This window comes from Pseudonocardia sp. MH-G8 (assembly GCF_002262885.1).
Lineage (GTDB): Bacteria > Actinomycetota > Actinomycetes > Mycobacteriales > Pseudonocardiaceae > Pseudonocardia.
Map to the genome: position 1 here is coordinate 55,074 of NZ_NKYF01000026.1, position 57,671 is coordinate 112,744.

Genomic DNA, 57,671 nt, shown 5'->3' on the forward strand with positions numbered 1-57,671 from the left:
GCCGGTTGGGCAGCCCGGTCTCGGACAGCAGGACCGGACGGGTCGACTCGGCGAGCACACGTCCACCCGACGAGACCCGGATGCGACGGCTGGTCCCGCGGGTGTCGACGCGGTGATACGGATCGCGCAGGTGCCCGAACACCTGCTCGTCCTCGTCGAACCAGGCGTCCATCGCCTCGAAGGCGATCGCCTGGTAGCCACGCAGCCATCCGGCCTGCGCGGTCGGCTCCGGGTAGGACCACACGGCATCCTCGGCGAACCGGTCGCCGACCCGCACCGAGGAGTAGTGCGCATCGCCCTTGAACGGGCAGGAGGTGGTGCGGTCCGAGGGGTCGAGGAGGTGGCCCTGGACGTCGGTGGCGGGGACGTGGAGCTGGGGCAGCTCACCCGTCTCGTGCAGCAGCATTCCGTGCACCGTGTCCACGAGCGTCCGATCGGCGAAGACGGCGCGTATGCGGCGGGGGAAGGCGTCGAAGAACAGGCGGTGCTCGGGCGCCTCGATCCGGTAGTTGACCATCTCGGAGGCGCCGACCGCCAACGGTCCCGTGGCCATGGTCAGGCTCATAGGCAACGGGGTACCCCCGCCCCGGTCGGGGATGCGGTGTATCCAGGGGATCAGGCCGAACCTGCCCCGGCCGTGCCGGCGTCGGGCCGGGGCCGCGAGGACGACCGCCGCGAATCGTCGATCTCCTCCTCGAACTCCCCCATCCGGGGGCCGATGGCGGGATCGGAGTCCGCCTCGTCGGGCTGGGCGAGAGTGATCGTGTTGCCCTCGGCGTCGGAGATCGACGCGATGCGCGCGATAACGCCCTCGACGACGTCGCCGGACGCGATCTCGCGCTCGGCCAGGCGCGCGACCTCCTCGTCCAGGTCCGTCACCCCGATGGTCAGCAGCGCGCGCCCCGCCCGGTCGGGATCGTGGAGAAGCTGGACGACACCCGTGTCGGTGAGGCGCCATTCGGCGAGGCCGTCCATCGGTCGGCGGTCGGGGTCGCGTCCGAAGAACCGCTCGTACCATGTGAGGCCGGCGTCGAAATCCGCGACGGTGACGACGGCCATGACGCTGGTGACACGCACGGGCTCCTCGCTCTCCTCGAATTGCTGACTGGTGGGACGGCGGGCTACTGCCGCGGGCTCGTGATCGGGCCGGCGGCCCTGCTGCGGCGCTGTCAATCTGTCGCGTCGCCCTCGGTGGCCGTCGGGGCGTGGACGAGGACGACCGGGCACCGGGCGTGGTGAGCGGCGCCGAGGGCGACCGAGCCGAGCACGGCGCCGGCGACCCCACCGTGCCTCCGGTTGCCGAGCACGAGCAGCTCGGCGCTGCGGGCGTGGTCGATCAGCACGGCCGTCGGGTCGCCCTGCTCGGTGTGGGTGTGCACGCGAGCGTGGGGCTCGTCCGGCGCGGGTTGCGGAACCGCGGCGACGAGCCGGGCGTGCGCTTCGGCCTCGAAGTCCTTCTCGGGGGTCTGGGCAAGGGCGTTGGCGCCGAACTGCGCAGGCCGGTGCCAGGCAGCGACGGCGTGGACGGTGGCGCCTGTCGTGTCCGCGTGCCGGACGGCCCACTGCAGCGCGGCGTGGGACGCGGGCGAGCCGTCGATCCCGACGACCACCTGGGGCGCCGGGTCGCTGCCCGACCGCTCGGCTTCATGGATCGGCGTAGGACCCGGTCGGGTCCCGCCTCGCCGGTCGTCGACGGTGTCCTGCGCCTGAATCGGGAACGCGCGCCGGGTGCGCGGTGTCCTGCTGTCCTGTGCCGCCATGCGGGCCGGGTACCCCGTCCTCGCCGCACGTCACCAGCACAAGGCCACCCCGCCGGTTCGGTCGCTGTGATCGGGTACCCGTGGGGTATGCCGGAGCGCGAGAACGCAGTCACCCCGGTCCGTCCGCCCGGGTCGCCGTTCCACCCCCACGACGTCGACGACGCCCTGCAGCCCGAGGCGTTGCAGGGCGGCGAGAAGACCGGACCGACCCCGGGTCGCGAGGAGCACAACCGGCGACCGACGGTGGTGGTCGGGATCGACGGGTCGGACGAGGCCGAGGCGGCGGTGCACTGGGCAGTCCGCCACGCTCAGGTCACGGGAGCGGCGGTGCGCGCGGTCGCGGTGTGGGACCAGCCGGTGCAGTTCGGTGACGGGGTGCCGCTGCCGGCCGAGGAGTTCGAGGCCGAGGCCCGTGCATGGCTGACCGCGGCGCTGCCCGAACTGCGCGCCGCTGAACCCGGGGCGGAGGTGGACACCCGACTCGAGCGGGGGGACCCGGCCACCGTTCTCTTAGGCCTTGCCCGTGACGCAGATCTGCTGGTGCTCGGCAACCACGGCCGCGGGGCGGTGGCCGGGGTTCTGCTGGGCTCGGTGGCTCAACGCTGCGCTCAGCGCGCGCGGTGCCCAGTGGTGCTCGTACCCCGACCGCGTCGGTCTGTGGAGGTGTAGCGAGTGCGACTGGGCATGCTGACCTCGGCGTTGCCGGGCCTTCCCTTGGAGGAACTGGCTCGGTGGGCGGAAACGGCTGGTTTCGAGGCCCTGGAGGTGGCTGCCTGGCCTGCGGGCGCCACCGTTGGGGGCGCGGCGGATCACCTGGACCCGGTGGGGTTCGGCCCCGGGGATGCCGAGCGGGTGCGGGCACTGTTCGGCCGGCACGGCCTGACGCTGTCCGCGTTGACCTATTACGAGAACCCGCTGCACCCGGACCCGGTGCGCCGGGCCGAGGTCCACCGGCACCTGGAGGCCTGCATCGACGCCGCGCAGCTGCTGGGCGTCGCCCCGGTGGGCATGTTCGTCGGGCGGGACCCGGCGCGGACCGTGGGGGAGAACCTGCTCCTCGCGGAGGAAGCGCTCACGCCGCTGGTGGAGCGCGCCGGCGAGCTGGGTGTGCCGCTGATGGTGGAGAACTGCCCGAAGCCCGACTGGCACCCCGACCGCCTCCCGGGCAACCTCGCCTACTCCCCGGAGCTGTGGGAGTGGATGTTCGACCTGGGGCTGGACCTCAACTTCGACCCGTCGCACCTGCCGGGCGTCGGGATCGACCCGGTGGCGGCGCTGCGTCCCTACGTCGACCGGGTCCGACACGTGCAGGCGAACGACGTGGAGGTCTTCCCGGAGCTCCGTGACCGCGTCGGCTACCTGGGGCCGGTGCACCGGGCGGATCCGGCGGACGCGGAGTGGTGGCGCTACCGTGCGGTCGGGCTCGGTGGGCTGGACTGGCGGCGACTCGTCGACGTGCTCTACGAGGGCGGATTCGACGGCGTCGTGTCCGTGGAGCACGAGGACCCGGTCTGGGCGGGGACGTCGCAGCGGGTGCAGGCCGGGCTCGGGCTCGCGCAGAGGGCCCTGCGGCCGCTGATCGTCGAGGAAGCCTGACGTGGACGTGTCGGTGCACGAGACGCACATCGGGGTGGTCGTGCTGCTCGGCGACCGCGCGTGGAAGTTCAAGAAGCCTGTGCGCACCGATTTCCTCGACTTCAGTACCGCCGAGCAGCGCGAACGCGCCTGCCACCGCGAGGTGGAGCTGAACCGGCGGCTCGCCCCGGACGCCTACCTCGGGGTGGGCGAGATGCGCGTGCCGGACGGTTCCGTGTGGGAGCACGTGGTGGTGATGGCCCGGATGCCGGATGAGCATCGGCTCGCGACGATCGTGGGCGACCAGTCCTCGGGCGCGGACGAGGTGCGCCAGGTGGCGCGCGCGGTCGCGGCCTTCCACGCACGCGCGGAGCGCTCGGAGCAGATTGCGGCGGCGGGAGAACGGGACGCGGTACGGGAGCGGTGGGAGGGCGTGCTCGGCGGGTTGCGTTCAGCTGCGGACGGAGTGCTCGACCGGGACACCGTGACGGCGATCGAGGACGGGGCGACGCGGTTCCTGGCCGGTCGGGAGGCGCTGTTCACCGACCGGATCGACGCGAGCCGGGTCGTCGACGGGCACGGCGACCTCCTGGCGCAGGACATCTTCTGCCTGCCCACCGGGCCCCAGATTCTGGACTGCCTCGAGTTCGACGACCGGCTGCGCTGGGTCGACGGCCTCGACGATGCCGCGTTCCTCGCCATGGACCTCGAGTACCACGACCGCCCCGACCTCGCGGACGAGTTCCTCGACCGATATGCGGAGTTCGCCGCCGACCCCGCGCCCGCCGCGCTCCGGCACCACTACACCGCCTACCGGGCCGCGGTCCGGGCGCGGGTGGCCTGCATGCGCGCCGAGCAGACAGCCGACGAGGGCAGGGACCGCCCGGTGGAGGGCAGCGCGGCGGATCCGGCCGGGGAGGAAGCGCGCCGGTACGCGCAGATCGCGCGCGGGCACTTGAACCTCGCCGCGGTCCGGCTCGTCCTGGTCGGTGGGTTGCCGGGTACCGGAAAGTCGACCGTCGCCGGGAGGCTCGCCGATGAGTTCGCCATGACAGTGCTGTCCAGCGACCGGATCCGCAAGGAGCTGGCCGGTCTGGACCCGGAGGCACCGGCTGCGGAGCGGTACCGCAGCGGCCTCTACTCACCGGAGATGACCGATCGGGTGTACACCGAGCTCCTCGGCCGTGCCGAGGCCCTGCTGGGCCGGGGCGAAGCGGTGGTGCTCGACGCGTCCTGGACCTCGTCCGACCAGCGCGAGCGTGCGAGCGCGCTCGCTGAGCACAGCCACAGCGATCTGGTGGCCATCCGCTGCCATACGCCGGCGGAGCTGAGCGCGCAGCGTCTGCGCAACCGCGACGGCTCGGCGTCGGACGCCGACGAGCGGGTCGCTGAGGCCATGGCCGCCGACCAGGACCCATGGCCCGGCGCCCACGACCTTCCGACCGATCGGTCCGAGGAGGACACGATCGCGCGGGCTGTCGCCCTGATCGACGCTGACCGCGACTCCGGCCGCCGGCGGGAGTAGGTCCGGAAGAGGCGGCTACCCGTTCGCGGCCTGGTCGAACGGCACGTTCAGGCAGGCCAATCGGCCACCCGCGGAGCCCGCCTCACCGGGAGCGGTCGCGGTGGACTCGGCTTCGTGGATGACGACCGACGCGGGTGCGCGGTCGCGGAACACGAACGGCACCTCGGTGCTCGCCTCGCCGTCGCCCTCGCCGTCGGTGCGCAGGTCGAGCCAGATCTCGTTCTGGGGGTTGGCGTAGGCCGGGTCGGTGGAGGGCTGTTCCGGGGTAGCGGCGGGGTCGACCTCGTTCTGGAAGTGCGGGCCGGCGGCGTCGCCGGTGGGGCCGCACGGGCGGGCGTGCGCGTGGGCGGCGTAGCCGCGGTCGGGCAACAGGCCGTCCACGTCGAGCTGCACTTGCGTGGTTCCGTTCGACTCCTCGGCCTCGACCGAGAGCTCCGCACCGGCGGGCGCCTGCGCCGGGTCATAGGTGAACGCGTCCTGCGCCTGCTCGGGCGCGGCGAGGGTGCCCTCGGCTTCGACCTGTGCGAGCGCGGGCTGGGTGAGGGGCGCAGTCGGTGTGGGTGGGGCGAGGGGTGCGTCCGGCAGGGCCGGCGGGGCCGGTTCGGGCCCGCCGCAGGCCACTGCGGCCAGGACGGTGCCGGTGAGCAGGATCGGGAGCCGTGCGGCGCCCACCGGGGAACGGGTCGGGGAGATCATGCTTTCCGCGTTCCCCGACCACCGCGGGTCATTCAGTACAGGAGGTCACGGAAGGGTGACGCACCGACCGCTGTCCGTTCCGTCAGTCGACGGGCCGCCCCAGCCGGGACACCACCAGGCCGTAGAGCACGTGGTCCGCGGCGAGCACCGCCCACTCGCGCACCTCCCGACGGCGTTCGAGGCGCAGCCCGAGGAGCGGCGCGATCCCGGTGAGGTAGCCGACCCACAGCACGAGCCCGAACAGGGGGCCCGTGTACCAGCGCCGTCGCCAGCGGCGGGGCAACATGCCGTAGGCGGCGCCACCCGCACTCCCGTAACCGAGGTGGAGCAGGTCCACTGTGGCAGGTCGCATGTCCCGCGCGACCGGTCGCAGAATCTGGGGCACGCCCTCCTCGGCAACCCGCTCGGGCGGCGTGCCCTTGGTGAGGAGGCCGAACTCCGACGCGAGCGTGCGGGCTCCCGTCATGCTCATGGCGCCGACGAGTCCGCGGAATCCGCCGAGGACGATCCTCACACCGTTCATAGGGGCGGGATTCCCACGCCCGGGACTGCCAATCGTGTAGCGGTCAGGCCGGAATGCCCGCGCGCGGCCGCTGCCACGCCCGGTGCTCGGCGATGGCCGCGGTGAACGCGTCGAGCAACCCGGCAGGGAGCTGCTCGGTGCCGCTCGCCGCGCTCACGACACCATGATCGACCACCACACCGTCGCCGTCCGCCGCGACGCGGACGGCGCCGACGGCGACACGGTCCAGCAGCCGGGTGCCGTCCCCGATCGCGGCGACAGCCTTGGCGTGCTTGACGGCCTCCGCGACGAAATGCACCGCGTACCCGTCGGCCGACAGGGCACTCACGCCTTCGACGCCACCCGGTACGACGACCGCGTCATAGAGCACCGATGCCATCGTGGTCAGCGCTCGGTCGACGGGCAGGTCCGTGCCCGCGGCCGTCGTGACGGACCCGTCGGTCGGGCCCAGCAGCTCGGGGAGCGCGCCCTGGGCGCGCAGCGCGTCGGTGAGCGCGGTGACCGGTCCCCCGTCGACCCCGTCGGCGACGAGCACCGCCACCTTGCGCGAGGCGATCGAGTGCTTCGCCGTGTTCGCCTGAGACAGGGCTGGGGAGCTGCGACCATGGTTCGGCTCGGCCTCCCCGGCGGGCGGCTTCACACCGATGCCCTCGGCGACCTGTGTCGCCAGACCGTGGTCGATGTGGTTGAGCTGCTCGACCACCGCCTCGCGGACGTGCATGTGGTCGCACTTGCCCAACTCGAACCGGAACGCGGCCACGATGTGCTCGCGCTCCCAGTCCGACATCGAGTTCCAGAACAAGGTGGCCTGGCTGTAGTAATCCTGGAAACTGGGCGCCCGCTCGCGGATCTTGTGGCCCTCGACCTTCTCCTGGTAGTGCGCGAACACGCCCTCGTCGGCGATCGCCGGGCAGCCGCCGCCGAGCGTGTTCTTGTGGTAGGCGGTGCGGCCCTGGTGGATCCGGTGCTGGGAGAACCCGTCGCGCTGGTTGGTGCTCACCTCCGCGATCGGGCGGTTGACCGGCAGGTGGGCGAAGTTGGGGCCGCCGAGCCGGATCAGCTGCGTGTCCAGGTAGGAGAAGTTGCGCATCTGCAGCAGCGGATCGTTGGTGAAGTCGATGCCCGGCACCACGTTCGCGGTGTGGAAGGCGACCTGCTCGGTCTCGGCGAAGAAGTTGTCCGGGTTGCGGTCGAGCACCATCCTCCCGACCGGCTGCACCGGCACCTGCTCCTCAGGAATGATCTTAGTGGCGTCCAGCAGGTCGAAATCGAAGTCGTGCTCCTCGGATTCGGGAACGAGCTGCACGCCGAGCTCGTACTCGGGAAACGCGCCTGTTTCGATCGACTCCCAGAGGTCACGCCGGTTGAAGTCGGGATCCTTGCCGGCGATCTTCTGGCACTCGTCCCACTCCAGCGAGTGCACGCCGAGCACGGGCTTCCAGTGGAACTTCACGAAGGTCCCCTCGCCGGCCGCGTTGACGAGCCGGAAGGTGTGCACCCCGAAGCCCTGCATCATCCGGTAGGACCGGGGTATCGCCCGGTCCGACATCAGCCACATCATCATGTGCATGGTCTCGGGCTGCAGCGACACGAAGTCCCAGAGGGTGTCGTGCGCGGACTGGGCCTGGGGGATCTCGTTGTGCGGTTCGGGTTTCACGGCATGCACGAAGTCGGGGAACTTGATCCCGTCATGGATGAAGAAGACCGGCATGTTGTTGCCGACCAGGTCGTAGTTGCCCTGCTCTGTGTAGAACTTCGTGGCGAACCCGCGAACGTCGCGGACGGTGTCGGCGCTGCCGCGCGAGCCCGCGACCGTGGAGAACCGGACGAACACGGGCGTGGACACCGATGGGTCGGTGAGGAAGCGCGCCACCGTGTATTCGGCGAGCGAGTCGTCGAACGGGGTGAACGTGCCATACGCGCCGGCGCCCCTGGCGTGGACGACGCGTTCCGGGATGCGCTCATGGTCGAAGTGGGTGACCTTCTCCCGGGCGTGGAAGTCCTCGAGCAGTGTCGGGCCGCGTTCGCCGACGGTGAGCGAGTCGTCGGTGTGGTCGACCCGCACCCCCTGCTGGGTGGTCAGGGCCGTCTCGGCCGGGTCGATCCGGACCTCGTCGAGCTGCTGCTGCTTGCCGTCGCTGCGCTGCGCCTGTGACACCCCTGGTCCTCCCGCCATCGTGCTGCCCGTTCTTCCCTCTGCGCTGCGGGCTACCCGACCCCGCGCCGGCCACACCGCCGGGGGCCGTTCGGTCCTCACGAGCGCCGTTCCTCGGGCGCGGACGGGTCGGCCAGGTGCCGGACGAACCAGTCGCCGGCGAGGTCGGCGACCTGGTCCAGCGTGCCGGGTTCCTCGAACAGGTGGGTCGCGCCGGGTACGACGACGAGGCGGCGTTCGACGTCCATGCGGTCGTGCGCCTGCTGATTGAGCTCGATGACGGTCTCGTCACGCCCGCCGACGAGCAGCAGCGTGGGTGCCTGGACCGACCGCAGTGCATCGCCGCCGGCCAGGTCGGGGCGCCCGCCGCGGGAGACGATGGCGGCGATGTCGTCGGCATGGCCGGCGGTCCGGGTCGCCCGGGCGGCGGCGGCCAGTGCGGCAGCGGCGCCGGTGCTGGCCCCGAAGTAGCCGATTCGCAAGCCTCGGGTGGCCGGTTCGCCGGCGACCCAGGCCGCGGCTCCGGCAAGCCGGCCGGCGAGCAGGTCGATGTCGAACCGGAGTTCGGCGGTGCGGACGTCGACCGCTTCCTCGTCGGCGGTGAGCAGGTCCATGAGCAGGGTGGCGAGACCGCGCCGCTGCAGGGCGGCGGCCACCTGGCGGTTGCGGCTGCTGTGCCGGCTGCTGCCGCTGCCGTGGGCGAACACCACGATGCCGTCCGCCCCGTCGGGAACCCCCAGGTCGCCGTCGACGACGACCCCATCGGACTGGTCGATGCGGATCGGCCGCGTCGCGAGCTCGGTCATGGCGTTCCCCGGCCCCCGGCCGCGCCTGCCGCGGACATCCGTCGGAGGATCTCGACGACCTCGCCGTCGGTGGTCTGGTCGAAGTTCTCGTACCACTGGCCGACGGCGGCGAAGTCCTGCGGGGTGAGCGCACACACCACGTCGTCGGCCTCCGTGCTCAGCCGGTCCATGGTGGCCGGAGCGCAGGCGGGAACTGCCAGCACGATGGTTCGCGGCCGGTGTCCCCGCAGCCCGTGGAGCGCGGCGCCCGCGGTGACACCGGTGGCCAGCCCGTCGTCGACCAGGACGATGTCGCGCCCCTTGAGATCCGGCAGGTCGCGGCCGGACCGGTAGTGCTGCACGCGTCGTTCCAGCTCCTCGCGCTCGCGCCCGATCAGGGCGGCGACGTCGTCGTCGGACAGGCCGAGTGCGTCGAGGGCGTGGCGGTCGACGACCAGCCCGTCGCACTCGGCGATCGCGCCGATGCCCAGCTCGGGTTGGCCGGGGGCGCCGAGCTTGCGGGCGACGAACACCTCCAGCGGCGCGGCCAGCGCCGATGCCACCTCGGCGGCGACGGGGACACCACCCCGGGGCAACGCCAGCACGACGGGCTCATGCAGGTCGCGTTCTGTCAGCAGCCGGGCCAGTTGGCGTCCGGCGTCGGTTCGATCCCGGAATCGCATTGCGCATCTCCTCCTCTCCTCCGCGTACCCGGGAGCGCGGTGGAGCACCCGATCGCGGTCGACGCTGCAGCAGCGGCGCCGAGCCCCTACCGTCAGCTGCGTCCCGGGTCACATCACCGCCCGTGGCTACCGAAGCGCCGTGGAGCCGTCGATGCACGAGCTGGCGATCACCCAGAGCGTCGTCGAGACGATCGTGGAGCGCACCGAGTGCGCCCGGGTGACGGCTGTCCACCTCGTGATCGGGAAGGTGTCGGGCGTGGTCCCGGGCGCCGTTCGGTTCTGCTTCGAGATCGTGGCCGCCGGTTCCCCGGTCGAGGGGGCGCGGGGTTACCGGTCGCGTGCCTGGGCCGAGCGCCACGCCGACGGGCGCCCACTCACGACCGTGCAGCATCACCACGCTCACGTCGCCTCGGTCATGGCCGAGCACGGCTTGGACGGATCGCGTCCGGTCGTGGGCATCTCGTTCGACGGCACCGGCTACGGCACCGACGGGGCCGTGTGGGGCGGCGAGGTCCTGGCCGCCGACTACGCCGGATTCCACCGATTCGCGCACCTGCGCTACGTGCCGCTGGCCGGCGGCGACGCGTCCGTGCGGAGGCCGTACCGGATGGCGCTGGCGCACCTGCGCGCGGCCGGCGTGGACTGGGACGACGACCTGCCGCCGGTCGCGGCGTGTCCGCCCGCAGAACTGCGCGTGCTCGCCCACCAGCTCGCCACCGGAACGGGCTGCGTACCCACGTCCAGCATGGGCAGGCTCTTCGACGCGGTGAGTGCGCTGCTGGGGATCCGCCAGATCGTGGACTTCGAGGCGCAGGCGGCGATCGAGCTGGAGTGCCGGTCCCGAAATGTGCCCCTCGGCGACCGTGCCTACATGTTCGCCGTCCGAGACGGAGGGCCCAACGTGCCTCTCGTCGCGGACCCGGAGCCGGTGATCCGCGCCGTCGTGGCCGACCTGCGCGCGGGCGTCACTCCCGCGACGGCCGGTGCGCGGTTCCATGCCGCCGTCGTGGCGCTGGTCGTGGCGCTGGCCGACCGCGCCCGCCGGGACCTCGACCTGCACGACGTCGCGCTCACCGGGGGCGTGTTCCAGAACGCGCTCTTGTTGGGGGTGGCGTGCCGCGCACTGCGAGCTGCGGGCTTCTCGGTACTCCGGCACCAACGCGTTCCGCCCGGCGACGGCGGGTTGGCGCTCGGGCAACTGCTCGTCGCGGCCGGGCGGAAGGAAATGACGCTATGCCGTCGCCATCGTCGGCCGTCGCCAGTTCCGGTCCGACGGGTCCAAGGACATGACCCGTCGGTGTGGGTACGCCGCGTCGGTGCGCACCTGGCGTCGCTTCCGCCCGCGCAGACGGACGGACAGGAGCGATCATCAACGCTTGCGTGGGTTGAACCGACGCGTGTCGTCCCGCACCTGCGGGCTGCGTTGCTCCGGTATTTGGGGTGACGAGGCTTGGGTACCCGCCTGAGATGACTGAACGGGAGAGCGAACGGGCCGGGCCACCTCAAGAGTCGCCAGTCCGTCCCGACGACCCGGTGGATGACATGGTGACCGAGGACTCGCGGAGCGGGAGCCGCGGAGAGGGGAGCGCCACCGCGGCCCCGAGGTCCGCGCGCTCCGCTGATCACAAGCGGCGGATGGTCGTCGGGATCGACGGCTCCGAGGCATCGCGCACCGCTCTGCGGTGGGCGGTCGCAGAAGCTCAGGACACCGGCGGCGAGGTCCACGCAGTCGCCGTCTGGCATCAGCCACTCCAGTTCGGCGCCAACGCCCTCGCCCGGACGCCTCCGAAGGACTTCGAGGACGAGGCACGGGCCTGGCTGGGCAGTGCGATCGAGGAGAGCGGGGAACCTGCGTCGGCGGTGCACACCCACATCGAACGGGGCGACCCGAGCACCGTGCTGCTCGATCACGCCGTGCGCGCTGGTCTCCTGGTGGTGGGCAACCGCGGTCGTGGCGGACTGGCCGGGGCAATGCTCGGCTCGGTCGCCCTCCGCATCGCCCGTCACGCGAGCTGCCCGGTCGTGCTCGTGCCGGCACCCGAGCACGGCGTGACGAACGCCTGACGATTGCCGAGCGCGCCGAGCCCACCCCCGAGCACGTCGCTTCCTTCGTGCTCGTGCCCGACATCAACGAGAGGACCACGGAGGGCCGATGAACCACGACATGAACGAGGAGCCGAAGGTCGGCAATGATCGGGAGACGTCTCCCGGCCCCGAGCCGGTCAAATCCGAGCAGAACGCTGGCACGAACGGCAGGAGAACCAGCGACCCCGACCTCGCCCGGCGAGCGGAGCGTGCCGAGCTCAGTGACGAGGCTGAGCGGCTCGAGTACGACCCCGCCGCCGAGGAGGGGTGAGTGCTGGCCCACAGACAAGAGGACGTAGCAAACACGCTGGCCGGAACGTCGACGAGGGGTCGTTTCCCCGTGTCCGCCACGAGCGGTGGGTGCCCGACGCCGAATGGGGCCGGTGCCGTTGATTGCGTCCGGGACGATTCGGAGTGGTCACAGGACCGTGCGGTGCAGGTTGGGCACGGTCGAGGGTCCGGTGGCCTGCTCGGCGATCCAGGGCCCGGGGATGGAGGGGTCGATGATCCCCTCCTCCAGCCACGTGTACTGCCCATCGAGCGCGCGACGGGTGGTACGGCGATCGATGGCGTCGGTGTTGGTCCACAGCCGCGTGAACAGGTCCTGCACCCGCAGTCGGGCCTGGCCGCAGAAGGTGTGGGCGAGTTCCCGCGCGTCCTCGGCGTGATCGGGGTCCTCGGCGGCGAGCTTCCGCACGCGGACGCAGCAGGCGCTCATCGCGAACAGTTCGGCACCGATGTCGACGATGCGGCCGAGGAAGCGTTGCCTGTGTTCCAGGCGGGTCTGCCACCGGGCCATGCCGTAAAAGGTCTGGCGGGCTAAGCGGCGGCTCGCTCGCTCGACGAACCGCAGGTGCTGTGCCAGCGGGCCGAACTCGGCGTAGGTGCCCGGGATCCGGTCCCGCCCGCCGATCAGGCCGGGAAGCCAGCGCGCGTAGAACCGGCCGGCCCGACCCGCTGCGGCTACCTTGTCCGCGAGAGAACTTTCCGGGTCGACCAGCTGCCCGGCCGCGGCGAGGTGCGCGTCGACGGCCTCGCGCGCGATGAGCAGGTGCATGATCTCGGTCGAGCCCTCGAACGTGCGGTTGATCCGCAGGTCGCGCAGCACCTGCTCGGCCGGCACCCCGCGCTCGCCCCGTGCGGCGAGGGATTCCGCGGTCTCGAAGCCACGGCCGCCGCGGACCTGTACGAGGTCGTCGGCGACGCGCCAGGCCATCTCCGAGCCGTACAGCTTGGCCAGCGCCGCTTCGATGCGGATGTCGTGGCGGTCCTCGTCGGCGAGCACGCTCGACAACTCCACCATCGCTTCGAGCGCGAATGTGGTCGCGGCGATGGAAGCGACCTTGCCCGCGACGGCCTCGTGCTCACCGATCGGGCGTCCCCACTGCACCCGTTCCCGAGACCACTCGCGGGCGATCTTGGTGCACCACTTCGCCGAGCCCGCGCAGATCGCCGGCAGCGACAGCCGACCGGTGTTCAACGTCGTCAGCGCGATCTTCAGGCCCTCGCCCTCGGCCCCGATCCGGTTCTCCGCCGGTACCCGCACCTGGTCGAACCGGGTCACACCGTTCTCGATCCCGCGCAGGCCCATGAACGCATTGCGCGCCTCGACCGTGATCCCCGGGGTGTCGGCCTCCACCACGAACGCGGTGATGCCGCCGCGGCGCTCGTCGGAGGCGGGGACCCGGGCCATCACGACGAGCAAGTCGGCGATGACCCCGTTGGTCGTCCAGAGCTTCACCCCGTCGAGCAGGTAGGCGGAGCCGTCGTCGGTCGGCGTGGCCGCGGTGTGCAGCCGGGCTGGGTCACTGCCCACATCGGGCTCGGTCAGCAGGAACGCGCTGATGTCGGTACGCGCACAGCGCGGGAGGAACCGGCGCTTCTGGTCATCGGTACCGAACAGGGCTACGGGCTGTGGCACTCCGATCGACTGGTGCGCGGAGAGCAGCGTGGCGATCGCTGAATGCGCGGACCCGGCCAGCATCAACGCCTTGTTGTACTCGACCTGTGACAGGCCGAGGCCCCCGTGCTCGACGTCGATCTTCATGCCGAGCGCGCCCAGCTCGGCGAGCCCCGCGACGACCCGGTCGGGCAGCCGGCCTTCGCGCTCGATCAGCGCGGCGTCGACCTCGCGCTCGCAGAACGCGCGCAGTCGAGCCAGGAACTCCTGGCCACGTTCCCGCGCCTCCACCTTCCCCTCGGGATGCGGGTGGATCAGATCGAGCCGGAACCGTCCGAGGAACAGCTCCTTGCCGAAGCTCGGCTTGCGCCACGTCGACTCACGCGCCTCCTCGGCCACCTGACGCGCCTCGTGCTCGCTGACCTGGGTCACGGCTAATCGCCTCCTCGAGTCAGTACTCCGCCAGCTCGTTCTGGATCTCCTGGATGGCAGGGGACATCTCGACGAGACCCGGGGCCAGCAGGTTCCGTGCAATCGGCTGCCGGGCGGGTTCGCCCCGTTCGAAGGCGGTGAGCATCTTCTTGGCGTGACCGGTCTTGAACGTGTCGGCCATCGGCGACTCGTCGGCCGTGACCACCGCGTCGATCAGGGCCGGCCCGTGGTGGTCGAGGGCGTCGGCGATGACCTTCGGAGCCTCGGCCGGGTCCTCCAGCCGGTACCCGCGCACTCCGCAGGCCTCGGCGACCTCGGCGAAGTTGATCGGGGAGAGCTGGCATGCGAACTGCGGGTTGCCCAGCAGGGCGTTCTGCTCGAACACCTCCATGGCCAGTGATCCGTTGTTGAGGACCACGATCGTGATCGGCAGCCGGTTCTGGGCGAGGGTGGCGAGCTCTCCCATACCCATCGACATGCTGCCGTCGCCGGTGAACGCGATCACGGGGCGGTCCGGGTGGGCGAGTTTGGCGCCAATCGCATACGGCACTGCGGAGCCCATCGAGCACAGCGTCCCGGACAGCGAGTACTGCATGCCGCGGCGCAGCTTGATCCGCCCGCCCCACGCCGTGACGGTGCCCGCGTCACCGGTCACGATCGCGGCGTCGGGCAGAAGCTCGGAGAGCTGCCAGGTGAGCACCTGGGGCTTCATCGGGGTGTCGGGGCTCTCGGCCTGCCGACGCATCAGGTCCCACCACTCGGTCATGCCCTGCTGGGCGCGTTCCAGGAACGAGCGGTCCTGCGCGCGCTCCAGCAGCGGCGCGAGCGCGCGCAGCGTGGTCGCGGCGTCGCCGACCAGCCCGACCTCCACCGGGTAGCGCAGCGCGATGCGGTCGCCGTGCAGGTCGATCTGGACCGCGCGTGCCTGCCCGGGTTGGGGCCAGAACTCGGCGTAGGGAGTGGACGAGCCGACGATCAGGAAGCCGTCGCAGTTCTCGAAGGCCTCGTGGGAGGGGCGAGTGCCGATCAGGCCCATTCCGCCGGTGGTGTAAGGGCTGTCGTCGGGGACACAGTCCTTGCCCAGCCCCGCTTTCACGATCGGCGCGCCGAGCAGCTCGGCCACCTGCTCGAGGACGTCTCCGGCGCCACGGGCGCCTGCGCCGGCGCAGATCGCCACCTTGCTGCAGGCATTGAGGACCTCGGCGGCCTTGTGCAGCTGCTCCTCGGGCGGGCTGCTCGTGGTGGGCTGCGCGGCCAGGGAGGTGTGCCCCGGGAGGTTCTTCGGCGAGTGCGTGTCCTCGGTGGCCGATTGCACGTCGATCGGGATGGCGAGGTGGACCGGTGCCCGGTTCGCCAGGGCGTTGCGCACCGCGAGGTCGGTAACCGGAACCGCATGCGCCGGCCCCATGACGCGCTCGGAGTAGGTACAGACGGGCGCGAACAGGCGGTCCGAGGGCAGGTCCTGGATCAGATGGGTGCCGATGGTGTCGTGGTAGGACATTCCTGTGATGGCCAGCACCGGCACACCGTCGATCCGCGCGTCGTACAGGCCGTTCATCAGGTGCAGGGCGCCAGGGCCCGCAGTGGCGACGACGCAGGCCATCCGTCCAGTGAACTTCGCGTAGCCCACCGCGGCCAGCGCGGCCGCCTCCTCGTGACGGACGTGGATGAAATTCATCGTGTCGGTGTGCGTGCGCAACGATTCGAAGAACCCGTTGATCTGGTCACCGCAGATGCCGATGCAGGTATCCACCCCCCACTCGTGCAGCCGCTCGATGATCAGGTCCGAGGTGGTCTTCGCCATGAGGACTCCCGTTCGCCCGCGGTCGCCTGCGACCCGTGGGTAACCGGAGCCCGGGAGGCAAAACCCGGCTGCTCGTTTTCCGGGTCCTCGTCCGGGTAGGCCGCGGCCAGCGGTCCCGACGAGGGGAGGGTCACGAGCGATGGGCGCAGTGCCGGTCACGATCAGCGGAACCCTGAACCGCGGGAGGCTCGCGCGCGATCTCACCCGCTCCCTGGACGGTGAGGCCCGCTTCGACGAGGGCTCGCGCGCCCTGTACGCGAACGACGCCTCGATCTACCGAGAGCTGCCGCTGGGGGTGGTGCTGCCCCGCCACGCTGACGACGTGTTCGCCACACTGGCGATCTGCCGCACTCACGGGGTGCCGATCGCGGCCCGTGGCTGTGGAACGGGGCTGGCCGGCCAGAGCACCACCACGGGCGTTCTGATCGACTTCTCGAAGTACATGCGGAAGATCGTGCACATCGACCCGGAGCGCCGGATCGCGCGGGTGCAGCCCGGCGTGGTCTGCGACCAGCTCCGGGCCGCTGCGGGCGAGCACGGGCTCACGTTCGCCGTCGACCCGGCCACCCACGACCGCAACACGGTCGGCGGCATGATCGGGAACAACTCCTGTGGTACTCATTCGTACTGGGGCGGCAAGACCGTCGACAACGTCATCGAGATGGACGTGGTCACCTACGACGGCACCCGAATGACCGTCGGCCGCACCGACGACGCGACCTACGAGCGGATCCTCGCCGAGGGCGGGCGGCGCGCGGAGATCCATCGCCGGCTGCGGCTGCTGCGCGACACCCACGCCGGGCTGATCCGCGACCGGTTCCCCGAGATCCCGCGCCGGGTGTCGGGCTACAACCTCCCCGACCTGCTGCCGGAGAAGGGTTTCGACGTGGCGAGGGCGCTGGTCGGTAGCGAGTCGACCTGCGCGCTGGTTCTGGAGGCAACGGTCCGGCTGCTGCCCGACCCGACCTACCACGCGCTGCTCGTGGTCGGCTATCCCGACCCGTTCACCGCCGCCGACCACGTCCCCGACTTCGACGGCACTGGCGCGATCGCACTGGAATCGTTTGACGCAGGAGTGCTGGACAACCTGGAGGCGCACAAGGCGCACATCCCCGGCATGGACGAGCTGCCGACCGGCGCGGCCTGGCTGCTGGTCGAGTACGGCGCCGACACCCGGGAGGAGGCCGAGGCCCAGGTCGAGCACGCGAAGAGCCGGACGGGCGGCACGCCGGGGGCGCCGAAGGTCTTCGCCGACGCCGCCGGTCAGGCGCAGGTTTGGGAGGTGCGGCGCAGCACGATCGAGTTCACCCGCATCCCGGGCCGTCACGCCGGCTTGGCCGGCTGGGAGGACGCCGCGGTGGCACCCGAGCGGCTCGGGGACTACCTGCGGGAGTACTGCCGGCTGGTGGAGCGCCACGGCTACCACACGGTCCTGTTCGGGCATTACGGGCAGGGTTGCGTGCACAACCGGCTCGACCTGCACCTCGACTCCGCACCGGACGTCGAGAACTTCCGGCGATTCCTCGGCGAGGCCGGTGACCTCGTCGTGCGCTTCGGTGGCTCCCTGTCGGGCGAGCACGGCGACGGCCAGCTGCGGGCCGACCAGCTGGTGAAGATGTTCGGGCCGAAACTGGTGGAGGTGTTCGCCGAGTTCAAGGCCATCTTCGACCCTGACGGCCGGATGAACCCCGGCAAGATCGTCCACCCGTATCCGCCCACGGCGAACCTTGGGCTGGGCACCGGCTACCAGCCGCGCGAGGTACATACCCACTTCCGGTTCCCCGACGACCAGCTCGGCTTCGCCGATGCGGTGAACCGCTGCTTCGGCATCGGCCGCTGCCGACACGACTCGGGCGGAACGATGTGCCCCAGCTACATGGTCACGCACGAGGAGGAGCACAGCACTCGCGGCCGGGCCCGGCTGCTGCTGGAGATGATGGGCGGGCACCTGTCCGGGAGCGGGCGCGGCTCGGGCTGGCGCGACGAGCACGTCAAGGACGCGCTCGACCTGTGCCTGGCCTGCAAGGGTTGCAAGGGTGACTGCCCCGTCGGGGTCGACATGGCCACCTACAAGGCGGAGTTCCTCTCCCACTACTACGCACGCAGGCTGCGCCCGGCCGCGGCGTACGCGATGGGTTTGATCCCGATCTGGGCCCGGCTGGCGAGCCGGGTACCGCGGCTGGCCAACGCGGCCCTCGCCGCGCCCGGCCTCGGCCGGATGACCCGCAAGATCGCCGGTGTCGACCCCCGCCGGGAGGCGCCGCCGTTCGCCGCGCGGACGTTCCGATCGTGGTTCGCCGAGCACGCTCCCCGCCCATCAGGACCGGAGGTGCTGTTGTGGCCCGACACCTTCACCAACCACTTCACACCCGAGGTCGGGATCGCCGCCGTCGAGGTGCTGGAGTCCGCGGGCTACGTCGTGCGCATCCCGGCAACGGCCCTGTGCTGCGGACGCCCGCTCTACGACTTCGGGATGCTGCCCACGGCCAAGCGGTGGATGCGGCAGATCCTGCGAGAGCTCCACGAACCCATCGCGCGAGGCGTGCCCGTGGTCGGGCTCGAACCGAGCTGCCTGGCGGTGTTCCGCGACGAGCTGACCAACCTGTTCCCGGCCGACGCCGACGCGCGCCGACTGTCACAGCAGAGCGTCACACTGGCCGAACTTCTCGACCGCACCGACGGCTACACCCCGCCAGCCCTGCACCGCACGGCACTGGTGCAGATGCACTGCCACCAGACGGCCACGATCGGCATCTCCGCCGACCACGAGCTGATGCGGGCGATGGGCCTCGACCTGCAACTGCCCGACTCCGGATGCTGCGGCATGGCCGGCAGTTTCGGCTACGAGGCCGGCGAGCAGTACGACGTGTCGATGGCCGCGGGCGAACGTGTCATCCTGCCCGCCGTGCGCGCCGCCGCACCCGACACACTCGTGCTCGCCGACGGGTTCAGCTGCCGCAGCCAGATCCGCCACGGCGCCGGCCGGGACACACTGCACCTGGCCGAGGTCCTCGCGATGGCCGGCCGCCAGGTTGGCTGACCGCGTAGGCAGAGCCGGCGACGTCGTCAGCGCCAGCGTGGTTCCTTGCGGCGTGATCGCCATCCCGGGAACCTCGCCTACTCGCCCGAGCTGCGGGAGTGGATATTCGATCTCGGGCTGGACCTCAAGTTCGACCTGTCGCACCTGCCTGGGATGGGTCGTCCCGGCGACCAGGGGGTACGCCCAGCAGGCGGCCCCCGATCTCTGAAAGGTCCTGCCTGATGTCACGCACGTCCTTCCGCCAGGAACTCGCCCAGCAGTTGCGGATCGACTCGATCCGGGCCAGCGCCGCGGCCGGGTCCGGGCATCCGACCTCATCGATGTCGGCCGCGGATTTGATGGCCGTCCTGATCGACGGACATCTCGCGTGGGACATCGACGATCCGGACGACCCGCGTAACGACCATCTCGTGTTCTCGAAGGGCCACGCCTCGCCGCTGTACTACGCGCTGCTGAAGGCCGCCGGCGGGATCGACGACGACGAGCTGCTGACGTTCCGCCGTTTCGGCAGCCGCCTGGAAGGCCACCCGACCCCGCGCATCCCGCCTACGGACGTCGCTACCGGATCGCTCGGGCAGGGGCTCGCGGTGGCGGTCGGCCTCGCGCTGGCAGGCAAGCGCTTGGACCGGGTTCCGTACCGGGTGTGGGCCCTGTGCGGCGACTCGGAGATGGCCGAGGGCTCGATCTGGGAGGCCTTCCAGCACGCCGCGTGGTCGGAGCTGGACAACCTCGTCGCCATCGTGGACGTCAACCGCCTGGGACAGACCCGCGAGACGATGCTGGGCTGGGACCTGGATGGCTACGCGGCCCGCGCCCGTGCGTTCGGCTGGCACGCCATCACGGTGGACGGCCACGACGTGGACGCCGTCGAGGGCGCGTTCGCCGAGGCCGAGGCCACCGTGGGGCGGCCCACCGTGGTGCTGGCCCGCACGCTCAAGGGCCGCGGTGTCGCCGCCGTGGAGGACCAGCCGGGCAAGCACGGCAAGCCGCTCGAGGACCCGGACGCCGCGATCGCCGAGCTCGGTGGCCCGCGCAGCCTGTCGGTGCAGCTGCGGACGCCGCTGGATCGCCCGCAACCGCGCCCGGCTCCGCACCAGGATGGTGGGCCGCCGCGGTGGGACCTCGGCGAGCAGGTCGCGACCCGGCAGGCCTACGGGAAGGCGCTGGCCGCACTCGGCGCCGCCCGCGGCGACGTTGTCGCGCTCGACGGCGAGGTGTCCAATTCCACCTCGTCGGAGCTGTTCGCCCACGAGCACCCGGAGCGGTACTTCGAGATGTTCATCGCCGAGCAACAGATGATAGCCGCGGCCGTGGGCTTCCAGGCTCGCGGCTGGGTCGCGTTCGCGTCGACGTTCGGGGCGTTCCTGTCGCGGGCCTACGACTTCATCCGGATGGCCGCGGTGTCCCGCGCGGATCTGCGGCTGTGCGGGTCGCACGCCGGGGTGTCGATCGGTGAGGACGGCCCGTCCCAGATGGCGCTGGAGGACATGGCGGCACTGCGCGCCGTGCACGGCAGCGCGGTGCTGCACCCCTCCGACGCCAACCAGGCCGCCCGGCTGGTGTTCGAGATGGCCGACCGGTCCGGTATCTCCTACCTGCGCACGCTCCGCGGGAAGACGCCTGTGCGGACGCCGCCCGAGGAGGACGTGCTCATCGGCGGCAGCCGCGTGGTGCGCACGAGCGTCCGGGACGACGTCACCCTCGTCGCCTGCGGGATCACCGTGGAGGAGGCGGACACAGCGGCCGAGATGCTGGACGCCGACGGCATCCAGGCCCGGGTGCTGGACTGCTACTCGGTCAAGCCGATCGACGTGGACGCGCTCGCCGCGGCGGCCGAGCAGACGGCGGGTCTGGTCACCGTCGAGGACCACCGGCCCGAGGGCGGGCTGGGCGAGGCCGTGCTGAGCGCCCTCGCCGACCGCCCGCGGCGCCCGCCGGTCCGCATCCTTGCCGTCGCCGACATGCCGATCTCCGGTTCCCCGGCCGAACTGCTCCACGCCGCCGGCATCGACGCCGAGGCCATCGCGTCCGCCGCCCGCGACCTCGTACGTTCCCGCGTCCCGGAGCCGGTGGGCGGGCCACGGGAGCCCTGATCCGCGGCTGATGCATCCCGATCAGGAGTGGCTGAACGAGCGGATGCTGGAGCACCGCCGGGTGGCGGTGTCCGGTGTCCTGGACCGCGAGTCATCCAGTCGCATCGCCGCCGCCCTGGTGCGTCTGGACGGCATCGGTGACGAGCCGGTCACGCTGTGGCTGTCGGGCGTGAGCGCCGACCTGGACGCCGCGTTCACCGTGGTGGACACCCTGGAGCAGATGCGCGCGCCGGTGCATGCCACCTGCGTGGGAACGCTCACCGGGGCCGCGATCGCCGTTCTCGCCGTCGCGGATCATCGCGCCGTCGGTTCGCACGCCATCCTGCGACTGTGCGATCCGCCGCCGGACCGGCTCGACGTCGTCGCCGACCTGCCCGCACACGCGCGGCAGCACGCCCGGCAGCTGCAGCGCCTGCACGAGTGCGTCGCGGCCGCGTGCCGACGACCTGTCGACCTCATCAGCCGCGACATGCGCGACGGGCGCCTCCTGGACGCTGATCAGGCCCGCGGCTACGGACTGGTCGACACCGGCGGCAGCTGATCGGGCATCCCGTGCCCCGCCCCGTCGGCCGTTCGCCGGGTGCCCGGATCCGGGATGGTCGGGCGGTGCGCGATCCGGGTAGCCAGGTGCGGACGGAGGAAAGGAGGTCGTTGTGCCGACACCGTTGCAGGAGCTGGCCGAGCACGGTCAGAGCGCTTGGATCGACTACCTGTCCCGCCCCTTCATCGCCGACGGCGAGCTCGCCGGCCTGGTCGGGCAGGGTCTGGCCGGAGTGACCTCGAACCCGACCATCTTCCAGGGTGCGATCGCGGACAGCGACGACTACAGCGAGCAGATGCGCGAGGTTCTGCGTGCCGAGTCGGACGCGAAGGAGATCTTCCTCGCGCTCGCTCGCCGGGACATCCAGGCGGCGTGCGACTTGCTCAGACCGGTGTTCGACCGCGGGGAGGCCACCGCCGGCGGGTGGGTGTCTCTCGAGGTGGACCCGCAGCTGGCCGACGACACGGCCGCCACCATCGAGGAGGCGACCAGGCTGCACAGCCTCATCGATCGACCCAACCTCTTCGTGAAGATCCCGGGCACGGCGGCCGGTCTGCCCGCGATCGAGGAGTGCATCTCCCGCGGAATCCCGATCAACGTCACGCTGCTGTTCTCCCTGGAGCGCCACCGCGCCGCGGCGCAGGCCTACATCCGCGGGCTGCGCCGCTTGCAGGACGCCGGGGGAGACCTGGCTGCAGTGGCCTCCGTTGCGTCGTACTTCGTCTCCCGGGTCGACACCGAGGCGGACCGGCGACTCGACGTGCTCGGCGGTCCCGAGGACCTCAAGGGCACATTGGCGATCGCCAACGCCAAGCTGGCTTACCAGTCCTACCGCCAGCTGTTCAGCGGGCCCGAGTGGGATCGACTGGCGGCTGCCGGCGGTACCGCGCAGCGCTGCCTGTGGGCGTCGACATCGGTGAAGGACCCCGGGTACCGCGACGTGCGGTACGTGGAGGAGCTCGTCGGTCCGCAGACCGTGACCACGATGCCGCCCGGCACCGTGGACGCGTTCCTCGACCACGGACATGTCGAGGACACCCTGGAGAACGACCTCGATGACGCCCACCGCACCTTCGACCGGTTCGCCTCTGCGGGCGTCGACTATGACGATGTCACCGCCACCCTCGAACGTGAAGGGGTGGACAAGTTCGCCGCCTCCTTCCAACAGCTCCTCGAGGGGGTCCGCGACAAGAGTGACCAACTGGCCCGCACATGAGGGACCGCAGGACCGGGACGCTGCCGCCGAGCAGGCGTCACGGCGGCTCCGCTCCGGGCCCTCGCTCGGGTGGACCTTCGTCGAGGTCCTGCTCGAACGCGGGCGAGTCACCCTCTTCCTGGTCCTCTCGCCGGCTGCTCAGGGGGCGACCCAGCACGCGCTCCTCCAGCTGGTCCACCACCTGCTCGGGATCCATGGCGGCGTCGGCCGGCGGAGCGTCCCGGTCGTAATCCGGGCGTTCCGGTTCGCCCATTTCTCGTCCTCCCCCTACTCGGTCCGATTCAGGGCACCACTGTCGAGGGTCCTGACGTCGAGTTGGCATTGCCCGCCCGAATACCCGGCGCACGCCCGATCGACACGGCGCGCCGCGCCCCGTGCGAGGGCGAGCGCCTCCGCCGCGACCGCGCGACGAGGCCGGCACGGCATGCCGACGGTGGCTCAGGGATGGGCAGCGGTGAGCTCGGGTACCCGGAGATCGGATACCGGTGGGTGCGTGAGTGAAGGCGCACTCGACAGCTGCGTCTTGAGGGCAGGATGATGCTCGGACGGATCCGGAAGTTGCTCGAACGCCGGCGCGCCTCGGCGGGGACGGGCGAGTCCGATGTCGTCATCGACCCGCAGGTCGCACGCAGCCGCGCGATCGGCGGTGGCGGGACCGTCGACGCCGACAGCGCCGGCACCACGGGAACCGGCAGGAACGACACTTTCGTCGGTCGAGTCGCAGGTGAGGACCTCGGTTCGACGGGGGAGACCGGCGCCGAGCGGCGTGCTCGAGCGGGCGGTGCCCGCGATCCGACACAGCCTCCCCATCCGCCAGACGACGCCCCGGCGCCGAGGAGGCCCCGGTGAGCGAGCCCGACGTGAACGCCTGAATCGGCTACCGGGCGTGCTCGGTGGCTACTCGTCGTCGGCGTCCTCGCTGCTGTCGTCATCGACCTGCGGGAAGGCGGGTTCGTGGGTGCCGGCGAGATGCGCCTCGGTCGCGTTCGCCGGGTCATCCTGCTCGTCGTTCGGGTTCGGACGGATCTGAGGATTCGACATGGGACTCGGCTACCCGCGAGATCGCTCGCACACCCGGGCGTCGACGGCTGCAAGGCGCCGCAGTCGCCCGCGAGGATCCGGTCGGTCGGAGTCGGGTGCCCGGCAGGCATGCCGAAACGCGTGGACGAGTCGAGGATCGGGGGTCGCCGGTTCCGATAGAGGGTCACGCCGGTGGAGCGGAGTCCGATTGCCCGGTCGTAGTGCGAGCACCGAGTTGCCGCCGACCCGGGACGGGGGAGGCCGGTGCCGATGAGGTAGCTGCAGTGGTCGCGGTTCTTCGGCCGCGCCAGGAGGCCTTCGCGGCCGAGCACGCGTTGCAGTGCGGTTCTGCACCACGGGTTCCTCATGCTGCTGCGCGGCGCGCTCGACGAGCCGAGCGTGGCCGACGACCGTGAGCGCCTCGACGCGCTGCTGGCGTCCATCCCCGCCGCTGCATCGGCTACGAGGGCATCCGCCCGCGCGGCGGCCCGGGGCGGCCGGACGGAGCGTGAGCACTGCTCAGGCGGCCGCACCGCCTCCTTCGTCGAGTCCGAGCGCCGTGGTGAGGCGCCGTCGGAACGCGCTGGAATCTCGGGGATACGCGCGCGCTCGCCGGGTAGCCGAGGGACGTCGCGATCACGACGATGAAGTGATGGAGGTGGGGATCCCGTGGCGTCGACCGAGACCGGACAGGTCACCGGCACCAAGGACAAGGACTACAACCTGATCTGGTTCGCCGAGGCGAGCCTGAGCAATGCGCTGCGCATGGAGGACTACGCGCAGGACGCGGAGCGCGACGGCGACAATGAGCTCGTCGAGTTCTTCCGGCGGGCGCAGAGCGAGAGCAAGAAGGGCGCCGAGCAGGCCAAGCAGCTGCTCGCGCAGCGGCTCGGCAGGGCCTGACGGACGAGGACGCGAGGCGTACCGCCTCGGGCGGTCAGCAGCGCCCCGGGGCTTTCCGGGGGCGCCGACGTCTGTCGGGTGCTGTTCCGGCCCGGTATCGAGCCGGGCCGGAGCTGCGCCAGCGCGGCCGCATTGCGAAGGGAACCGGTGGCGGTGGGGGTGGAACGGGTGGGCGTCGGTGAGCCAGGCCGGGTCGGGCTGGTCGGGGAACACGTCGCAGGAGGTGGTCCTGATGGCGGAGGTCACGAGAGCGCGACGCGCAGGATCCGATCGTCGCCGGCCGCGGGCTCGCCCCGGCCGTCCCGGTTGCTCGTGGTGACCCACAGCGAGCCGTCCGGCGCCGGTTCGGGGGTGCGTAGCCTGCCGTGCGCGTCCTCGAGCGTCGCGACGGGCTCGCCGACGCCCTCGCCGCTGATCGGGATCTGCCAGAGCCGCTCGCCGCGCAGGGCCGCCATGTGGATGACGTCGTCGACGATCGCGATCCCGCTGGGGGAGGCCTCCTCCACCGGCCACTGCGCCGCGGGTTGCACGAACTCCCCGTCGCCGCCTCGGCCCTCAACCTGGGGCCAGCCGTGGTTCCCGCCCGGCTGGACGAGGTTGAGTTCGTCCCACGCGTTCGCGCCGTACTCGCTCGCCCAGAGCCGGTCGCGGGAGTCGAAGGCGAGCCCCTGCACATTGCGGTGGCCGAGGCTGAAGACGAGGGAGCCGGGGAACGGGTTGTCGCCGGGAGGGCGCCCGTCCGGGGTCATCCGCAGGATCTTGCCGGCGAGCGACGCGGGGTCCTGCGCGAGCGGGCCGTCGGTGGCGTCGCCGGTGCCCGCGTAGAGCATCCCGTCGGGGCCGAACTCGAGCGCGCCGCCGTCGTGGTAGACGGCGCTGGGGATGCCGGTGACGAGGAGCTCGCGCGGCCCGAACGCCGTCCCGTCGAACGGCATGCGCTCGATGCGGTTCTCGGTGCTGGTCGAGAAGTAGACGTATGGGCGGTCGCGCTGCTCGCGCTGCTCGTGGTGCGGCCCGCGTCGGTGCTCGTGTCGCTGTGGCGTGCCGGATTGCCGAAGCGCGAGCGCTACGCGGCGGCGTGGTTCGGCCCGAAGGGTTTCGCGTCGGTGGTCTACGGGCTGCTCGCCGTCCAGTCCGGGATCGCGGCTGCCCAGACGGTGTTCGAGCTCGTGGCGCTGACGATCGCGGTGTCGATCGTGGTCCACAGCATGTCCGATGTGCCGGTGGCGCGTGCGTTCGACGTGGAGCCGATTGCCGGGCTTCCCGACGACGCCGATACACCGCGCGCCGCGGGATCCCCGGCCGCGAGCCAGCGCGACGAGCCGGACCGGGAGTGAGGAGGACTCTTGCGGTTCAACGCACGCGGTGCTCCTCGATGTCGGCGTCCCGGACGGTCAGTCCGTGGCCCGGGCGGTCGCGATCAGGGATGAGCACACCTCCCGGCTGTGGCTCGAGCACCCCGTCGAATGCCAGGCGTTCGATGCGCACGTGGTCGTGGAAGTACTCGAGGTGCCGCAGGTGCCAGAGCGCGGTCGCCACGTGTGCGCTCGCCTGCGGCGCGCAATGCAGCGACAGGTCGAGCCCGCGCGCGTCGCACAGGGCGGCCACGCGCACCAGTGCGGTGATCCCGCCGCAGCGGGTGACGTCGGCCTGCAGGCAGTCGACGGCCTGAGCGTCGAGCATGCGGTGGAAGTAGGGCAGGTCGTAGCCGTACTCGCCGGCAGCCACGTCCATCCCGGCGGGGGCGCGATCGCGCACCAGCCGCAGGCCCTCGAGGTCGTCGGAGCTCACCGGCTCCTCGAACCAACCGACGCCGCAGGTGGCGAAGCTCTCGGCCATGGCGAGCGCCTGCTTGCGGGAGTAGGCGCCGTTGGCGTCGACGAACAGGGCGGGGCCCACCCCGAGGGCGTCCCGCGCCGCGCGCACCCGTCGGGTGTCGGCGCGCGGATCGCGCCCGACCTTCATCTTCACCTGGTCGATCCCGGCGTCGGCCCACCCCGCGAGCTGCGCGCACAGACGGTCGACGTCGTAGGAGGTGAAGCCGCCGCTCCCGTACACCGGCACCGCCTCGTGCACGGCACCCACGGCCGTGCACAGCGGCACACCGAGCAGTCGGGCGTGCAGGTCCCACGCCGCGAGGTCCACGGCCGAGACCGCGTCGGCGACCAGGCCCGGGCGACCCAGGTTGCGCACCGCGTGGTGCATCGCCGCCCACGTCGCGGCCGGGGTCGTCGCGTCCCGGCCGCGGACGACGTCGGCCAGTGACCCGGACACGACCTCGGCCGCCGCCGCACCGGCGTAGGTGTAGCCGATCCCCGTGCGGCCGCCAGCCTGTAGGCGGACCAGCACCATCGTGGTCGAGTCCCAGGTCAGGGTCCCGTCCGACTCGGGTGCATCGGTCGGGAACGTGTAGGCAGCGACCTCGACGTCCTCGATCGCCGGCTGATGATCTGCTCGTTGAGGCTCGGTCATCGCCGCGCCGCCCCGGCCAGTACGGCGGCCACACCCGACGCGGCCGCCACCGCGATCGCGCTGGCGCCGGCCAGGGCGGCGGCCCGCGCCACGGCCGACGGGGGCGTCGGCCGGGGTGCGATGCTGTGCTCGGGCGGCGTCACGCGGTCGGTCCCGCCGTCGCCCAGTGCATCACGCCCGGCCGCCGCGAGCAGCTCCGCCAGATGCACGCCACCCCTGCCGCCGCTGTCCAGCTGCTCCACCTGCGTGCGGCAGCTGAACCCGTCCGCGAGCACCACGGAGCGGCTGTCGGCGTCCCGGACACGGGGCAGCAGCACCTGCTCGGCGCAGTCGCGGCTGACCTCGAAGTGCCCGGGCTGGAACCCGAAGTTCCCGGCGAGCCCGCAGCAGCCCGACTCCAGGTGCTCGGCGTCGGCACCCATGTCGCGCAGCAGCGCCATGTCCGTCTCGTAACCCATGACGGCGTGGTGGTGGCAGTGCGCCTGGGCAAGCACCTCCCGCTCCAGCCGCGGCGGCGTCCAACCGTCGGTGTGCTCGCGCAGCAGCTCGGCGAGGGTCACCGTGTGGTCGCGCAGGCGCAACGCGTCGTGGTCGTCGGGGAACAGCTCGGCCATGTCCGCCCGGAACACCGCCGTGCAGCTCGGTTCCAGCCCGACGACCAGGCCGCCCGCCCTCACGTGTTCGGCGAGCGCGTCGATGGTGCGGCGCAGCACCCGCCGGGCCACGTCCAGCTGTCCGGTGGAGATCCAGGTGAGCCCGCAGCACAGCGCCTGCCGGGGCATGCGAACCCGCCAGCCGGCGTCCTCGAGCACCTCGACGGCGGCCCGGGCGATGTGCGGGTGGAAGTGCGCGGTGAACGTGTCGGGCCACAGCAGCACCTCACCGCGATGCCCGTCGCCGCGGGGGCGCCGGCCCGCGAACCACTGCTGCAGCGTCTCCTCGGCGAACAGCGGCACCGAGCGTCGCCGCTCCACCCCGGCCACCCAGGTCGCCACCCGGGAGAGCCCCGGTGCCTGCGTCAGCGCATTGACCACCCGACCCAGCCGCAGCCGGCCCACGGCCTGCGCGAGCACGGGCAGGAAACCCATCGCGTAGTCCGCACGCGGCCGCAGCCTGCCCTTCCAGTAGTGCGAGAGGAACTCCGCCTTGTAGGTCGCCATGTCGACCTCGACCGGGCAGTCCTTCTTGCAGCCCTTGCATGCCAGGCACAGGTCCAGGGCTTCGAACACGGCATCCGAGCGCCAGCCGTCGGTGATCGGCCCGTCGCCGTGGCCGTCGAGCATCTCGAACAGCAGCCGGGCCCGCCCCCGGGTGGAGTGCTCCTCCTCGTGCAGCACCTGGAACGACGGGCACATGACCGTGCCGCCCTCATGGGAGTGCTGGCGGCACTTGCCCACGCCGACGCAGCGGTTGGCCGCCTTCACGAACGAGCCCTCGTCGTGCGGGAACGCGAAGTGCAGGTCGTGCGAGGGCCGGGGGTGCCAGTCCGCACCGAGGCGCAGGTTCGTGTCCAGCGGGAAGGGGTCGACGACCTTGCCCGGGTTCATCAGCCCGTCCGGGTCGAACGCGACCTTGAACCGGCGGAACGCCGTGACGAGCTCGTCGCCGAACATCGTGGTGAGCAGCTCGCCGCGCTGCTGGCCGTCGCCGTGCTCGCCCGACAGGCTCCCGCCGTAGTCCTTGATCATCCGGGCGGCGCGCTCGAGGAAGGCCCGGTAGGCGGCGACGCCCTCGGCGTCGTAGAGGTCGAAGGGCACCCGGCTGTGCACGCATCCCTGCCCGAAGTGGCCGTACACACTCGCCATCTCGTAGCCGAACTCGCGGTAGAGCGCCTCCAGGTCCCGCAGGTAGTCGCCGAGCCGCTCCGGCGCGACGGCCGAGTCCTCCCACCCGGGGAACGTCTCGGGCTCGCCGGGTACATGCGCGGTGGCTCCGAGGCCCGACTCCCTCACGGCCCACAGCTCCGCCTGCCGCTCGGATTCGCAGAAGGTCGTGGCGGATGGGGCGTCACTGCCGTCGCCGAGGGCGTCCACCAGCCGCTGGGCGGCGGCATCGGACTCCTCCTTGGTATCGGCGCCGAACTGCGCGAGCAGCCACCCCCCGCCCTCGGGCAACCACTCGAGCGCCTCGGGGTTCATGTGCTTGCGCTGCTCGAACCCGATGAGCTTGTCGTCCAGGCCCTCCAAGGCGATCGGCCCGTGCGCGACGACGTCGGGCACGGCGTCGGCCGCCCGGTCGATCGAGGGGTAGCCGAGCAGGACCAGCGTGCGGTGCGCGACGACCGGGACGAGCCGCAGCTCGGCGCGCAACACGGTGACGAGCGTCGACTCGGAGCCGACCAGCGCGGCGGCGACGTCGAAGCCGTTTTCGGGCAGCAGCGAGTCGAGGTTGTAGCCGGAGACCCGTCGGGGGATCTGCGGGTAGCCGGTGCGGATGCGGGCCAGGTACTCGTCGCGCAGCTCGCGGAGCCGGCGGTACACCTCGGCGCGCCGCCCACCCGCCGTGACGATCTCGGCGTACTCCTCGTCGGAGGTGCGCCCGCACCAGAACCGCGTGCCGTCGTGGAGCAGTACCTCCAGACGCACGAGGTTGTCGACCACCTTGCCGGTGCGCTGGGCGGTCGCGCCGCACGAGTTGTTGCCGATCATCCCGCCGATCGTGCAGTTGTAGTGGGTCGCAGGCTCGGGCCCGTACTCCAATCCGTAGGGCTGCAGCTCCCGGTTGAGCACATCGAGCACGATCCCCGGCTCCACGACACAGGTGCTTTCGTCGGCGTCGACCGACAGCAGGGCGTCGCAGTACTTCGACCAGTCGATCACGACCCCGTCGTTGCAGCACTCGCCTCCCAGGCTGGTCCCCCCACCGCGGGACAGCACAGCGACCCGGTGCTCGTGGCAGACCGCCACCGCCTCGACCGCGGCCTCGACCGTGCGCGGCACCACGACCCCGATCGGCACCTGCCGGAAGTTGGACGCGTCGGTGGCGTAGGTGCCACGGCTGCCGGCGTCGAACCGGACCTCGCCGTCCACCCGCTCCCGCAGCGCGTCCGCCAGGGCGTCGACGTCCCTGGCCGCTTCCGACGCGGGCGACGAAACAGTCATCAGCATCCTTTCCGAGCGAATCCGGATAACCACGCTGAGCTGCGCGGATGTCGTCGCGATCGGCATACCCCGGCCGGTCCCCGTGCAACGTCACGCGGCGGTCTCGTCAGGTCTTCGTCAGGCGCGAGGGGTGTCGATCCGCGGGTCCGGGGTAGCCGGGTAGCGGAACGAGTTGATGATTGCGAGCAGCGGGAGGCGTGTGCGCGTGGCCGATTCAGTGGGGGACTACGTCCTGCGGCGGTTGCGGGAGTGGGGCGTCGAACAGGTCTTCGCCTACCCCGGCGACGGGATCAACGGCATCGTGTCGTCGTTCGGCGCGGCCGACGACCGACCGCGGTTCATCCAGTCGCGGCACGAGGAGATGTCGGCGTTCGAAGCCGTCGGCTACGCCAAGTTCTCCGGGAAGGTCGGCGTCTGCATGGCGACGTCCGGCCCGGGCGCGATCCACCTGCTCAACGGCCTCTACGACGCGAAGCTCGACCACGTTCCGGTGGTCGCCATCGTGGGGCAGACCGAGCGCAGCGCGATGGGCGGGTCCTACCAGCAGGAGGTGGACCTGCAGTCGCTGTTCAAGGACGTGGCCAGCGAGTACCTGGTCGAGGTCAACGTCTCTGAGCAACTGCCCAACGCGATCGACCGCGCGTTCCGCACGGCGATGACGCGCCGGGCGCCGACGGCGATCATCATTCCGAGCGACCTGCAGACGCAGCCCTATTCGCCTCCGCAGCACGCCTTCAAGCAGGTGCCCTCCAGCGAGCCGGGTCTGGTGGCGCCGACGCTGGTGCCGGCGGAAGCCGAAATCGCCCGGGCGGCGGAGGTGCTCAACGCGGGGGAGAAGGTGGCGATCCTGGTCGGCCAGGGCGCCCGCACGGCCGCCACCGAGGTCGAGCAGGTCGCCGACGTGCTGGGTGCCGGGGTGGCCAAGGCCCTGCTGGGCAAGGATGTGCTGCCCGACGACCTGCCGTTCGTCACCGGGTCGATCGGTCTGCTCGGCACCCGCCCCAGCTACGAGCTGATGCGCGACTGCGACACGCTGCTGATCGTCGGATCCAACTTCCCGTACACGCAGTTCATGCCGGAGTTCGGGCAGGCGCGGGCGGTGCAGATCGACATCGACGGCACATTGATCGGCATGCGGTATCCGACCGAGGTGAACCTCGTCGGCGACGCGAAGGCGACGCTGCAGGCGCTGCTGCCGCGCCTCTCCGGGCCGACCGATCGCGCGTGGCGGGAGACGATCGAGGAGAACGTCACCGGCTGGTGGGACACCATGCAGCGCGAGGCGATGGTCGACGCGGACCCGGTGAACCCGATGCGGATCGTGTGGGAGCTGTCCGAGCGTATCCCGCACCACGCGATCGTCACCTCGGACTCGGGGTCCGCGGCCAACTGGTACGCCCGCCATCTGCGGATCCGCGGCGACATCAGAGGATCGCTGTCGGGGACGCTCGCCACGATGGGCCCGGCGGTGCCGTACGCGATCGGGGCGAAGTTCGCCCACCCGGACCGGCCGGCGATCGCGATCACCGGCGATGGCGCGATGCAGATGAACGGCATGGCCGAGCTGCTGACGATCGCCCGCTACGCCGACCGCTGGTCCGACCGCCGGTGCATCATCTGCGTGCTGCACAACAACGACCTCAACCAGGTCACCTGGGAGCTGCGGGCCATGGGCGGGGCTCCGAAGTTCGAGGAGTCGCAGAGCCTGCCTGACGTCTCCTACGCCGACTTCGCCCGCGGCCTCGGCTTCGAGGCGATCACCGTCAGGTCCCCGGACGAGCTCGGACCGGCCTGGGACCGGGTGCTGGCCGCCGACCGGCCGGCGGTCCTGGACGTGTACTGCGACCCCGAGGTGCCGCCGATCCCGCCGCACGCCACGTTCGAGCAGGCCAAATCGGCTGCGCAGGCGGTGCTCAAGGGTGACCCGGACGCGTTCCACCTCGTCGCTCAAGGGATCAAGACCAAGCTGCAGGAAGCGCTGCCCGGACGCAAGGGCTGAAGGCCCGGCGCCGATCAGGGAGGACCGATGAGGAGCAGACTACTGCACGAGGTGGCCGGGCTGCGCACGTTCGTCGTGGTGATGGACAAGGGCGACGATGCCGCCGAGGAGCTCGCGCGGTTCGCCCGCGACAACGCCGTGACCGGCGCCGGGCTCACCGCGGTGGGCGCGTGCCGCGAGGCGACGCTCGCGTACTTCGACCGCGAGGAGATGACCTACCAGGACATCCCGGTGACCGAACAGGCAGAGGTGCTGTCGATGCTGGGCGACATCGCTGTGCAGCCGGGACGGTCGGGTTCGGGGCAGGACGAGCCGGCTTTGCACGTGCACGCGGTGCTGGGGCTGCGCGACGGCTCCACCGTCGGCGGTCACGTCCGCCGCGCCGTCGTCTGGCCGACGCTCGAGGTGGTGGTCACCGAGTCGCCCGCGCACCTGCGCAAGCGGGTCGACGAGGAGACGGGCCTCGCGCTCATCCGCCTCGACGTCAGCTGAGGTCGTTCACGAGAGTGTGACGCGCAGGAGGTTCCCGGCTCCTGCAGCCCCGGCCCCGCACACGTGCGGGCCCGGCGGACGCGGACCCGCTGACTGGTCGCGAGCGTCCTGCTGTGCGGTCGCCCGCGCCGGATCTGCCGCCCGCCGTTTCGACGAGGCTCCGGACCAGCTCGGCGGCGCGCGCAGCAGGGCCCAGCGCAGCCGCCTCCGCGACCGGTCGCTGCGGAACAGCAGCTCCGGCTCTGCTCACCCGGTCGGTGCGGTCACCCGGCGCCCGCGCCGGCGGTCCCGGTTCCCGGGGTCGGGGTAGTCGAGGTCGCGCCCGTTGTCGCGGCCCGCGCGTCGGCGCGCAGCCCGTCGACGGCCTGCTCGGGCACGAGCGGCAATGCCCGCCGGAGCTCCTCCACGCCGGCCCCAGCCAGCATGCCGGCGGCGCCGCCGTAGAGCGCGGTCGCGAACGCCGCGGCCATCGTCGGCGGCAGGACCTTCTCGAGCATCCGCGTCAGAACGGCAGCGGACGTGCCGGCGGCGAGCGCCCCGAACACGGCGGCGCCGCCGAGCATGGCCGCTCCCTTCGCAGCCACGCGCGCCTTGCCGGTCAGCTCCGTCTGTGCGTTGCGCAACTCCTGCTGTACTAGCGCGCGCACGTCGTCCGTGAGCGCGCGCAGCAGCTCGTTGCTGGACGCATCGGAGCCGCCCGGCCCGTCGGCCCCGGGGGAAGTGGTCGAGCGTGACGTCGTCATGGAGATCGCCCTTCTTGCAGGTGTTCTGTCCTACGCCACCTGGTTCCCCGCCGAAGTCGTCGACGAACCCGCACATCGCACCGCGCTCACCCTGCCGGTGCGGTGCGTCCCGGCGCCCGACGATCACGTGCCGGGGGGCGGTGCTGCTGGTCTCCGGGTGGACCTCGTTCGAGCTGGTGCAGAAGGCTGCGATGGCCGGGATGCCCGCGGTGTCGGCTCCGCCGGTGGGGACGGACTCAACGGACGGCAGCCATCGCCCCGCTCAGCAGCCGCCGGCGCGCGATGCCCGAAAGGCCGTGGTCACGGAGCGCGGACCTGGCGGCAAGCCAGCCGCATACCCCGTGCACCCCGCCGCCCGGGTGCGCCGCCGCACTGGCGAGGTACAGGCCCGCGATGGGAGTTGCGGGGCGCCCGAGTCCAGGGACGGGGCGGAAGACGAGCTGCTGGAACAGCTGGGCGGTGCCGCCGTTGACCGCGCCCTGCCCGAGGTTAGGGTCCGACGCCTGCAGATCGGACGGACGCTGCACGTCGCGGTGCAGCACCCGGTCGCCGAACCCCGGCGCGAACTCCTCGAGCACCCGCTCCGCGCGCCGGGCCAGCTCGTCCGCCGACTCGTCGTCGGCCATCCCGCGGGGTAGGTGGGTGTAGGCCCACGCGCTCTCGGTCCCGGCAGGGGACCGGCTCGCGTCGGCCGTGGTCATCTGGCCGAGGAGCAGGAACGGTGATTCCGGCAGCCGGCGCGACTCGAGGTCGGCAGACCACCGCACCAGCTCGAGTTCCCCGGCCCCCAGATGCACCGTGCCGGCTCCGGCCACGTCCTGCGCGCGCCATGGCACGGGCCCGTCGAGGGCCCAGTTGACTTTGACGATCGGTGTGTCCCAGGCGAACCGGGCCATGTCGGCCCGTACCCGTGTGGGCACGGCCGAGTCGGGGAGCAGCTCCCCGTAGAGGCTGGGCGCCGAGACGTCGGCGAGCACGGCGCGCCGCGCGTACACGGTGCGGCCACCCGCGGTGCGGACCGCGACAGCTCGGCCGTCCTGCACGTCGATACGTTCCACGCGTTGACCGGTGCAGATCTGCGCACCCGCCGCCGTGGCGCGCCGCTCAAGGGCGGCGCTCAGCTCACCGGAGCCGCCGACCGGTACGGGAAAGCCGTAGCGCTGGCCGAGCATGGCGAGCAACCAGCCGAACGCGCCGCTGACCGGAGACGTCATCGGCACGTCGGCGTGCACGGCGTTCCCCGCGAGCAGCAGCCGGGCGGCCTCGCCGCTGAAGAGCTCCTCACCCATCCGCTTCGCGGGGAGGGTGAGGAAGCGGGCGAGCCGCAGCGCTGCCCGGCTCCCGATCCGCGTCAGCAGCTGCACCGGGCCGCGCACGGGTGGGAACGCGCTGAACAGCGATCGCAGGAGGGGCTCTTCGATGTCGTCCCACTGGCGGCACAGCTCCAGCCACGCCGGCCCGTCAGCCGGATGGGAAGCACTCAGCCCGGCGGCGGTGCGTTCCCGGTCCGTGTGCAGAACGGCCGCCTCTGCATGGTCGGGCCGCAGGGGGTGGGCGAGCACACTCGGCGCCCGGGTCCAGCGCAGGCCATGGCGCTCGAGCTCGAGCGCGCGCAGGATCGGGGAGGCCTGCGCGAGCGGGTAGAACGCGCTGTAGAGGTCGGCGGTGAAGCCCGGGTGGATCACGGCGGACCGGACCGCGCCCCCGACCGTGTCGGCGCCCTCGAGCAGACAGACGTCCCAGCCGGCATCGGCCAGCACAGCAGCCGCGACGAGGCCGTGGTGCCCTCCGCCGACGACGACGGCGTCCGCGGCGCTGCTCGTCACGATCGGCCGAGGTGCGTCACGGCGTTCACAGCGGCCGTGCCGGCCACTGTGGCCAGGACTCTGCGGATCACATCTCCTCGCACAACTCCGGCGTACCCCGCATCCTTCGCCTGGAACCCGGCTCTCCGGGCGGGCGCTGCATGCGTCGTGAGCGTGCCTGATCGTCAGGTGTCGCCCGTCGTCCGCTCCGCCGCTGGATCTGACGCCGTCGTGCAAATTTCCGGGGGCGCGGCCCGCGGCGAACAGCAGTCGCCACCGCTCCGGGCCGGCCGCCGATCGTCGTCCCGATCCACCGCACCGCTGAAGACCGCGATTGATCAGGCGACGGTGACCTGGTCCCGCGCGGCCCCATGGCGGGTGACGAGTGACGGGAGGGTGACGACGAGCAGCATCGCGGTCGTCCCACAGTCCAGTACCTGGCCGGCACCGAACCGCTCAGGAGGAGCGGCGCGTGTCAGGGCGCATGGGCCGGGTAGAGGGGCAGCGCGGACGTAGCTGAGATCAATGGCGTGTTGGCGAGGATAGGGGTCACTGTGAGGCATCGACACGACCGACGCACAGCTCCTCGAGATCGGGCGCCGACCGACGCGCGCGCAGTGATACCCGACTGGACCGCGGGCTTGACGTGATGGAGGTTCTGCTCGGTCCGTGGCCGATCACGGTCAGCGTCGTGGTGTTCGTTGTCGGGGCAATGGCGACCGTCACAGGTGTGATCCGCATGGCGTCTCTCGGGGACACGCTCGCCGACCGCACCGGCTGGGGCGAGGCCCTGTTCGGGGCGGTGTTCTTCGGCGCCGCCAGCTCCCTGTCCGGCATCGTCATCACCGCGGTCGCTGCGGCCGGCGACAACGCGGCGTTGGCATACAGCAATGCCGTCGGTGGCATCGCGGCGCAAACCCTCGCCGTCGCCGTCGCCGACCTGTTCTACCGGCGGGGCAACCTCGAGCACGCCGCAGCGTCCCTGTCGAACATCCTGTTCGGCTGCCTGCTCCTCGCGCTACTGACGCTCATCGTGCTCGCCGCGTACCTGCCCCCGGTCACCGTCTGGGCCATCCATCCCATGTCCGTCGTACTCGTCGCCGTGTACGTCGGCGGCCTGTGGCTCATCCAGCGCAATGGCGCCCGACCGATGTGGGAAGCCGTACGCACCCGTGCCACGCTGGTCGACGAACCCGCTGGTGACGATGGGGTCCGATCGTCAACTCGAGTAGTCTGGGCCCAGTTCGTCGTCATCGGTGTGGGCGTGAGCACCGGCGGCGCGGCCCTCGCACTCGCTTCCGAAGGAATCATCAACGCGACCGGCCTCACCGCTGGCTTCGTCGGCGCCATCCTGCTCGGGGTCGTCAACGCCTTGCCCGAGACCGTCACAGCGATCACCGCCGTCCGACGCGGCGCCCTCACCCTCGCCATTGGCGCGATCCTCGGTGGGAACTCGTTCGATGCGCTCAACGTCGCGATCGGCGACACCTTCTACCGCAGCGGGTCGCTCTATCACCAAGCCGGCCCCGACGAGCTGTTCCTCACCTTGGCCAGCGCCCTCATGACCGTCATCGTTGTCGCAGGCCTCCTCGTTCGCCAAACCCGCGGGCCCGGCCGCGTCGGATTCGAAGGCATCGCATTGATCATCACCTATGTCGCCATCGTCGGCGTACTCAGCGTCTGAGGCAGCATTCGGCTCAACCAAGGTGGTCTGCGGGCGTTGCTGATCACGAGAGGACCTGGACGCGAGCGCGTTCAAGCAGCAGATTATCGTGTCGGCCCTGCTCGTGGGCGCCATCGTCGGCGCCGTGCTATCGGGCTACCGCGCCGATCGGATCAGCCGCAGGGGCAGCGGGACGACCGGGCCGTAGGTACGGGACTAGCTGTCGCGGACCAGTGTGAGGATGGGGCGGTCGTCGATGTGGCCGAGCCGCGAACGCAGTGTCTTGATCGGCCACGCCAGCTCGTCGGCGAGTTGCGCAAGTGTGAGGCCGTGTTGTTCAGCGAGGTCGAACGCACTGCGCAGCAGAGTGGGCGTTTCGCCCGGGTAGGCGGTGATGGACTCCGGGCGCAGCAGTCCGGCGGTCTTGAGTTGCTGAATTCGCTGATAGGCGCGGCGTGCAGAGATGTCGGTGGTGGTCCCTAGCTCCCGAGTACGCCGGACGAGGGAGTCCAGCGCAACGCCCCACCGGCGGGAGACGAGTTCGAGCGCGGGGACGCGTAGGCGTGTGGGAAGCTCGGGGCCGATCTCGGTCGCGGGAGTGAGGAGTTCGGCGGCGAAGCGGTCGGCCTCGCGTTCCTGTTCGATGTCGCCGGGGTTGGCGTCGGTGTGCAGGAGCAGGTGCCCGAGTTCGTGGGCGGCGGTGAACCGGTGGCGGTAAACGTCGTTTGCCCGATCGGGGGTGAGGATCACCAGCGGGCGCGGAAGCCGGGAGGTGGAGAAGGCGTCGACGCGCGCAACTTCGTCGCTGCTGGCGAAGGGCAGCAGGGCGACGATGATGCCGTGCATCTCCATGGTGCGTACGAGGTGGCGAAGGGGTCCCGGCCCGATGTGCCAGTGCCGCCGCAGCTGCTGGGCGGCAACTTCGGGTGCGACGGAAACCGCGCCGGTCTGGCTGTCGAGGTCGGGGAGATCGACCGGGGGCAGTTCGACGCGCATCTCGAGCGCGTGGGCCAGTTCCCACAGCTGCTCGACGAAAGCGGCGGCCTTTGCCCGTTGCCCGACTCGGGTGCTGCGCAGGCTCCGAAAGTGCGCCATCGACGCATCGAGACGGGCGTGGGGCCGCCCGGTGGCGAAGAACGCCACCGGGACGCCGAGCACTCGGGCCAATGCATCGAGGTGATCTGCGCGGGGCGTGATGATCCCGGCCTCGTACTGACCCACTGCGGCGGCGGAAACCTGTAGGTCCTCGGCGAGGGCTTGTTTGGTCTTGCCTGTGAGCACCCGGGCCTGGGTCAGGCGCGCCGGGTCGAAGGCGTCGGCGACGGCACCCGCGGCGACGGACTCGAACAGCGAGGGCTGACGGAGCTGGATGGTTACTGGCTTCCGGTTGTGCGTTCGGTTTTGGTCGGTCACGGCGCCTCGGACTTACCGGTCTGGCGAGGACGCAGGATCGGCTGCGCAACCAGCCCGCTGTCGAACGCATCCTCGACCGCTGCGGAAGCGGTCCGCACCCCGGCAACCGCGGGGGGCGCGACCGCCGAAGCGGAGATGGCCGGGAGCTGCAGCTCCTCGCGGAACGCCCAGACCAGCCGGTCGTCTTCCCCGAGGTCGGCATAGCCGAGATGACCACGCAGCAGGGCGTCGGGGGTGCTCGCATAGCCCAGCACCGCAATCCGGTGTCCGTCTGACGTCAACGTACGGATCACGTCGAGATAGCCACCGAGCTCCTGCTGCTCTTCGTCGGCCAGCGCAGCAACGACCTCTTCGCCCAGTCCGGTCTCCCCGAGCTCGAGATCCAGCTCCAGGGGAAGGTCCACGGGGGTGAACAGCGAGCGCCGGGTGTCAGAGACCGGGTGCCCGAACGGCACGTCGGCGATGTCGGTAGCGCGGTCCTTGGCGTAGCGCCATGCGACCAGCGGTACCCCGTTGATCACCGGAACCTCGTACGGCGCACCCTTTGGACGATGCGGTCGCACTCCCGCAACCCTGTCGAGTTCGCGGACCAGCGCGCGAGGCACGGCCAGCCACATCAGCCCGTAGACAGCAGCGGTGCCCAGGTCGAGCTCGATGTGCTTAGCGGCGAGGGCATTGTGAGCTGCGGTGAGCACCTGAGGTGCGACCGCGCGCACATGTGGGCCTGCCTCGCCAAACATCTGCCGAGACCAGGCGACGCCTTCAACGTCGGCCATGCAGCGCGCCTCCTAGATTCAACTTCCCTACGGCGAAGCTATCAGAGACTTCAGATTCTCCCCGAGACGACACGCCTGAGGCCTCGGCCTCCTCGTATCAGTGACTCCCCGACGACTGCTTCCTGCGCACGCTTTGCTCATGGGTCGACAGGCGAGCTGTGTGCTTGGCGTGGCGGAGGCGTTGCCGGCTGGTGAAGGCCGCGTCCAGTCCTGGTGCTGTCGAGCAGATCGCGAAGCTCCGCTGCCGCTGCCTCGATGAGCTACCCGTGGCAGTCGCCAGGTCGAGGAGGTGGGGTAGTTCGGGCAGTATTACCAAGCCCTCCTGCCCATCGAGCTCACAGCAGCTGTGGGCTGGGGGTGACGCCCGGGTCGCTCGTCTCGGTGGATCCGAGCCAAGCACCAGTGTCGATACCTGGGAAGCGCGGAGTTTCCGGCCAGGGTGCTCGCCGTGACGGAGAACCTGGTCGCCCCCGCGCGGCCCTATGAAACCCTCGGTCGGTTCCTGAGCTTGCTGCTCGAGCAGACCTCGGCGGCGAGCGCCACGACGGTGACCGGACTGCACATCTGGGAGAAGTATGGCGGTGGGTGCGTGGTGGAGTGGACCGCTGGCCCGCACGCCATGCAGGTTCTCCGGGAGTTGGAGATGCTCGCGGATGACGACGCCACGACAACGAGATTGTCCCCGGGCGACATCACGGACGTCGACGAGTACTGCCCCGGCGCGGTCAAGTTCCGGGTGCGAGGTGTCCAGTTCGAACTGCGCCCGGTGGATACCGTGGGTGTCGAAGCCGAGCGTGAGCAACTGCGGAACTTGATCCGGGAGTGCCGCGACATCCGACGGTAGGACGCGATGAAACGCTCGCGACCGAGCCGACGCGCATGATCGTGCTGGTCGACAGTCGCCCGTGCGGCGTTCGTTGTGCGGGGTGTCGGGGCAGGCCCACCTGTCCCGAATGATGTGGGCTTCGCCGTGGTCCTTGCCGCGATGGCACGGGCCGTGCCGCCGGAGACGCGGTCGCTGGCGATGGGGCCAGGGACAGCGGCGGGGTCGGCGGGCCAGTTCCTGCTCGTGCCGGTCACCCACGTGTTCCTGCACTCGCACGGCTGGGCGAACGCCTACCCGTTCCTGGCCGTCGCCGCGGCGCTGATGATCCCGCCGCCGGGCTGTCCGGGCGCCTCGAGCCCGTACCCGAGGACGTCGTGTGCCGGTCGCTCGGCGGCACGATCGGCGGGGCGCTGCGGCACCGCGGGTTCGTGCTGCTCATGTGCGGCTACGTCGTCTGGTCGGGCTCTTCAACATCGCCGGCTGCATGTGGTTCGGCGCGCTGGGCGGAGGCCGCAGCCGTAGGCGGCTGCTGGCAGGCGCGAAGAGCCGGGCGCACACGAGCGCGAGCGCGACCAGGGTGCTGGTTCCCACAATGGTGCGGGTGGGCCACGAACCAGTTGGCGGCGAAGATCGTCGCGACGTACGCGACCAGGCCCACCAGCCCGTGGTCAGGTGGGCCCACCCACGTCGCCCAACGGCTGCTCCCTCGACATCTGCCGGGCGGGGCCAGACCTGCTCTGCCCGCGCGGCTATCGCTTGAACTCCATCTGCTCCAGGCGTGTCTGCACGGTCCGACCGCTCTCCCACGAGTTGGCGCCGGACACCACCGTCGGCTCCGGGATGTCGGCCCGACTCTGCCGCTTGTCCGCCGTGGAGAGGCCGAGCCTGCGGTCCCGGTCGTGGACCAGTGCCTCGCGGACCTGCCCGTCCGCTGTCAAGCCCATCATCAGCTGCGGGATCCCGTACGGGAAATCGTCGCGGTCGTACTGCCAGGTGTGGAACGTCTTCCCATAGGTCCTCACCAGGTCTTCGAAATAGGCGTGCTCCGCGAGATCGGGGATCCCCGGGGCGACCAGGCTGCCGGACCTGACCTCGTAGTGGTGGCTGTGCCAGAGCCGCCTCTCGTCGTCAGGGAGGCTACGGAAGCGCTCCTCGCTGGTGATGTATTCGATCCCGATCAGGCGGGCGTCGGGTGCATTTCGGTCGAAGATCACGCACTGGTGCAGGTCGTGGCGCAGGTGGATGCAGAAGTGTGTCGCCTCGACCTGCCGTCCCAGTTCGTCGGCGTACATGTGGAAGCCGTTGAGGTAGGTGCTCATCGCATCCAGCGGGTACTTCGACTGCATGACGCCGGCCGCCATGTCGAGCGCGCGATGCTTGAGCGGGTGTCCCTTGCCGATCTTGGCGGCCGTCGCGGCCTTGCGACCGAACACCACGCCGACCGCAGCCGCTGCCCCGGCGGCGACACCGATGCCGATAGATCCGGCCGTCCTCCGGCCGGAGCGATGCGAGCAGGATTTGTCAGGTGCGGAAGCCATGCACACCGGCCTACCCGGGGCTGGATCCGCGAACCGCGGGAATCCCCAGGTGGCATGCGGCGCGTCTGAAGCCAGCTGATCCGCGGCTACGGGACGCGGTGGAGCGGCACCGGGACAGGTCCGCCAGTCAGATCCGCAGCGGGCTGTCCGGCATTCATCGCGCCAACTTGGCGTATGCGGGCGCTGTGCCAGGTCAGGCGCGTGCGGTCCTCACCCGGCCGAGTCGGGCGATCAACCCGACGAGCTCGCGCTGTTCACGTGGCTCTCGGGGCATACATGATCAAGGCGACGCCAGCCAGACAGATGAGGGCACCGATGATTCCGTAGCGGTCGGAAACCGTCGAGCACGACACCCCGGAGCAGGGAACCGGCGACGAACACACCGCCGTAGGCGGCCAGGATGCGGCCGAAGTGCGGATCAGGCTGCAGAGTCGCGACGAACCCGTAGGTCCCGAGCGCGAGGACCCCGGCGCCAACCCAGAGCCGGCCGCGCTGCTCGCGCACGCCTTGCCACACGAGTCAGGCGCCGCCGATTTCGGCGAGGGCTGCCAGCACGAACAGCGCAAGTGAGCGGGCCACGGTCATACACGGACGCTATCCGGCCTGGCTGCGGGTGCCCTGAGCACTGCCGGACGGACTTGGCTCAAGCGCGCAGCCAGGTCCATGCCGTGCTCAACTCGTCGTGGGCGAAGGTTTTGATCTCGCCCGTGATCAGGAGGTTGGCCAGCTTGGCGCACCACTGCTCCCAGGTGGGCGCGCCGACGATCGCGACCTTGTCGAAGTCGCGGCGGTGGCGCACGTCCAGGCAGGTATTGCGCCAGGCGGCACGAGCGTTCCAACCGCGGAACGTCTGCTCCAAGAGGAAGAGCACCCGGATCTGCTCGGCGCCCTTGAGTGCCTTCGCCAGCTGCGGGACGAGGACGTCCCTGTAGTCGTCTTCGGTCAGTACGCCCCGGGCACGGACGGCGATGACATCGCCTTCGGTCTCAGTCATCAGTTCGAGCACCGTCAAGCCTTCTCATCGTCCGTGTGGTCGGCTCGCGTCCGGCGCTCCAGCCAAGGTCGACGAACGGGATCGGGCAGCTTGGCGTGCAGGAGCACTCGGTCAGATCTCTGCACCCGGCGCTGAGCACGTCGGTCAGCGTGGCCCGGGCCTGGTCCAGATCGGCGATCTTCGCTTCGACCTCGGCCAGCTTCCTCGTGGCGGCGCCGCGCAGCCCCGGGCGGGGCCCTCGGTGCGAGCCGACCTCGATCAGCTCGGAGATCTCGTCGAGCGTGAACCCGAGACGCGCCAGGCCACGGATGGCCCGCAGCACCGTGACCGCCTCGGGGCCGTACTCGCGGTGCCCGCCCAGGGAGCGCTGCGGTTCGGGGAGCAGGCCGCGGCGCTCGTAGTAGCGCAGCGTTTGCACGTTCACCCCCGCCGCCTTGGCCAGCTGCCCCGACCGCAGCCCCCTGATCACACGATCGCCCCCGAACCGGCCCTCGAACCGGCCCTCGAACCGGTCCCCGCGCCGGAGCGGGCGGCTTCGGCCCGGCGGGCGAGCCCGTCCAGCACCTCGATCCGCGCCTCCGGCACCCGCACATCCAGCATCAGCCCGCCGTCGCCCGCGATGAGCTGGAAGTCGAAGAACGAGCAGCACGAGGACTCTCGCACGGTCAGATCCCGAACGACCGTCTCTACCTCCGAGTCGCCGTCGAGAATCAGCCTCAGCAATTCCGGTTCCGGCCGCTCCATGCTGCGCAGCGCTGCCGCGAACAGCGCATCGAACTCGGCCTCCCGCAGCGGCTGCTCCGTCGTCGGCAACGTGCACGCGTCGACAGGAGCCCACGCCAGCGGCACCGGCACGGACTCGTCTGCCGGGCGGTCTTCGACCGCCGTGCCCAGCAGCTCACGTACAGCGTCCTCAGGCTGCGCTCCAGTCAGCATACCGACCGCTTTGCGGTCGGTGAACAGGATCAGCGTCGGGGTCGACGACACCGCGTACCGACGCACCAGCTCCGGGTTCTCGTCGGCGTTGACTTTCACGACCGGTACCCGGCCTGCGTAGTCGGCCGCCAGCGCCTCGAGGATTGGAGCAAAGCGGCGGCAGCTCCCGCACCAAATCGCGAAGAACTCGACCAGCATCGGCCCGTCGGCGCCGAGCACCTCCTGGTCGAACCTCGCGTCGCTGGTCTCACCCACCGCGCTCACAGCGGTCTCGCTCACTGCACTCGCCTCCCGTGGGGCCCGCCATCGAGCCAGACACCCACGCTAAGCCTGTACCTAGGTACCGGATGCAAGTGCTCGAGGACGTCTCGTAGTTCACGTCAAACTGCGAGGAGAGTTCAGTTAACTAGCCGCTGCATCGCCCACCGCGGCGTGCGCCGCGTCGCCCCGCCGGCCGTCGGGGCCGTGCCCGAGGCGTTCCGGCACCCGCGTCACGGTCTGGGTGGGTATGCATCACGCACGTCGGCTGTGATCCACCGGGTCAGTACGAGCGCCAGCATTGCGAGTCGGGCGGTGTGTTCCATCAGCGGATCAAGGTCGCCTGTACCGGGCGAAGGAGGCGCGGAGGCGCCGAGTCTCGGAGCGAGAGAAGGTGACGGGGTGGGTACTCGACGGCGTTGGGCCTCGTCTCTACAGCATGACGGCGCTCATCGTGGCGGCGGACCGTGGTTAGGCTCGACGCATGGCCGACGAGGAGCACGTCCTGGTCCCGGCGATGATCGGGCTTGACATCGTCGACGCCCAAGCGCTGGCGCTTGCGGCCCGCGTCGTGACTGTTACAGAGGACCCGGACTTGCCACCTCCTCTGTCCGGCGTCGTCGTCGACCAGCAACCGGCCGCCGGAACGCAGGTCTTCCCAGGAGAGCCCGTCACGATCTGGGTCGAGGAGAAGGGGGGAGGCGGCGGCTCGGCGCCGCTGGACCCCGGGCCCCTACAGCCCGCCGGAACCAGATTTGGGCCATGACCAAGGACCTGGTCCCGCGGTAACTGGTCAGGTCGGCGGGGCCGCTTGATCGACATGTGAGACGATCCTGGTGTGCCGGTCGGGGGTGAGCGTCCGTCCTACGACGAGCTCGCCGCGCTGGTCGCGAGCCAGGCCGCGGAGATCGCGGCGTTGCGGGCCGAGGTGGCGGAGTTGAAGCGCCGGCTCGGGCAGGACTCGCAGAACTCCTCGAAGCCGCCGTCGTCGGACTCGCCGTTCATCAAACCGGCCCCGAAATCGTTGCGCCGCCGCAGCGGGCGCAAGCCTGGTGGGCAGTCCGGGCATCCCGGTTCGACGTTGGCCCAGGTCTGCGACCCGGACGAGGTCGTGTGTCATGAGCCGGGCCCGTGCGGCGGCTGCGGTGCTGATCTGAGCGGGGCCGTGCAGGTGGGTGTGGAACGGCGGCAGGTGTTCGACCTGCCCCCGATCCGGGTGCGAGTGACCGAGCACCAGCTGATCACGCGGCGGTGCGGCTGCGGAACCAGCACCTGCGCGAAGCCGCCGCAGACGGCGACGGCGCCGGTGCAGTACGGGCCCCGGATCGCCGCGATCACCGTCTACCTCTACGTCGGGCAGTTCCTGTCCCGCAAACGCACCGCCCAGGCGTTGGCCGAGTTGTTCGGCACCCCGGTCTCGGAAGCCACCGTGGTCTCGGAAGCCACCGTGGCGACGATGACCCGACGCGCCGCGAACGGTCTGACCGGTTTCCTCGACACGGTCGCCGACCGCCTCGCCGACGCGGAAGTGGTCGGGTTCGACGAGACCGGGCTGCGCGTTGCGGGCGGGTTGGCCTGGGTGCACTGCGCCCGCACCGACCGCTACACGCTGATCACCTGCCACCCCAAACGCGGCCGCGACGGTATCGCCGCCGCCGCAGTCCTGCCCCGGTTCGCCGGCATCGCGGTGCACGACGCCTGGGCCCCGTATGACACCTACCTCGATGCTGTCCACCAGTTGTGCTGCGCGCACGCGGTGCGGGAACTACGCGCCGCCGCCGAAGCCGCACCCACCCGCAACGGCTGGCACTGGGCCACCCAGGGCCAGGACGCGCTCACCGCCATCCAGAAACTCGTCACCGACGCCGCCACCGCGGGCCACCCGCTCGACTCCGAAGCGTTGGGCGTCCACATCCACACCTTCCGCTGCGCCGCCCTGATCGGGGCCGCGCAAACCCGCGGCCGCTCCACCCCGATCATGGCCAAACACCACGCCCTGGCCCGACGGCTGGTCACCCGCCACGACGACTACCTGCGGTTCGTCCACGACCCCCGCGTCCCTGCCGACAACAACGGCGCCGAACGCGACATACGGATGATCAAGCTGCGGCAGAAGGTGTCCGGTTGCCTGCGCACCCTCACCGGCGCCCAACAATTCTGCGCGATACGCAGCTACCTCTCCACCGCCGCCAAACACGGCAGGCACTTCTTCGACACCCTCGTCATGCTCGCCGAGGGACGGCCCTGGCTGCCCGCACTCTCATGACCTGACTAGTTACGTCCCGCGTACGTCCGCCAGGGACGCCGGTTCGGGGCTACATCCGGTGGCCGCCCTACCTGGGCGTAGTTGGCCAGCTCTTCCTCGCCGACCGCCCACCAATGATCAGCGGAGCGGTCCGGCCCTGCGCCTGCGCACAGCCGCTGCGATCCGCAATGGCAGCAGCCCGATCAGGGGTGCGCGCCTGCCGAGGTCGGTCCGGTCCTCGCGGTCGAATGCGGAGGCATAGCGGCAGGCAGTCGCGGCATCCGCGTAGGTCTTGCTGCCCAATGCTCCGCATCCGCGCGCACACGTCCAGGACATGGTCGGTCCGTCGGCGCGAAACCGGAAGCGGTGCCCGAACATTGTGCAGCGCATGTCAGGAGCTACCCGTTCGCATCCCCAACCATGCCGCGGGTAGCCGAGGGTCGTGGGCAACGGGACGCAGACGGCGACAATCGAGACCAAAGTTCCGGCGCGGCTGGATCGGCTGCCGTGGTCGAGGTTCCACTGGCGAGTCTTGATCGGGCTCGGCACGGTGTGGATCCTCGACGGGCTCGAGGTCACGATGGTCGGGTCGGTGGCCGCGCGGCTCGCCGAACCCGGTAGCGGCATCGAGATCAGCGTCGGCCAGATCGGGCTCGCCGCGGCGGTCTACATCGTTGGCGCTTGCACCGGGGCGCTGTTCTTCGGTCAGCTCACCGACCGCTTCGGTCGCAAGAAGCTGTTCCTGCTCACGCTGGTGGTCTACATCGTGGCAACGGTGGCGACAGCGTTCTCGTTCGCACCCTGGTACTTCTACCTGGCGCGGTTCTTCACCGGCGCGGGGATCGGCGGCGAGTACGCCGCGATCAACTCCGCGATCGACGAGCTGATCCCGGCGCGCGTCCGTGGACGGGTCGACCTCGTCGTGAACGGCTCCTACTGGCTGGGGGCCGCGGCGGGTTCGGCTCTTGCTGTGGTCTTCCTGTCCACCGCGGTGTTCGCCGTCGACCTCGGCTGGCGCCTGGCCTTCGGGCTCGGCGCCGTGCTCGGGTTGGTGATCCTCTTCGTGCGCCGGCACGTGCCGGAGAGCCCGCGGTGGTTGTTCATCCACGGTCGCGAGGAGGAGGCCGAGCGGATCGTCGACGGAATCGAGCGGGAGGTCGCTGGGGAGACCGACGACGGCCTCGACGAGCCCGAGGCGAGCATCACCGTCCGGCAGCGCACGACGATCCCGTTCCGCGAGATCGCGCGGACCGCGTTCTCGCTCTACCCGCGGCGCGCCGTGCTGTGCCTCGCGCTGTTCGTCGGGCAGGCACGGCATTACCTTCAACCTGGGCACGCTCGTTTCCACCTACTACGGGGTCGCGTCCGGGCTCGCGCCGCTGTTCCTCGTCGCCTATGGGCTGGGGAACTTCCTCGGCCCGGTGACGCTGGGCCGGCTGTTCGACACCCTGGGGCGCAAGCCGATGATCGCCGGTTCTTACCTGGGTGCCGCGGTGCTCACCGTGCCGCTGGCCTGGGTGTTCGTCTCTCAGCTCGGCGGTCCGTGGTTCTTCCTGGCGATGCTCGTGCTCACGTTCTTCGTCGCGTCGGCCGGGGCCAGCGCGGCGTACCTCACCGTCAGCGAGATCTTCCCGATGGAGACGAGGGCTCTGGCGATCGCCTTCTTCTACGCGGTGGGCACCGCGATCGGCGGGATCACCGGGCCTCTCCTGTTCGGCGGGTTCATCGAATCCGGGAACCGGGAGCTGGTCGCGATCGGGTTCCTCGTCAGCGGTGCGGTCGTTGCGGTCGGCGGCGTCGCGGAGATCCTGTTCGGGGTGCGGGCCGAGCGCGCCTCGCTCGAAGACATCGCACAGCCCCTTACCGCGGCCGACGCCGAGGACGGCGGCCAGGGGGACGGGGACGAGGAAACCCAGGCGCAGCGGCTGCGCCGGCAGGCCGAACAGGTCAGGGCCGACGCGGCACAGCACCGTGCCACGGCCGCGGACCTGCGCGCCCGCGACGGCGGTGGCCGCTCCCGCGACGATCGCATGCGCGCGGAGGAGACACTCGCCGAAATCGCGAACCTGCGCGCCGCCGAGCTGGAGCAGATCGCGGAGGCCAGGGACGTGCTCGCGGCCGCCCGAGCGGACGACGCGGCGCTCGCGGCCCGGGCCGGAGAGCAGCGGGCCCGGTCGCTCGCCGAGCGGCAGGAGGCCTTGGGAGCTGCCGACGAGCCGACCGCGGCTCAGCATGCTGATCGGGCACAGGCCGCGCAGGAGCACGCCCTGGCCATCGACGAGCAACGGCGCTCCGCGGAGGAGCAGCGCGCCGCCGAGCACGGTGAGCCGGACGACACCGACGAAAGGCCTGCCGGCCCCGAGGTCCACCGGGCCCGCGCCCGTCTGTACGAGGCCCGCGCCGCCGTGCACGAGGCACGGGCGGCGGCCGCGGCCGCGAGGGCCGCGCGCCACGAGCAGGGTGCAAGCGACGCGGAGCGCCAGGTCACCCGCGCGGAACAACAGGCCGACGCCGCCGAGCACCGGGTGACCGCCGCCGAACATCGCAAGGCCGCCGACGACATCGGTGCCCGGACCGGCGACGCGGAGGTCGGGCAGCGACTTCGCCGCGAGCATGAGATGCAACAGCGCATCCGGGAGCGGATCGAGCGCAGGCAGACATGTGGGCGCTCGGGCCTGGGACGCCTGCGTCCGGGCTCGAGCGCGGCACTGGCGAGCGCGCGGTTGTGGGGATCATCCGGCTACGACGGCGCCGCCGAGCGCGCCCTCGACCGCGAGATCGACGTCATCGCGCGGGCCCTCGAGGAACACGGCACTATCCCGCGCACCGAGTTGGCGCGGATGGTCGGAGCGCGATATTGGGGCCCGGGTCGGTTCTCGGCCGCGCTTCAGGCAGCCGTCGAGGAGGGCAGGGCGCAGCGCGTGGGACGGCAGGCGATTGCGCCATCGGACAGCGGCTAGACACAGCTCCAGTCTCCTTGCTAGATCAGAGCCTCTCCACCGCCCAGGACGATTCACGAATACCAAGATCGGGCTCCGGCGATGATGCGCTTTTCATCGGCGACACTGTTCCCGGTGGTCATTAGCAACTTGCAACGTTGCGAGTTTCAGTGACGCCCCGCTTATGGATTCGCGAGGGTTGCGAATCGCGAGTAGTGCAGCTGGTGCGCGACGGTCACCGTGCTCGTTGGACCATAGCGGTTCTTCGCAACGATCAGGTCCGCCTCGCCGGCTCTCGGGTCGTCGCGCTCGTAGTAGTCCGGCCGGTGCAACAACAGCAGCACGTCGGTAGCCTGTGCGATGGTGTCGGCGTCGCGTAGGTCGCCGATCAGAGGGCGCCGGTCGACGCGCTGCTCCGCCTGCCTGCCGAGGTCCGCGCACGCGACGATCGGGATCTCGAGCTCCATCGCCAAGGCTTTGAGGCGGCGGGCGATCTCAGCGACCTCCCGCTCCCGATTGTCTGCGAAGGACCTTGCCACGATCGCGTTCAGGGGGTCGACGACAACGAGGCCGAGTCGATGCTCGCCCACGCACTTGATCAGCGCTGATGATAATGCGTCTAGGTCAGGTGCCGGGCCGGCTTCGATGAACAGCGGGTCTTCCGCTATCTCTGTCATCTTCTTCGCCATGCGAATCCAGTCATTGTCTGTCATTCGGCCCGCCCGCATATCGGCGAGTCGGATCCGCGCCTCGGCCGACAGAATCCGGTGGACCACCTCGTCCTTCAACATTTTGAACGTGAAGATTGCCGCAGGAACCTTCTGCTTGAGAGCAGCGGCCCCCAGCATGTCGAGTGCGAGGGTGGTCCGTCCGGCGCCGGGCCGCGAGGCGATCACCGTCAGAGAGCCGGGGATCAAGCAGCCCAGGGTCGCATCAAGGTCCTCGAACCCGGTCGTCACGCCGGCACCGATCGGACCATGCGAGGCGACCTTGTCGAGCTTGTCAACTGTGCTCTGCAGGAGCTCCTCAAGAACCTCCGGCACCTGGACTTCAGTGCGCCCAAGTCCGAAACGAGCGGCCTGAGCGCCGAACTGCATCTGCCGCAGCAGTCGCTCATCGAGCCGCCGCACTGTCGGGGAGCCGACAACCGTCAGATGCGCCTCGTGCAATCGCCCAATGAGATCGTCACCATCCTCGCGGGAGTCGAACGTTACCGCGTTCTCGAAATTCGACCCCAGTCCTCCCATGGTCAGATTGGCCGACCCCACCCAGGCTGAGGAGTGGCCGTCGGCGTGCCCAAGGAGGTATGTCTTCGCGTTCTGGAAGTCGGGCGCCATGACGACGAACACCTCGATCCGACCCGGGTAGTCCTCCGACAGGGCGAGCAGGGCGCGCAGTGCGGGAACCTCGTACTGCAGCGGGCTCCCGCCGATCAGCACCTCGAGACGGGCGCCGCGTTCCACCAGTTCTTCAAGGTCTGGCTCGACGCTGGACAGGCCGGCCGTCGTGAAGAAGCCAGTCCGCAGTCGCACGGACACCGCTGATGGCAGCTCGCGACGGAGCCACGCGAGCAGATGGTCATCCCGACCGTCGAGGCGGTAATCGACAACGCGCACACCGCAGCCTGGCACAAGATGACTCACCTCTCCCACCCCGACGACGACAGCACGCTGCGATCTTCCAACTGAGTTGATCAGTTGAGCAGGGTTCGCGGAGCGGCGGGGGTTATTGGTGATGGCGCTACATCTCGCCCGCCGCCGCTGAGGCCATCGGTGCGCCGACCGGATCACCAGTTGTGGCCGGTGAACTTGTCTCGCCGTACTGAGACCTGGCTCGAACGAGCAAGTTCAGGTGCTGCCGACGAGATTCGACCCCTGGTCTGCGGGTTGACGTCCAGGTGCGGCTGTGGTCTGGTGTGTAACTAGTGACATGAAACTAGTTACATCAGGCGACACTGGAGTCGACGTGAAGAAGATCGCTGGTCTAGGGCTTGCGCTCGCGGTCGCGCTGGCTGTGAGCGGGTGCACATCGACGGGGGCAGGCAGCGGCGAGGACGTCCTCGTCGTAGAGGGCTACGGCGCGGAGTACCAGCAGTTGTTCGACGAGCACATCGGGACGCCGTTCACCGAGCAGACCGGGATCCAGGTGCAGTACTCCGCGAGCGGGGCGGCGTCCGAGCACTACGCCGCCATCCGAGCCGCGCACGGCGATCCGGGCTTCGACGTCGCGGTGATGACCAATCTCGAGCTCTTCCAGGGCAGCAAGGACGGGCTCCTCGACCCGGTGTCGGAGCAGCAGGTGCCGAACCTCGCCAAGGTCTCGAAGAAGATCCGGGACACGACATACGGGGCCGGCGTCATCCACGACGTGCAGCAGGTGGCGCTGATGTACAAGCGGTCACTGTTCCCGACTCCACCCACGAGCTGGAACGTGATGTGGGACCCGAAGTACCGCTCGGGTGCCCTGGTCTTCAACCCGACGAACATCATGGGCTTCTACCAGGTCCTCTCCGCGGCCGAGTTGGACGGCGGCAGCATCACCGACGCGGCACCCGGGTTCGCGCGCATCGCCGACCTGGCGACGTCGGCGCTCGCGACGCCGCAGGCCTCGGCCGAGGCGGTGCCGTACATGGAGAAGGGGACGGCCACGGTCTTCCCGTACCAGGACGGACGAGCCGCCATCTACGCGGAAACGACAGATTACGATTTCACTGTGCCGCAGGAGGGCACGTACGCGGTCCTCGGAGCGCTGGGCATCCCCGTGGGCGCAGCGCACAAGGCCGCAGCCCACAGGTTCATGGACTACTGGCTCAGCCCGGAGGTCCAGCAGCGGTGGGCCACGGCCTACAACGTCGGTCCGGCGGTCACGGGGCTGCAGTTCCCCGCGGAGTTCGCCGCCAAGCACGTCACGACGGCCGAGCAGATCGACAAGCTCAAGATCGCCGATCCGGAGATCGTGGCACGGGACCGTACCGAGTGGAGCCGGAAGTGGGCGGAGGCCGTGCGGTGACCGCCCTCCTCGCGCAGACCAGGCGGCCACGGGCGCAGCACCGCAGCGGTTCCGCCTTGCTTCCGCTGCCGGCGACGGTCTGGGTACTGGTCGTCTTCGCCGTGCCGACCGTCATCCTGCTCGCCAGCAGCTTCCTGACCTACGACGGTGTCCGGGTAGGCGGTCCGGTCACGGCGGAGAACTACGCTGCGCTGTTCCGGGACGCGTACTTCTGGTCGGTGCTCTGGGACACCGTCTGGATGTCGATCGTCGTGGGTGCCGTTTGCACCTCGGCGGGGCTGCTGCTCGCGTACTTCATCGTCCGGTCCGGCTCCCGGTGGCGATCCCTCGTCCTCCTCGTGGTTGTCTCGCCCCTCGTCTCCAGCGTCGTGGTGCGGACCTATGGCTGGCTGGTGCTCCTGCAGGATGACGGGCTGTTCAACCAGGTCCTGGTCTGGACGGGGGCGATCCGGGACCCGATCGCCTTCATCGGCTCCCGGGGCGGTGTCATCGCCGGGCTGGTGCACGTGCTGCTCCCGTTCGCCGTCTTCACCGCCGTCTCCAGCGTGCAGAGCGTCGATCCCGTCCTCGAGCGGGCCTCGCGCGACCTCGGGGCCGGGCCGGTGCGCACGTTCTTCCGGGTGACCCTGCCGCTGATCCGCCCGGGCCTCATCTCGGGCTTCATGCTGACCTTCGCCATCAGCCTCGGCGCGTACGCCACCGCAGCGGTTCTGGGTGGCGGGCGGGTGCAGACCCTCGCGACGCTCGTGCGTGACCGCATGGTCGTCAGCCTCGAATGGGGCCAAGCCGCGGCGATCGCGGTGGTCCTGCTCGTCGTGAGTGTCGGCACGGTGCTCGCCCTGCTGTGGGCCGGGCAGCGGTCGCGGACGGAGGTCTGACGAATGCGGAAGAGCCCATGGCTCGCCGTTCGTGCGGCCCTGCTGATCCTCGTCCTCGCGTTCGTCGCGGTCCCGATGGTCGTCGTCTTCTGGACGTCGATCCAGCCCGACACCTACGTCTCCTTCCCACCATCGGGGTTCTCGCTGCGCTGGTGGAGTGACGCGTTCACGGCCGAGTGGTTGCTACCGATGGCGCTGTCCGCTCAGATCGCGCTGGGCTCGGCCCTGTGCGCGCTGGTGGTGGGCACGGCTGCGGCGTACGGGCTATCCCGGGGGGTACGGGGCCGGGCCGCGATGGAGGCGTTCCTGACGAGCCCCCTGCTGCTGCCGGAGATCGTCATCAGCCTCTCGGTCGTCCAGCTAATCTCGATGCTGGCCGCGCGCGAGCTCATCGGCCCGGCGCTGCTGGTCGCGGCCCACACGTTGATCGGCATTCCCTTCGTGTTGCGCACCGTCGGCGTGAGCCTGCACGGCATCAACCCGTTGTGGGAGCGCGCCGCCCGCGATCTCGGCGCCTCGCCGTGGCGCGCATTCGCCACGGTGACGCTTCCGATCATGCGATCCGGGATGTTCGCCGGCGCCCTCTTCGCCTTCATAGTGTCGTTCAACAATGTCGAGCTGTCGCTCTTCCTGACCGCGCGGGACTCGAACACCCTGCCCATCGCACTGCTGCAGTTCATGGAGTTCGAGTACTCGCCGACGCTCGCCAGCGTAGCGGTCACCAGCGTGGCCGGGATCTGCATCGTTGCCGCCGTCGCGAGCCGGTTCACCCGGCTGACGGAGTTCATCCACGGAGGTACGAAGTGACAGTGGACGCGCCCATCGCCGACGTCAACGCCGCGCCCCGCGACGCCAGCGGGTCCGCTGTCGCGTTGCGCGGGATCTCGAAGAGGTTCGGCTCGGCCCTTGCGGTCGAGGACCTCGATCTCGACGTGCGCCCGGGGGAGTTCCTCACCCTGCTCGGTCCGTCGGGGTGTGGGAAGACGACCACCCTGAACATGATCGCGGGGTTCCTGCGTCCGGACAGCGGGCGCATCCTCCTCGATGGCAAGGACGTGCAACGCCTCCCCCCGGAGCGACGGGACACGGCGATGGTGTTCCAGCAGTACGCCCTGTTCCCGCACCTCACGGTGTCGCAGAACGTTGGGTACGGGCTGCGGATGCGCAGGCGCCCGAGGGAGGAGATCCGGGCGCGCGTCTCGGACGCCCTGCAACGGGTGGGCCTGGTCGGTCGCGAGGACCGCTTCCCCGGCCAGCTCTCCGGTGGCCAGCAGCAGCGCGTCGCACTGGCGAGAGCGATCGTGGTGCAGCCGAAGGTGCTGCTGTTCGACGAGCCCCTCTCCAACCTCGACCTCAAGCTGCGGGAACAACTCCGGCTGGAGATCAAGCACCTGCAGCATGAACTCGGAATCACGTCGATCTTCGTGACGCACGACCAGACCGAGGCACTGGTCATGAGCGACCGCATCGCGGTGATGCGAGACGGTCGGGTCGAGCAGATCGACGCTCCCGAGGCGATCTATCGGGAACCTGCGACCACGTTCGTTGCGGGCTTCATCGGCCAGTCCAACCTGGTTCCGGGCGTCTGCACGAGCTCGGGCACCTCCGACTGCACCATCCGCCTGGTTACGGCGCACACCGTCGATGCGCGGCCAGCAGGTCCCGTCACCGCAGGACAGCCTGTCGACGTACTGCTGCGGCCCGAGGCGCTGCGCCTCGGCGAGGCGGTCCCGCCCGGTCACGCCCGCATCACCGGGCGGGTCGCCGAGGTCGTCAACGAAGGCAGCCTCGCCACCGTCGTGGTGGACGTCGGGGAGTCCGTCGCCGTGCGTGTGTCCGTTCCCGACCCTTGCCCCGACGATCTGCCGAAGATCGGCAGCCGAGCGGTGATCCAGGTACCCCCCGGGGCTGCGCGCGCTTTCGCATCGACCGAGTGAAGCCTCGAGCCCTGGCCCGGCAAAACCTGTCCGCACCGAACCACACGGAAGGCCCGTCATGCCCACCTCGGTCCTGCACGGCTGCGATCTCGTCGACGGAACGGGTGCCACCCGCCGGCGCGACGTCGACATCGTGATTGACGGCGACACGATCCGAGAGGTCGTACCCAGCCGGCCCGCCCGGTCCTACGAACGCGTCGATCGGATCGTCGACGCCACGGGGGTGCTCGCCATCCCCGGCCTGATCAACAACCACACCCATGGCACCGCCTACGGCCCACTGTTCCCCAGCGGGCACGAGGGGCTTCCGCACGAGCAGGTCCGGGCGAACCTCGACAGGCACCTGCTGGAGGGCACGACCACCGTTCTGTGCGTGGACGGCTTCGTCACCGCCGACGCGATCGCCGAGGTCAACAACGATCACCCCATATCAATCACACTGGCCTCCTGCAACACCCCGGCCTGCCTGACCGCCGCGTCGATCGCCGACGGCGGCGGGCTCGACGACCAGAACCGCACGTTCACGGCCCGCCAAGCGGTCGACGCGGGAGCTGTCGCGCTCGGCGAGATCGGTGCCGGGCACACCCTGGGTGGCGGCGGAGCGAGCTATATGTACATCCCGGCCGAGGTGCTCAAGCGCACAGGCGTGACGATCAGTGCGCGGCAGGCGGACGCACTGAAGGTCGCCGTGCTCGGCCGCCACATCTCGGCGACGTCGTACGACGAGGGCGCCGTCGAGGAGGCGCTCGAAACCGCCAACCTCACCGGCAAGCTCTCCGCCGAGGAGGTCCGTGAGCTCGTCTCGGGCATCGTCCTGCCCGCGTTCGACATCGCCCTCGAGGGGCTGACGGAGGCCGCGCGGTACGCGGACCAGGCCGGGGTCCCGGTACTGGTGCACAACGCGGCCGCGTCGATGTCCCAGGTCGCGGCCATCGCCAGGACGGACGTCCGACTGATCGCCGGGCACTCCAACCACAGCAGCTTCGACCACCGCGAAGCCCTCAGGCACGCCGAGCAGCTCAAGGAACTCGGCGCCGTCGTCGACGTCTCGACGCTCGACACCTTCGGCGCGCAGCGGCTCACGCGGGGCCCCGATCTGCTTTACGCGATGCTGGAGGCCGGACTGGTCGACACGATCTCGACCGACTACGCGGGCGGGTTTCACGACTCGATCCTGTTGGCCGTCGACCACGCGACCAAGGCAGGTGTCGTCGGACTCGAGTCGGCGATCGCCATGGCCACTGCCAACGTCGCGGACGCCATCCCCGGCCTGGCGCCGCGGCGCGGCCGCGTCGTGCCCGGTGCGATCGCCGACCTCGTACTCACCGACCCGACCGACCTGACGCGCGTCGACACGGTGTTCATCGGCGGTGCGCCGGTCGTCCGAGACGGCGCTAGCGTCGTCAACTGAAAGATGTAGTGGAAGGTGTGGATCGTGAAGCGCACGACCATCGGCGCCGTCGCTGCCGCAGCCGGAGTGTCGTCGGCGACGGTGTCCCGGGTGCTGAACGGTGGCCCCGTCAATGAGGCCACGGCGGCGAGAGTCCGGGAGGCGGTCGACCGGCTACAGTACACGCCCAACGCGCTGACCAAGAGCATCTTCGCCGGCCGGTCCCAGACCATCGGGGTCGTCATCGACGATCTACGCAGCCCGTTCTACCTGGATCTGATGCGGGGCATCGATGAGGTGGCCGACGCGAACGGCAGCCTGGTCATGTTCGCCAACACCTTCCGGCACGACGGTCGCGAGGCGATGCAGATCCAGAGCATGGACGAGCAGCGGGTTCGCGGCCTGATCGTGACATCCGCCGCGTCGGCCGACGACCGGACGTATCGGATGGCGGCAGGGGGCACCCCATGCGTCGTCGTGGCGCGGACAGTGCAGGACCCGCCGCCCCGGCTCCACTCGGTAGCCCTCGACAACATCGCGGCTGGCCGGCTGATGGCGGAACACCTCGTGTCGTGCGGACGGCGATCTGTTGGCGTGATCACCTCAGGGCCTAGACCCTCCCAGCTCGGTCGCACCGAGGGACTGCGGCGCGGCCTCGCGGAGGCCGGTCTCGCCCTCACCGCTGACGACATCGTGACGGTCGACGGCGACGACGGCGCCGAGGATGCCGTCGCGACACTTCTGCAGCGCCGGCCGGACGCGGTCGCCTGTGTCGCCGGGAGGCGCACCGTCGCGATCCACGCCGCACTGCTGTCCCAGGGGGTCACGATCCCGGACGACATCGGCTTCATCACGATGGACGACTTCGCCTGGGCGTCCGCCCTCGGCATCAGCGTGGTGGCTCAGCCGGCCCACCTCATGGGGCAGCGCGCCGCCGAGTTCGTCGTCGAGAACCCAGCGCAGCCGCGGACGGTTGTCTTCGAACCGACGCTCGTCGCGCGGACATCCTGCGGCGAGGCGACCGACGACGGAGCAGCCTCGCGCTGATCAACCCGCAGTAACCCGACGACCGCGGTGCCGGCCGTGCTGTGCACGGCGCCGTCACCGGCAGATCCGATCCCGGCCGTTCCCGTGGTGCCCACCGGAACGGCGGCCCGGCCTGCTCGCGTACGGAGCGGACGATGCGCCCTCCATGCGTCCCGTACTCACATCATCGACAAGAAGAGGAAGGCAGCTCACATGAAGATCGTTATCGTCGGAGGTGGCGTTCTCGGCGCCTCCACCGCTTTCCAGCTCGCCAAACGGGGCTGCGAGGTGGAACTTTTTGAAAGTGGGATGCCGGGTGGACAGGCGAGCGCGGCGAGCCTTGCGTGGCTGAACTCGAACTCGAAGGAGCTGCGTCCTTACCACGACCTAAATGTCATCTCGATGGCCGAGCACCTCGCCGTGGCGCGGGAGCTCGGCACCGACAACTGGCTTCGGCGCGGTGGCAACCTCGAAGTCGCCGCCACCGAGGAGTCG

Annotated in this window: 51 protein-coding genes and 3 pseudogenes (2 of these 54 cut by a window edge); 28 read left to right on the plus strand and 26 right to left on the minus strand. The window is 70.6% G+C overall.

Features of this window, described 5'->3' with window-relative positions; translation table 11 throughout:
* From CFP66_RS36935 to CFP66_RS36945, 3 genes are all read right to left on the minus strand, one after another.
* Window positions 1–565: the 5' portion of a DUF427 domain-containing protein gene (locus CFP66_RS36935; RefSeq protein WP_094930002.1), read on the minus strand. Its footprint begins 266 nt before the window's first position; the window shows 565 of its 831 coding nt (coding positions 1–565); it begins with the start codon at window positions 563–565; its stop codon lies beyond the left edge, outside the window.
* Between the two features lie 50 nt (window positions 566–615).
* A complete protein-coding gene (locus CFP66_RS36940; protein ID WP_198961921.1) occupies window positions 616–1,077 on the minus strand; it encodes a VOC family protein in 462 nt (153 codons plus the stop codon).
* A 92-nt stretch (window positions 1,078–1,169) separates the two neighbouring features.
* The gene (locus tag CFP66_RS36945; RefSeq protein ID WP_094930003.1) at window positions 1,170–1,760 is read right to left on the minus strand and encodes a universal stress protein; all 591 of its coding nucleotides are present in this window, start codon (window positions 1,758–1,760) and stop codon (window positions 1,170–1,172) included.
* 87 nt (window positions 1,761–1,847) lie between these two features.
* Here CFP66_RS36945 and CFP66_RS36950 point away from each other — a divergent pair, with 87 nt between their 5' ends.
* Genes CFP66_RS36950 through CFP66_RS36960 form a run of 3 tightly spaced genes read left to right on the plus strand, consistent with a single transcriptional unit; the run spans window position 1,848 to window position 4,860 of the window.
* On the plus strand, window positions 1,848–2,429 hold the full coding sequence (locus CFP66_RS36950; RefSeq protein WP_094930004.1) for a universal stress protein: 582 nt from the start codon (window positions 1,848–1,850) through the stop codon (window positions 2,427–2,429).
* A 3-nt stretch (window positions 2,430–2,432) separates the two neighbouring features.
* Entirely contained in the window at window positions 2,433–3,356 is a 924-nt protein-coding gene (locus tag CFP66_RS36955) for a sugar phosphate isomerase/epimerase (protein ID WP_094930005.1), read from the plus strand.
* Between the two features lies 1 nt (window position 3,357).
* On the plus strand, window positions 3,358–4,860 hold the full coding sequence (locus CFP66_RS36960) for a bifunctional aminoglycoside phosphotransferase/ATP-binding protein (protein ID WP_233160020.1): 1,503 nt from the start codon (window positions 3,358–3,360) through the stop codon (window positions 4,858–4,860).
* Between the two features lie 15 nt (window positions 4,861–4,875).
* Here the strand turns inward: CFP66_RS36960 and CFP66_RS36965 are convergent, their stop codons facing one another.
* The 5 genes from CFP66_RS36965 to CFP66_RS36985 form a co-directional block, all read right to left on the minus strand.
* Complete coding sequence (locus CFP66_RS36965; protein WP_094930006.1) at window positions 4,876–5,556, minus strand: superoxide dismutase family protein; 681 nt, start codon at window positions 5,554–5,556, stop codon at window positions 4,876–4,878.
* An 82-nt stretch (window positions 5,557–5,638) separates the two neighbouring features.
* Window positions 5,639–6,070, minus strand: coding sequence for a hypothetical protein (locus CFP66_RS36970; RefSeq protein ID WP_143517482.1), 432 nt, complete (start codon window positions 6,068–6,070; stop codon window positions 5,639–5,641).
* 52 nt (window positions 6,071–6,122) lie between these two features.
* Window positions 6,123–8,237 carry a catalase gene (locus CFP66_RS36975; RefSeq protein WP_233160022.1) on the minus strand — a complete coding sequence of 705 codons (2,115 nt, stop codon included), beginning with the start codon at window positions 8,235–8,237 and terminating at the stop codon, window positions 6,123–6,125.
* A gap of 95 nt (window positions 8,238–8,332) precedes the next feature.
* Window positions 8,333–9,040: a dienelactone hydrolase family protein gene (locus CFP66_RS36980; RefSeq protein ID WP_094930009.1), complete on the minus strand. Its 708-nt coding sequence runs from the start codon at window positions 9,038–9,040 to the stop codon at window positions 8,333–8,335.
* Window positions 9,037–9,702 (minus strand): phosphoribosyltransferase, encoded by a 666-nt coding sequence (locus CFP66_RS36985; RefSeq protein ID WP_094930010.1) that lies wholly within the window; start codon window positions 9,700–9,702, stop codon window positions 9,037–9,039. Before CFP66_RS36985 ends, CFP66_RS36980 begins: the two co-directional genes overlap by 4 nt.
* Before the next feature lie 151 nt (window positions 9,703–9,853).
* Between CFP66_RS36985 and CFP66_RS36990 the strand changes: the two genes are divergently transcribed.
* The 3 genes from CFP66_RS36990 to CFP66_RS37000 all read left to right on the plus strand — a co-directional run bounded on the left by CFP66_RS36990 (window position 9,854) and on the right by CFP66_RS37000 (window position 12,058).
* Window positions 9,854–11,146, plus strand: coding sequence for a hydrogenase/urease maturation nickel metallochaperone HypA (locus CFP66_RS36990; protein ID WP_143517483.1), 1,293 nt, complete (start codon window positions 9,854–9,856; stop codon window positions 11,144–11,146).
* Window positions 11,147–11,337: 191 nt separating this feature from the next.
* On the plus strand, window positions 11,338–11,766 hold the full coding sequence (locus CFP66_RS36995) for a universal stress protein (protein ID WP_158228347.1): 429 nt from the start codon (window positions 11,338–11,340) through the stop codon (window positions 11,764–11,766).
* Between the two features lie 100 nt (window positions 11,767–11,866).
* Window positions 11,867–12,058, plus strand: coding sequence for a hypothetical protein (locus CFP66_RS37000; RefSeq protein WP_143517484.1), 192 nt, complete (start codon window positions 11,867–11,869; stop codon window positions 12,056–12,058).
* Window positions 12,059–12,205: 147 nt separating this feature from the next.
* Here the strand turns inward: CFP66_RS37000 and CFP66_RS37005 are convergent, their stop codons facing one another.
* Together CFP66_RS37005 and CFP66_RS37010 are read right to left on the minus strand one after the other, a co-directional pair.
* Window positions 12,206–14,119 (minus strand): acyl-CoA dehydrogenase family protein, encoded by a 1,914-nt coding sequence (locus CFP66_RS37005; protein WP_198961922.1) that lies wholly within the window; start codon window positions 14,117–14,119, stop codon window positions 12,206–12,208.
* 19 nt (window positions 14,120–14,138) lie between these two features.
* Window positions 14,139–15,923, minus strand: coding sequence for a thiamine pyrophosphate-dependent enzyme (locus tag CFP66_RS37010; protein WP_094930014.1), 1,785 nt, complete (start codon window positions 15,921–15,923; stop codon window positions 14,139–14,141).
* Window positions 15,924–16,062: 139 nt separating this feature from the next.
* Between CFP66_RS37010 and CFP66_RS37015 the strand changes: the two genes are divergently transcribed.
* The 4 genes from CFP66_RS37015 to tal all read left to right on the plus strand — a co-directional run bounded on the left by CFP66_RS37015 (window position 16,063) and on the right by tal (window position 22,813).
* Window positions 16,063–18,963: an FAD-binding and (Fe-S)-binding domain-containing protein gene (locus CFP66_RS37015; RefSeq protein ID WP_094930015.1), complete on the plus strand. Its 2,901-nt coding sequence runs from the start codon at window positions 16,063–16,065 to the stop codon at window positions 18,961–18,963.
* Between the two features lie 221 nt (window positions 18,964–19,184).
* Window positions 19,185–21,056, plus strand: coding sequence for a transketolase (locus CFP66_RS37020; RefSeq protein WP_094930016.1), 1,872 nt, complete (start codon window positions 19,185–19,187; stop codon window positions 21,054–21,056).
* Window positions 21,057–21,066: 10 nt separating this feature from the next.
* Window positions 21,067–21,597 carry an ATP-dependent Clp protease proteolytic subunit gene (locus CFP66_RS37025; protein WP_094930017.1) on the plus strand — a complete coding sequence of 177 codons (531 nt, stop codon included), beginning with the start codon at window positions 21,067–21,069 and terminating at the stop codon, window positions 21,595–21,597.
* Window positions 21,598–21,709: 112 nt separating this feature from the next.
* Window positions 21,710–22,813 (plus strand): transaldolase, encoded by a 1,104-nt coding sequence (gene tal / locus CFP66_RS37030; protein WP_198961923.1) that lies wholly within the window; start codon window positions 21,710–21,712, stop codon window positions 22,811–22,813.
* A 37-nt stretch (window positions 22,814–22,850) separates the two neighbouring features.
* Here the strand turns inward: tal and CFP66_RS37035 are convergent, their stop codons facing one another.
* Window positions 22,851–23,066: a hypothetical protein gene (locus CFP66_RS37035; protein WP_094930018.1), complete on the minus strand. Its 216-nt coding sequence runs from the start codon at window positions 23,064–23,066 to the stop codon at window positions 22,851–22,853.
* Between the two features lie 644 nt (window positions 23,067–23,710).
* Window positions 23,711–23,854, minus strand: a complete 144-nt coding sequence (locus tag CFP66_RS48210; protein WP_158228348.1) for a hypothetical protein — start codon at window positions 23,852–23,854, stop codon at window positions 23,711–23,713.
* A gap of 648 nt (window positions 23,855–24,502) precedes the next feature.
* Here CFP66_RS48210 and CFP66_RS37045 point away from each other — a divergent pair.
* Window positions 24,503–24,736, plus strand: coding sequence for a hypothetical protein (locus CFP66_RS37045; protein ID WP_094930019.1), 234 nt, complete (start codon window positions 24,503–24,505; stop codon window positions 24,734–24,736).
* Window positions 24,737–24,978: 242 nt separating this feature from the next.
* Here CFP66_RS37045 and CFP66_RS48725 read toward each other — a convergent pair whose 3' ends face one another.
* Window positions 24,979–25,680, minus strand: coding sequence for a sorbosone dehydrogenase family protein (locus tag CFP66_RS48725; protein WP_255413922.1), 702 nt, complete (start codon window positions 25,678–25,680; stop codon window positions 24,979–24,981).
* Between CFP66_RS48725 and CFP66_RS48730 the strand changes: the two genes are divergently transcribed.
* Window positions 25,600–26,073 (plus strand): cation:proton antiporter, encoded by a 474-nt coding sequence (locus tag CFP66_RS48730; RefSeq protein ID WP_198961924.1) that lies wholly within the window; start codon window positions 25,600–25,602, stop codon window positions 26,071–26,073. The genes CFP66_RS48725 and CFP66_RS48730 overlap by 81 nt on opposite strands.
* 16 nt (window positions 26,074–26,089) lie before the next feature.
* Here the strand turns inward: CFP66_RS48730 and CFP66_RS37060 are convergent, their stop codons facing one another.
* Together CFP66_RS37060 and CFP66_RS37065 are read right to left on the minus strand one after the other, a co-directional pair.
* A complete protein-coding gene (locus CFP66_RS37060; RefSeq protein WP_094930022.1) occupies window positions 26,090–27,208 on the minus strand; it encodes an enolase C-terminal domain-like protein in 1,119 nt (372 codons plus the stop codon).
* Window positions 27,205–30,309: an FAD-binding and (Fe-S)-binding domain-containing protein gene (locus CFP66_RS37065; RefSeq protein ID WP_233160024.1), complete on the minus strand. Its 3,105-nt coding sequence runs from the start codon at window positions 30,307–30,309 to the stop codon at window positions 27,205–27,207. The genes CFP66_RS37060 and CFP66_RS37065 overlap by 4 nt, the downstream gene beginning before the upstream one ends.
* A 205-nt stretch (window positions 30,310–30,514) precedes the next feature.
* Here CFP66_RS37065 and CFP66_RS37070 point away from each other — a divergent pair, with 205 nt between their 5' ends.
* Entirely contained in the window at window positions 30,515–32,308 is a 1,794-nt protein-coding gene (locus CFP66_RS37070; RefSeq protein ID WP_094930082.1) for a thiamine pyrophosphate-requiring protein, read from the plus strand.
* A gap of 27 nt (window positions 32,309–32,335) precedes the next feature.
* The gene (locus CFP66_RS37075; protein ID WP_094930024.1) at window positions 32,336–32,800 is read left to right on the plus strand and encodes a PPC domain-containing DNA-binding protein; all 465 of its coding nucleotides are present in this window, start codon (window positions 32,336–32,338) and stop codon (window positions 32,798–32,800) included.
* Window positions 32,801–33,063: 263 nt separating this feature from the next.
* Here CFP66_RS37075 and CFP66_RS37080 read toward each other — a convergent pair whose 3' ends face one another.
* A complete protein-coding gene (locus CFP66_RS37080; protein ID WP_094930025.1) occupies window positions 33,064–33,543 on the minus strand; it encodes a phage holin family protein in 480 nt (159 codons plus the stop codon).
* 134 nt (window positions 33,544–33,677) lie between these two features.
* Between CFP66_RS37080 and CFP66_RS49485 the strand changes: the two are divergent.
* A pseudogene (locus CFP66_RS49485) lies at window positions 33,678–33,764 on the plus strand (sulfurtransferase FdhD); the annotation flags it as partial.
* Between the two features lie 15 nt (window positions 33,765–33,779).
* Here the strand turns inward: CFP66_RS49485 and CFP66_RS37085 are convergent.
* Window positions 33,780–35,369, minus strand: coding sequence for an NAD(P)/FAD-dependent oxidoreductase (locus CFP66_RS37085; protein ID WP_094930026.1), 1,590 nt, complete (start codon window positions 35,367–35,369; stop codon window positions 33,780–33,782).
* A gap of 628 nt (window positions 35,370–35,997) precedes the next feature.
* On the opposite strand from CFP66_RS37085, the gene CFP66_RS37090 reads away from it, so the two are divergent.
* The gene (locus tag CFP66_RS37090; RefSeq protein ID WP_198961925.1) at window positions 35,998–37,032 is read left to right on the plus strand and encodes a sodium:calcium antiporter; all 1,035 of its coding nucleotides are present in this window, start codon (window positions 35,998–36,000) and stop codon (window positions 37,030–37,032) included.
* A gap of 195 nt (window positions 37,033–37,227) precedes the next feature.
* On the opposite strand, the gene CFP66_RS37095 is transcribed toward CFP66_RS37090, so the two are convergent.
* Complete coding sequence (locus CFP66_RS37095; RefSeq protein ID WP_233160025.1) at window positions 37,228–38,424, minus strand: XRE family transcriptional regulator; 1,197 nt, start codon at window positions 38,422–38,424, stop codon at window positions 37,228–37,230.
* Entirely contained in the window at window positions 38,421–39,200 is a 780-nt protein-coding gene (locus tag CFP66_RS37100) for a hypothetical protein (protein ID WP_094930028.1), read from the minus strand. Before CFP66_RS37100 ends, CFP66_RS37095 begins: the two co-directional genes overlap by 4 nt.
* 448 nt (window positions 39,201–39,648) lie before the next feature.
* Here CFP66_RS37100 and CFP66_RS37105 point away from each other — a divergent pair, with 448 nt between their 5' ends.
* A complete protein-coding gene (locus CFP66_RS37105) occupies window positions 39,649–40,044 on the plus strand; it encodes a hypothetical protein (RefSeq protein ID WP_143517486.1) in 396 nt (131 codons plus the stop codon).
* Between the two features lie 272 nt (window positions 40,045–40,316).
* Here CFP66_RS37105 and CFP66_RS50055 read toward each other — a convergent pair whose 3' ends face one another.
* The 6 genes and pseudogenes from CFP66_RS50055 to CFP66_RS48735 form a co-directional block, all read right to left on the minus strand.
* Window positions 40,317–40,445, minus strand: a complete 129-nt coding sequence (locus CFP66_RS50055) for a hypothetical protein (protein ID WP_255413921.1) — start codon at window positions 40,443–40,445, stop codon at window positions 40,317–40,319.
* Window positions 40,446–40,775: 330 nt separating this feature from the next.
* Window positions 40,776–41,564: an OBAP family protein gene (locus tag CFP66_RS37115; RefSeq protein WP_094930031.1), complete on the minus strand. Its 789-nt coding sequence runs from the start codon at window positions 41,562–41,564 to the stop codon at window positions 40,776–40,778.
* Between the two features lie 254 nt (window positions 41,565–41,818).
* Window positions 41,819–42,149, minus strand: a pseudogene (locus CFP66_RS37120) (YnfA family protein).
* A 58-nt stretch (window positions 42,150–42,207) separates the two neighbouring features.
* The gene (locus CFP66_RS37125) at window positions 42,208–42,570 is read right to left on the minus strand and encodes an STAS/SEC14 domain-containing protein (protein WP_094930032.1); all 363 of its coding nucleotides are present in this window, start codon (window positions 42,568–42,570) and stop codon (window positions 42,208–42,210) included.
* Window positions 42,551–43,027: a MerR family transcriptional regulator gene (locus CFP66_RS37130; RefSeq protein WP_094930033.1), complete on the minus strand. Its 477-nt coding sequence runs from the start codon at window positions 43,025–43,027 to the stop codon at window positions 42,551–42,553. The genes CFP66_RS37125 and CFP66_RS37130 overlap by 20 nt, the downstream gene beginning before the upstream one ends.
* On the minus strand, window positions 43,024–43,773 hold the full coding sequence (locus CFP66_RS48735; RefSeq protein ID WP_369805254.1) for a thioredoxin family protein: 750 nt from the start codon (window positions 43,771–43,773) through the stop codon (window positions 43,024–43,026). Before CFP66_RS48735 ends, CFP66_RS37130 begins: the two co-directional genes overlap by 4 nt.
* Window positions 43,774–44,236: 463 nt before the next feature.
* Between CFP66_RS48735 and CFP66_RS37145 the strand changes: the two genes are divergently transcribed.
* The 4 genes and pseudogenes from CFP66_RS37145 (at window position 44,237) to CFP66_RS49495 (ending at window position 48,957) form a co-directional block, all read left to right on the plus strand.
* Window positions 44,237–44,518 carry a PASTA domain-containing protein gene (locus tag CFP66_RS37145; RefSeq protein WP_094930034.1) on the plus strand — a complete coding sequence of 94 codons (282 nt, stop codon included), beginning with the start codon at window positions 44,237–44,239 and terminating at the stop codon, window positions 44,516–44,518.
* Window positions 44,519–44,590: 72 nt separating this feature from the next.
* Window positions 44,591–46,018: an IS66 family transposase gene (locus tag CFP66_RS37150; protein WP_094930035.1), complete on the plus strand. Its 1,428-nt coding sequence runs from the start codon at window positions 44,591–44,593 to the stop codon at window positions 46,016–46,018.
* A gap of 559 nt (window positions 46,019–46,577) precedes the next feature.
* A pseudogene (locus CFP66_RS49490) lies at window positions 46,578–47,246 on the plus strand (MFS transporter); the annotation flags it as partial.
* Between the two features lie 79 nt (window positions 47,247–47,325).
* Window positions 47,326–48,957: an MFS transporter gene (locus tag CFP66_RS49495; protein ID WP_233160030.1), complete on the plus strand. Its 1,632-nt coding sequence runs from the start codon at window positions 47,326–47,328 to the stop codon at window positions 48,955–48,957.
* Between the two features lie 161 nt (window positions 48,958–49,118).
* On the opposite strand, the gene CFP66_RS37165 is transcribed toward CFP66_RS49495, so the two are convergent.
* On the minus strand, window positions 49,119–50,552 hold the full coding sequence (locus tag CFP66_RS37165) for a replicative DNA helicase (RefSeq protein ID WP_094930037.1): 1,434 nt from the start codon (window positions 50,550–50,552) through the stop codon (window positions 49,119–49,121).
* A gap of 349 nt (window positions 50,553–50,901) precedes the next feature.
* Between CFP66_RS37165 and CFP66_RS37170 the strand changes: the two genes are divergently transcribed.
* From CFP66_RS37170 to CFP66_RS37200, 7 genes are all read left to right on the plus strand, one after another.
* On the plus strand, window positions 50,902–51,945 hold the full coding sequence (locus tag CFP66_RS37170) for an extracellular solute-binding protein (RefSeq protein WP_158228349.1): 1,044 nt from the start codon (window positions 50,902–50,904) through the stop codon (window positions 51,943–51,945).
* Window positions 51,942–52,823: an ABC transporter permease gene (locus tag CFP66_RS37175; protein ID WP_143517487.1), complete on the plus strand. Its 882-nt coding sequence runs from the start codon at window positions 51,942–51,944 to the stop codon at window positions 52,821–52,823. The genes CFP66_RS37170 and CFP66_RS37175 overlap by 4 nt, the downstream gene beginning before the upstream one ends.
* A gap of 3 nt (window positions 52,824–52,826) precedes the next feature.
* The gene (locus CFP66_RS37180; protein WP_094930040.1) at window positions 52,827–53,630 is read left to right on the plus strand and encodes an ABC transporter permease; all 804 of its coding nucleotides are present in this window, start codon (window positions 52,827–52,829) and stop codon (window positions 53,628–53,630) included.
* A gap of 2 nt (window positions 53,631–53,632) precedes the next feature.
* Window positions 53,633–54,760, plus strand: a complete 1,128-nt coding sequence (locus CFP66_RS37185; RefSeq protein WP_233160027.1) for an ABC transporter ATP-binding protein — start codon at window positions 53,633–53,635, stop codon at window positions 54,758–54,760.
* A gap of 58 nt (window positions 54,761–54,818) precedes the next feature.
* Window positions 54,819–56,171: an amidohydrolase family protein gene (locus tag CFP66_RS37190; protein ID WP_094930042.1), complete on the plus strand. Its 1,353-nt coding sequence runs from the start codon at window positions 54,819–54,821 to the stop codon at window positions 56,169–56,171.
* A gap of 24 nt (window positions 56,172–56,195) precedes the next feature.
* On the plus strand, window positions 56,196–57,197 hold the full coding sequence (locus CFP66_RS37195; RefSeq protein WP_198961929.1) for a LacI family DNA-binding transcriptional regulator: 1,002 nt from the start codon (window positions 56,196–56,198) through the stop codon (window positions 57,195–57,197).
* Window positions 57,198–57,389: 192 nt separating this feature from the next.
* On the plus strand, window positions 57,390–57,671 hold the 5' portion of the coding sequence (locus CFP66_RS37200) for an FAD-binding oxidoreductase (protein ID WP_094930043.1). 873 nt of this gene lie beyond the right edge of the window; 282 of the gene's 1,155 nt are visible here — the first part of the coding sequence; the start codon lies at window positions 57,390–57,392; the stop codon falls past the right edge of the window.

Coding starts and splice junctions, on each gene's coding strand:
- CFP66_RS36945 (WP_094930003.1), bottom strand. CDS start 1,760: ATGGCGGCACAGGACAGCAGGACACCGCGCACCCGGCGCGCGTTCCCG.
- CFP66_RS36950 (WP_094930004.1), top strand. CDS start 1,848: ATGCCGGAGCGCGAGAACGCAGTCACCCCGGTCCGTCCGCCCGGGTCG.
- CFP66_RS36965 (WP_094930006.1), bottom strand. CDS start 5,556: ATGATCTCCCCGACCCGTTCCCCGGTGGGCGCCGCACGGCTCCCGATC.
- CFP66_RS36980 (WP_094930009.1), bottom strand. CDS start 9,040: ATGACCGAGCTCGCGACGCGGCCGATCCGCATCGACCAGTCCGATGGG.
- CFP66_RS36985 (WP_094930010.1), bottom strand. CDS start 9,702: ATGCGATTCCGGGATCGAACCGACGCCGGACGCCAACTGGCCCGGCTG.
- CFP66_RS36990 (WP_143517483.1), top strand. CDS start 9,854: ATGCACGAGCTGGCGATCACCCAGAGCGTCGTCGAGACGATCGTGGAG.
- CFP66_RS36995 (WP_158228347.1), top strand. CDS start 11,338: ATGGTCGTCGGGATCGACGGCTCCGAGGCATCGCGCACCGCTCTGCGG.
- CFP66_RS37000 (WP_143517484.1), top strand. CDS start 11,867: ATGAACGAGGAGCCGAAGGTCGGCAATGATCGGGAGACGTCTCCCGGC.
- CFP66_RS37010 (WP_094930014.1), bottom strand. CDS start 15,923: ATGGCGAAGACCACCTCGGACCTGATCATCGAGCGGCTGCACGAGTGG.
- CFP66_RS37015 (WP_094930015.1), top strand. CDS start 16,063: ATGGGCGCAGTGCCGGTCACGATCAGCGGAACCCTGAACCGCGGGAGG.
- CFP66_RS37020 (WP_094930016.1), top strand. CDS start 19,185: ATGTCACGCACGTCCTTCCGCCAGGAACTCGCCCAGCAGTTGCGGATC.
- CFP66_RS37025 (WP_094930017.1), top strand. CDS start 21,067: ATGCATCCCGATCAGGAGTGGCTGAACGAGCGGATGCTGGAGCACCGC.
- CFP66_RS37035 (WP_094930018.1), bottom strand. CDS start 23,066: ATGGGCGAACCGGAACGCCCGGATTACGACCGGGACGCTCCGCCGGCC.
- CFP66_RS48210 (WP_158228348.1), bottom strand. CDS start 23,854: ATGTCGAATCCTCAGATCCGTCCGAACCCGAACGACGAGCAGGATGAC.
- CFP66_RS37060 (WP_094930022.1), bottom strand. CDS start 27,208: ATGACCGAGCCTCAACGAGCAGATCATCAGCCGGCGATCGAGGACGTC.
- CFP66_RS37065 (WP_233160024.1), bottom strand. CDS start 30,309: ATGACTGTTTCGTCGCCCGCGTCGGAAGCGGCCAGGGACGTCGACGCC.
- CFP66_RS37075 (WP_094930024.1), top strand. CDS start 32,336: ATGAGGAGCAGACTACTGCACGAGGTGGCCGGGCTGCGCACGTTCGTC.
- CFP66_RS37080 (WP_094930025.1), bottom strand. CDS start 33,543: ATGACGACGTCACGCTCGACCACTTCCCCCGGGGCCGACGGGCCGGGC.
- CFP66_RS37090 (WP_198961925.1), top strand. CDS start 35,998: ATGGAGGTTCTGCTCGGTCCGTGGCCGATCACGGTCAGCGTCGTGGTG.
- CFP66_RS37100 (WP_094930028.1), bottom strand. CDS start 39,200: ATGGCCGACGTTGAAGGCGTCGCCTGGTCTCGGCAGATGTTTGGCGAG.
- CFP66_RS37115 (WP_094930031.1), bottom strand. CDS start 41,564: ATGGCTTCCGCACCTGACAAATCCTGCTCGCATCGCTCCGGCCGGAGG.
- CFP66_RS37145 (WP_094930034.1), top strand. CDS start 44,237: ATGGCCGACGAGGAGCACGTCCTGGTCCCGGCGATGATCGGGCTTGAC.
- CFP66_RS37180 (WP_094930040.1), top strand. CDS start 52,827: ATGCGGAAGAGCCCATGGCTCGCCGTTCGTGCGGCCCTGCTGATCCTC.
- CFP66_RS37190 (WP_094930042.1), top strand. CDS start 54,819: ATGCCCACCTCGGTCCTGCACGGCTGCGATCTCGTCGACGGAACGGGT.